This is a genomic window from Streptomyces sp. NPDC006691, assembly GCF_042869955.1.
Lineage (GTDB): Bacteria > Actinomycetota > Actinomycetes > Streptomycetales > Streptomycetaceae > Streptomyces.
On record NZ_JBIAGW010000001.1, the window covers coordinates 742,500 to 791,572 of the forward strand.

Here is a 49,073-nt window from a genome sequence, read left to right on the forward strand (position 1 = left end):
ACGTGCCGGCCGCGTGCAGCCGGGCCAGCGCGTCGAGCAGCTTCTCCTCGGCGTGCGGCATGACCCACCGCAGGTGGTTCTTCTCCGGCGTCTCGCACCAGTACGAGGAGTCGACCGACTTCAGCCGTACGGTCGGGATCGCCGCGGCGTTGGCGCGCTCCAGGGAGGCCGCCACCTCGGTCGCGGCACCCTCCGCGTCCGGCACCCAGAACTCGAAGCCGGTGTGCACCTCGGGCTCGAAGGCCGCGGCCGGGTCGAGCAGGTCCTGGAGGCGTACGCCGTCGGGCTCGGCACGCTGGGCGGCCACCGGCGAGCCGGGCTCGGCGACCAGGGCGCGCTTGAGGGTGTCGGCCAGGTCGCGGCTGAGGTCGCCGGAGGGGGTGTCGTTCTGGAGGCCGAGCAGCACCGAGCCGTCCTCGCGGCGCAGCGCGGGCCACGCCATCGGCAGCACGGTCGCGAGGGTCACCGCCGGCACGCCCTCGGGCAGGCCGTCCTTCAGGGTCAGCGGGACGGTCGCGGCCGGGACCAGCTCGCGCAGCGCGACCCAGTCGCACTCGCCGGCCAGACCCTCGAACGGGCGCTGGACCAGCTCGGTCACGGCGTGCGAGGCGGCCCGCCCGTGACAGGCCTTGTAACGGCGGCCGGAGCCGCAGGGGCAGGGCTCACGGGCCCCGACGACCGGGATCTCCCCGTCGCTGATCTGCGGCTTGCCGGCCTTCGCCTGGGGACGCTTCTTGGCCATGGTGGGGCTCTCTCCCGACTGCGGTGGTGCGGTGTCGCTGTGTCGGGCGCGAGCCTAGCCGCACGGACCGGCCCCGGGCGGACGAGCCGGCCACCCGGCCCGGCCCCGGAGGTCGCCGGCGTCCCTCCGGATCGCCCGCGCGTCCCGGACCGGCCGGGGCCGCGGTCGGTCGTACGGTCCCGGCCCGGGACCGGGCCGGTCGTACGGTCCGGTCACGGTCCGGTCAGTCCAGATCGTCGAAGGCGTCCGCGAACTCCAGAGCTGCTCCCGGGCCCGCGACGCGCGTAGCGAAATCGTCGCGGCGATGCCCCGCCAGGAGAATCACCCACACGGTCACCTCACCGGACGCGCTGTCCCGGACGCCCCACTCCTGGGCGAGAGCGCTGATGATGTTCAGCCCCCGGCCGCCGCGCGCGGTCACCGACGGTGTCGCGGGGACCGGTCTGGTCGGGCCGCCGCCGTCCGTCACCTCGACGGTCAGCCGTCCTGCCTTGTCGATTCGCCAGGCCGCCCTGACATCGCCGTCGCCTATGTCCGCCCGCCCCAGCGGCCTGCCGTGCCGGCAGGCGTTGCTGAGCAGTTCGGACAGGATCAGTACGGCATCGTCCACGACCGAATCGGACACCCCGCTGCCGAGCAGCTGCTCACGCATCGTGTGTCGTGCCTTGCCCACGCCCGCAGGGCCATGGGGTACGGCCATGCTCGACGACGTGGGCACCTCCTGTGCCACCACCAACGCCACCCCCGAGACCTCCTTCGCCCCACGCCACGGTGTGGATGCCCCAATGGACTGGACCGGAAACCGGCCAACGGGCGACGGGAGACGCATTCGTCACGGTCGAACACGGAGCGAACGCGCCGGTGCACTCCTTGTAAGGACCGTTATGCGCGCCCCAGTTGGGACAGGACCTGTTTCGGACGGTTGGTGATGATTGCCTCCACGCCGAGGCTTACGCACAGATCCACGTCCTCGGGTTCGTTGACCGTCCAGACGTGCACCCGGTGCCCCGCGCGGTGCAGTCGCTCGATGTAGGCGGGGTGGCTGCGCACGATCCGCATGCCGGGGCCCGCGATCCGCGCGCCCGCGGGCAGCCGTCCGTCGCGCAGCCGCGGCGACAGGAACTGCATCAGGTACACGGTCGGGATGTCGGGCGCGGCCGCCGCCACCCGGTGCAGGGAGCGGGCGGAGAAGCTCATGATGCGCACCGGCGATGTCTCACCGGCCGGCGGCGGCTCGGTGAGGCCGAACCTCTTGAGGAGGTGCAGGAGGCGCTCCTCGACCTGTCCGGCCCAACGCGTGGGGTGTTTGGTCTCGATGGCCAGCTCCACCCGGCGCCCGGCGTCCGCGACGAGTTCGAGCAGCCGCTCCAGGGTCAGTACGGAGGTGAACTCGCGGTCTCCCCAGTCCGGGCTCTCCTCGCTGTCCTTCCAGGAGCCGAAGTCGAGCGCGGCGAGCTCGGAGAGCTCCAGGGCGGACACGGCACCGCGGCCGTTGGAGGTGCGGTTGACGCGCCGGTCGTGGACGCAGACGAGCTGGCCGTCGGCGGTCAGGCGGACATCGCATTCCAGGGCGTCGGCCCCGTCCTCGATCGCCTTCACATACGCGGCCAGCGTGTGCTCGGGGGCGTCCTCGGAGGCTCCTCGGTGGGCCACCACCTGGACGGGGGCGTGGTCGGGGCGGTGCGGGCTGTGCTGTCGTGCTTGGGTCACCGCGTCATCGTGCCACCGCCGGGCCACAGGTTGGCGCACGAATACACAGGTCCTGCTTACAGTGGCCTGACGTGCGGTGGGAAAAGCTGAGCGGAGGCATCCGCACAGTGCGGGGCCGATGTCGGACCCGGGCGCCCCATGGCTGCGCGGGGTCGGATGTCGGACCCCGGGCGCACCATGGATGTCGCCGAGCCCCACGCCGGTGCCCGGCGGCGACGCCGAGCACCGCCCGCACCGAGCACGCCCAGACCGCCTACCGTCCCGTCCCCAAGACCCAGTGGATACCGAGGAGAGCAAGCTGTGAGCACCGAGAACGAGGGCACCGCGGTCCCGGCCGTTCCGCCTGCCCCGTCGTCTGCACCTGCTGCACCTCCCGCGCCCGCCGCGGCCCCCGCCGCTCCGGCTGCCGCGCCCGCCGAGGCGGACAAGACCCTGGTCCACGAGCCCGTCCCGCACGGGGAAGCCCACGAGCCCGTCCCGCACGGGGAAGCCCACGAGCCCGGATCGCGCGGGGAGGCCCACGAGCGGCCCGCGCCCCAGCCGGAAGGGGCCACCCCGTACGCCGGGCCCGCCCCCGACCCGGCCACCGAGCCGATGCCGGCGGCTCCGGGAGCCCCGGCCCAGCCGGCGTACGCGGCGCACGAGTCGGCGCCCCCGCACAGCGGTGGCGCGGGCTGGCCGCCGCCCCCGCCCGCGCTCCCCTCCTACGGAGGCGGCGGCGCGGGCCACGGCGGCGAGCCGTGGGGCGCCCCGCAGCAGCCGGCCCCGCGCAAGCGCGGCGGCGGTCTGATCGCGGCGGTGGTCGCGGCCGCCCTGGTGGCCGGTGGCATCGGCGGAGCGATCGGCTACTTCGCCGCCGACCGGGACGACCACGGCTCGGGCTCCACCACGGTCGCCTCCTCCGACACCCCCAAGGACTTCAAGCGCGACCCGGGCACGGTCGCGGGCGTCGCCGCCAACGCGCTGCCCAGCGTGGTGACCATCGACGCCCAGGGCAACGACGGCGAGGGCGGCACGGGCACCGGCTTCATCTACGACAAGGAAGGCCACATCCTCACGAACAACCACGTGGTGGCCTCCGCGGCGAGCGGCGGCGGCAAGCTGACCGCGACGTTCTCCAACGGCAAGAAGTACGACGCGGAGGTCGTGGGCCGCGCCCAGGGTTACGACGTGGCGGTCGTGAAGCTGAAGAACGCCCCGGCCAACCTGAAGCCGCTGTCCCTCGGCGACTCCGACAAGGTGGCCGTCGGCGACTCGACCATCGCGATCGGTGCGCCCTTCGGCCTGTCCAACACCGTCACCACGGGCATCATCAGCGCCAAGAACCGCCCGGTGGCCTCCAGTGACGGCCAGAACTCCAAGGCCTCGTACATGAGCGCCCTCCAGACCGACGCCTCCATCAACCCGGGCAACTCCGGTGGCCCGCTGATCAATTCGGCCGGCGCGGTGATCGGCATCAACTCGGCGATCCAGTCGGCGGGTACGGGCGGTGGCGGCGGCATGGGCCAGTCCCAGGCGGGCTCGATCGGCCTCGGCTTCGCCATCCCGATCAACCAGGCCAAGAACGTCGCGGAGCAGCTGATCAAGACCGGTCAGCCGGTCTACCCGGTGATCGGCGCCTCGGTCGGCATCCAGCAGGGCAGCGGCGCGGCCCCGGGCGGTGGCGCGGACGGCGCCCAGATCTCGCCGCAGGGCAACGGGAGCCAGCAGCCGATCACCGCGGGCGGCCCCGCGGACAAGGCCGGTCTGAAGCCGGGCGACGTGATCACCAAGTTCGGCGACATGCCGATCGACAGCGGCCCGACCCTGATCAGCGAGATCTGGACGCACAAGCCGGGCGACCAGGTCCCCCTCACCTACAAGCGCGACGGCAAGGAGACGACGGTCACGATCACCCTGGGCGAACGCAAGGGCGACAGCAACTGACCCGTAGCCGGTAGGCTGTAGCCGCTTCCGCCGCTGGTCGGCGGGGCGTGGGTGGGTTGCCCGAGCGGCCTAAGGGAACGGTCTTGAAAACCGTCGTGGCGCGAGTCACCGTGGGTTCAAATCCCACACCCACCGCAAGCAGGTCAGAGAACGTACTGATCAGAAGGGGTGCCCCGACCAGGGGCGCCCCTTCCTTGTAGAAGCTGTCTCACCCTGCACCGCCTGTGTGCCGCTTTGGATCACCGAGTGTGGACCAGGCGTGGACCACCACGTGCGCATCAGATGGAGGGGAAGGGAACCGGGCAAAACCCCATGCACCAGCTTTAGTTACCCGGGTAGCATCGCAAATCGCAAGGAGCGTTCTGCACAGGGAGCATCAGTGGACCCTCATCGTCACACGGCTACCAGTTCAGCCCCCGATGGCGGTCCCGCCCGATCCTCGGCCGGCTCTAGCGAGCTGAGCCTCCTGACGTATGCGGACCTTGCCGAGGAAAGCAAGATCGCACAGGCTCGTGCGAACAGCCCCCAGAAGAGGCAGGCTTGGGGGAACCTTCTCGCTCTGATCGAAGAGATCGGAGGAAGGGGGAGAAGCGATGCATGGGATCCTACGAGTGGTCTTTCATGGGACCTGGTTTCACTGAGGATCGAGGGGTTTCAGGGCGCGACTGTTCCTTTTTCCTTCCAGTTCGACCCGACGCCTGGCGTGACCATTCTTCATGGTCCTAATGGGTCTGGGAAGTCGAGCATCTCTGATGGGATTAGGACGGCGCTTTCGGGTCGATCGGACTGGTGGGCGGCTGTTGCTCCGGCGACTGCAAGAAGTGGGAAGAGTCCACTGTGGGAGAAAGTGAACTGTGCCCGTGATGCGGAAGAATCTACGGTTGAAGTCGTTCTAACGCGAGGCGAAGAGTCACTTCGACTTACAGCTCGAATCGACAAGGATGGGCAAGTTAATAACTTCTATTCCATCCGTGAGTTTTCCAGTGGGGGAGTTGCGAGTTTTGAAATCGCGGAGACCCCATGGAGTTACGCCGTGGAATCTCACCCACCGGTGTTTTCGTATGCCGATGTAGAGAGGCGTGTGCAGCAGCACGAAGACCTTCAGAGGTACATTGAGAATCTGCTCGCACTCGGTGGCTGCTTTGATCACCTGGAACGTCGCGTTGAGGAGATCAGTTCCTCCGCAACCGCTAGTCGTAAGCGTCTCGCAGCCGCACTCAAGAGTGCCAAGGAGAGAGTGGCAAGGGTAGATGCCCACTTCTTGGAACTTGAACCGCAGAACCATCTTCCAGACGTGTCCTGGAGTGGGGATGTGGGTGACATACGGGCCTGGCTGATCGAGAACGGCCTCACCGAAGTCGGCACAACTCTACCTGAGGTTACAGCGGCTGGAATCGAAAGACTGGATGCTTCGCTGCGCGATGTCGACCGTGCTCTGGAGTTGGCACTAGGGGACGTCCCCACAGTTCACCATCGTCTGGCGGTTCACCTGACTTCTCTCCATTCAGAGGTCGAGCAGGTTGCCAACTGCGGATACATCTGCCCGGTCTGCGACAGTGAGGTTTCCGATTGGGTGCAGCGCCTTACCGACAACCTGGCAAATGTTGCAGAGACGGCCCCAAGGAGAAATGCAGCAAACGCCTCACTGAAGGCACTTCGTGGAGCCGTTGGAATCATCCCGATGGTTCTCGACATAGTCTCAGGCGTAGCAGATTTCGATGAACCATTGCTCGACGGTTTCCGCTCTGAGTACGCGGCTCTTCTCGCGACATTCGAGGCGTACGGCGAACAGCCTGTCGCCCCTGTAGTAACAGGATTCCTCGGAATTCGAGCAAAACTTTCAGGGGAGTCCTGGAAGGGTCTTTATAGTAAGGCGATCGAGCTAAGTGATATTTCCGCTCAGTGGCGACGGGGGCGTAGGGCGACGCTAGAGCCGTACATCGCGGCCTGGGAGCAGGAGCATGAGGAAGCTGAGTCTGCTCCCCTCTGGGAGGGGACACGCAAGTGCATCGGTGAACTTGAGGACCGTCTCCGTGCCGGCCGCACTGTGCGTTTCGAAGGAAAGGCCGGCGTACAGGTAGAGCGTCTACTGAAAGATGCTGGAATCGTCCTGGAATCGGTAAGCCTGAAGCGGACGCGAGCTGAAATTTCCGTACAGGGAGCTGACGGGAACAAGCTGGAGCTTGCCATGCTGAGCGCGGGGCAGAGAAATGCCTTCTTGCTTGCTCCGCTGTTTGCGACGGCTGGTTCTGGACCCTTCAATTTTCTGATCCTCGACGATCCCGTCCATTCGTTCGATGAAATCAGGGTTGACAGGCTCGCCGCTGTGATCTCTGACCTGGCCAAGGGTAGGCGCGTCATCGTTCTAACTCACGATGAGCGTTTGAAGGAGCATCTTCTGGCGCGGAGTCATGTGTGCGAGGCGTGGGTCGTGAGTCGTGATGGGATCAGGGGAGAGATCTCTGTTGAGAAGACCGACGAGCTTTGGCGGGTCCTCATTAGGGACGCGGAGTCGGTATGGCAGTTCTCACCCAAGGTGTCGTCTACGGGATACCTCAATGAGGTTCAGATTATTCGAGGGTTGTTGCGGCAGGCGCTGGATGATGCTTTGAGGCAGTGCGTCGTTCGATACTCGCTTTTCTCTGGGGAGAACGTGGCTACGTCGCTGGGGCTCCTGGATGGAGCGATGACAACCATCAAGCGACTCGATGCAGCTAAGCAGATCATCTCTTTGGATCCGGATCTTTCTCACCCTGTCGACAAGGCTCGGCAAGCGTGTGGGCATCACGTTGCCAAGTGGAACAGCGCTGCACATGGCGGAGAAGGAGCGAAAGCCGATCTGAAGTTGGAGATCAAAGCAGGGCTTGATGCATGCTCGATGCTTGGGGAGTGGGATTTCTGAATGGATGTGACCGACCTCTCGTTGCGTAGAATCAAGGTTCTGGAGTTGAGGCTTCGGATCGAGAGGGTCTCGTCTGATGCCTACAGGCTTGTCTGCAAGCCGGATCGGCCTCCGACAATTTCAAACGGTGCGGATGCTCAACTAGCCTTTGTGCTCGGCCTTGTCGAGCAGAGTAGATACGGAGAGGTTCTTGGCGTAATCAGACTATCTCGCCATATCTACAAGAAGTCATCGGACATTTTGCATGGTCGCTCAGGTCTTCTGAATGCTTCCTCTATTGTTCTCGACGAGTGGGAATTCGTCGTATCCCGACTGGAGGGTTTTCTCGATCACTTCCTTGAGAGGCCCGAGGTGGGCGGGGAATCTGCCATCGCTATTCCTGCTCCTGCTGGAGAGGTGAGCGGGCAGGTCGCGTTGAAGTGACGCTAGAGCAAACGACTCTCAATCAGAGCGTTGTCTCTGTCTTCCGACCCATGTATTGCCTTGGCGTAGAAGCGGAAGAGGACCGCGATGCTGTGGCCGGCGCGGCGGGCGCCCTCGGCCGGGGAGACACCGGACTCCAGCCAGAGGGAGACGCAGGGAGCGCGCAGTCCGTACGGGACTTCGGCAAGGGGCGTCGTGGCTTCCTGTTCGGTGAGGACGGAGAGGTGAGCGGCCTTCCAGGCGGCGCCGTACTCGTTGCTGAGCATGCCGCCGTTCCGGACAGCTCGGAAGAGCCGTCCGTCCTCGGATCACGTATAGAGGTGCGAGAAACGTCCCGCGTGTGACCCCGTGCGAGATGACCTGGATCACGCCTCCCGTGCCCGCGCGAAACGGGCCTCTCCCCCGGTGCGGCCAGTGCGGTCGACAAAACGAATACGTCCGTCGAAGGGTCATGTGGCCCCTGTCTGTGGATAAACCGACCAGATGAGCCAACCGCGGTTCACCCGTGGATGGTTTTCGTCGATCCCATGAACAAACCCAGGCACAGCGGGCGAATAGGCGATTCAGCCAATTAAGCGTTCAATACATAACAAAGCAGCCCACTCCTACCGGCCGGCGCGGCCGGAGGGGTGAGCTGTCCAAATTTTCTTTACTGGATCAAGGCCGCCCGCTGGCTCCATGTCTCCGCCACCGCCTGCGACGGCCCCCGCCCACTCGCGCCGCAAAGGTCCGAGAAGCGGGTAGCCAGACCTGCGGAGAACCCCGCCAGCTGTCCCACGGCGAGCGCGGCCAGCAGGAGCGGGACGCCTGTCAAGTCCTCACCGGTCACCGCGGATCGATGTTCAACCAGCCGTGATCCGGTCGGCCGTCCCTCCTGTCCATCCGTCAGGCGAGGCCAGCGGCAGCGCTCAGGCTGCAACGTGGCCGAGACCGTGACGGATTGGGGAAGCGTGGCCGGGGCTGGTGGGTGGTTGCTGGAGACACACGTGGCGGGTGGTCGATCGGCGCATCCGCCGTCGTGGCTGACTTTCTGGGGCTGAGGTCGCCGATGGCTTGGGGCAGCTGAACAGGGAAGGCGGCGCGGTCAGGAGCTACGCGGACGTGGTGTGGGTGAAGCCGAGGGAGGTCAGCCCTTCGGCCTGGCACAGTCGGTCAGAGGGGCCGCCGACCTCGGTCTGGAGGAGTTGGTAGGCAGCGCCGTGGGTCTGGCCCCAGTGCATCGCGGCCCGCCACAGGACGCGGCCGAGGCCCTGGCCTCGGGCCTCGGGCAGAACAGCGAAGTACTGGGGCATGAGCTGGGGGCGCCCGATTGGGTCGGGGCGTACTTCCATGGGGCCGATCGCGCCCACGATGCGGTCCTCGATGGCGACGGCGAGGACCGGGCCGCACTGGTCGGCCAGCATCTGCGTGTGGAGGAAGGTCAGCCCATCACCTGCCATGACCTCGGCGAATGGGGCGAAGGTGTCCTGCACATCGATTGGCCAGGTGGTGGAGGGTCGGACCGGGCCATCAGGGGCGGGGCAGAGGGCGATGGTGAAGTCCTTCAACTGGATGCGGGTGCCGTGAGGGTGTGTGGTCTCGGGCCCGAGGGGGCGTACGACCCGGGCGTTGACCACGTTGTGCGAGGCGGCGAGCTTGGCGGCCAGCTCGGCGGCCTCCTCCATGACGCTGTCAGGGAGTCCGTAGGCGAAGACCTTCACAGTGCCGCGTCCGCGTCGGGTCAGGGTGGGGATGAGGGTGTGCTCGGGCTGGTGCACCACGTCCTCGGGGAGGACTTTCTCGTGCTTCTCGCCGCCCCAGCGCCGGTCCTTGTCGTAGGGCAGGAAGTCGCCCGTGCCGGCCGCTCGCAGGATGTCCTCGAAAGCGTCGACGGTCAGGGCGTTGGGGTGGACGGGACCGAGAGTCGGCACGATCGGCGCGGTCAGCACGGGCCGGAGCCAGTCCCAGCGGAAGAACATGAGCGGCACCCTAGCTAGCGGTGAGCCGGGCAGGGCTCAGGCCCCGACGCGAGTACGCCGGGGCCTGAACGGAGTTGATCGGATCGTGTCGGTCAGTGGGGGTTGTCGTCCCCGGCGTCGCAGGAGCACTCCGCGCTCTCCACGATCACGTCGAGGTCCTGGACGGCGGTGATCGACGCGGTTGCGACGGGCGGGGCGGCGCGGCGGGCCGAGGCCGGCGGGCCGGGGAGGATGGTCACCGGTACGGGTGGGGTCATGAGGCGTTCTCCTTGTCTCCGTGCTGGCAGTAGCTGTGCAGCGGCGCCTTGGCCTCCTGGTAGTGCTTGGCCAGGGGGCGGCAGACCCGGCAGGTGCCGGACAGGGCGCAGCCCTCGCACCCTCCGGTGCGAAGCATGAGGCGGTCGGCGATGGCGCCGAGCCGGGTGAGGCCGTCGATGCCTTCGGCCATGAGGTCGATCTGGTCGTCGCGGCCGACCTTGCAGATCGAGATTTTGGCGTGCGGGTCGGCGTGGAAGAAGGTGTGTCCCGCGTTGCAGCCGGCGAACGGCTTGCGCTGCCGCAGGTGGGCAGCGGACTGGGCGAGCAGCGGCTCTCCGCCGCCGTAGATCGTGGGCGTCATGTTCGTGTACGCGTGGTTCTCGACGTTCCACTCGTCGGCGAGGGCGGCCATCTCGTCGGCCTCGGAGGCGTTGTCCTCGGTCACCACGACGTTGATCCGCAGCGGCAGCCCCGCCTCACGGGCGGCGTCCATGCCGCGCCGGAACGCCTTCCACGCCCCGCGGCGCTGGGTGAGCGTGTCGAAGGACTCCTCACTCGCCCCGTACATGCTGACCACCAGCCGGTAGGGCGGGCAGTCGCGGAAGAGCTTGAGGAGGTCCGGCCGCCAGAGCAGCGAGCCGTTCGTGGAGATGGTGAGCATCATCCCGGCCAGCCAGGCGTACCGGTAGGCGCCCTGGAAGTGAGGATCCATGGTGGGCTCGCCGCCGGTGATCTGGAGCCAGAGGACACCGGCCTCACGCATGATGTCCAGCAGGTGCACCTTGTCCCCCCAGCCGAGGCCGGAGAACGGGCGCTCGCCGAGGTAGCAGTGCTTGCAGCCGAAGTTGCAGCCGAGGTTGATCTCCCAGGAGGCCCGGCAGTAGCCGTACGGGGACGGCTCGCGCACCAGCACGGTGCCCTGCGCGGGGCGGCCGCCCAGGTCCAGGCCCCACGTGTCGGCGGCGGTCTGCACCGCCCAGGTGGGAAGCGACTCACCCTCGGCGGCGAGCTGGCGCAGGCCCTCGAAGTGGTCGGCGGAGATTCGGGCGCCGGCCCTTGCTCCCGGCTTGAGGAGAAGGTGTCCGTCGAGGAACGGGGAAGCGATCAGAGCGTGGGCCATCGGTGGCCCTCCTTCCGGATCACGGAGCGGGACAGCACACGGGACTCCTGGCGGTCGGCGTGGCAGTGGATCTCGCCCAGGCCGTTGCAGGTGCCGCAGGTCTTGCCGGACGAGCTGGCGCCGCTGCCACCGCAGTCCCCGCACTGTTCGTTGCGAGGCGAGCGAGGGCGCCGGGTCTTGTGCGGGCTCGTGATCAGTTGGTGCACGAGACCTCCTCCAGGGTGTCTTCCCAGGTGTGCTGCTTGGCGTGGTTGGCGAACAGACAGCAGCCCTCACCGTCAGGACCCGGGGCGACCACCGGGCAGTCCGGCAGCACGACAAGTCCCGCCTCGTCCGCCCCGTGCCAGCGGAGCCACAGTGCGGTTCCGTATGCGCCGGCGTCGGTGAGGAGACCGAAGTGCTCACCTTCGTCATGCGCGGACTGCTGGCACTGCACGGCCCTGTCGATGTACGGGGCGGCCGACTTCTCCTGCGCTTCCCGTACCAGATCGACGGGCACCCCGCGCCAGTGCACGCACCGCATCACGACACCATCCGGAAGGATGCGACGGCGTTCCGGGCCTGCTGCGAGCACCGGGGGCAGACGCACGGCGGGTAGCGGCCCGGGTTCTCCGGGACCACCGGGTTCTCGCCCACGCGGACCTCTGCGCGAGGCCCCCACGTCTGGCCGGAGTCGCGGGAGACCCGCAACGTCATCCGTACGTTGTCCTGTCCGTTCACCATGGCCAGGAGCATCGCGATCCGCGGGCCCGACCAGAAAGGCCAAGCGGATTACCCAACTTGGGTAACATCACCCTCGGTTGACCAAGTGCAGCGATCCGTAGTCCTCATGCCGGAGCGTGCCGATGCCTGAGCCATCTCGCTCGAAGGAACTCCCGGTTGGCCTGCTCACGGATTCAGTGATGATCGAGGCATGCCAGGCCAGAGACTTCGGCCGCATCTTTCAGCTGGTCAAGGCACGAGCAGGCATCTATCCGTCGATGATCGCGCGCCGCTGTGACCTGACCCCGAGCCGCGTGGGCGAGGTGATCGCCGGACGGCGGCAGCTGCTGCACATGGACGTGATCGAACGGATCTCGGACGGGTTACGCATCCCCGGGCACATGCTCGGTCTTGCCCGACGCTCCTGGGAGACGCCGCCTAGCTTGACGGTCACGCCCCGCGAACCGGCCGAGGTGCCGACCTCAGCCGTCGAACCGCTGGTCGCCGGACTACCGGGGGCGGACGTCGACAGCATCCTCGCTCTGGCGGCCAAGCGGGATCTCAGCACGTCGACGCTGGACGCGCTGCACTCATCGATCGCGGACTACTGGCGCCGGGACGACGAGCACGGCGGCGAGACCTTACGGCCGGCGGTCGTCGGCCAGCTCCGCTACGTCGTCGACCTCCTCAAGGAGCAGCGTCCGGCTCCTTTACGGGACGGCCTGCACAGCGTCGCTGCCGAGCTGGCCCGGCTCACAGGGTGGACCTACTTCGACGCCCGCCAGTACAAGCAGGCACGCGCCTACTTCACCGAATCTCTTGGCCTGGCCAAGGCCATCGACGACCGCCAGTTCATAGCCAACGTCCTCGCCTGCATGAGCCTCCAGGCCACCTACCAGGACAAGCCCGGGGATGCCCTCGCACTCGTCACGGCCGCCCAGGACCAGGCCCGAACGGCCGCTGGGACGACACCGCGCGTGCTGGCCATGCTCGCGATGCGCGAAGCCTTCGCCCACGCCACCCTCGGCAACCGCGGTGCGACCCACACCGCGATCTCGGAAGCCCACACCCACTTCGGACGGATCAGCATGGGTGATCCGGACCCGGCCTGGGTCGCCTACTTCGACGAACCGAAGCTGATCGTGGACACCGGTATTGCGCACGGCCGCCTGGGCGAAGCCGCCCTCGCCGAACCTCTCATCGCGGACGCGCTACGCCGCGAGCACGCATCGAACCACCGAAGCCGTGCCTTCCACGCCTTCTGGCTCGCCCGCACCCAGCTCCTGCGCGGCAAGCTCGACGAGGCGTGCCACACGGCTATGGATGCGTTGGCCCCGGCAGCGGCCGTCAGCTCGCAACGAGTCGCCGGCCACCTCCGGGAGTTCTACGAGCAGCTGGAGCCCTTCCGTCGGGAGCCGGCTGCGGTGGCGTTCGAGTCCCGGCTCCGGGAGGTGCTGCCCCGTCAGGTCAGCGGATCGCCTCGTCCATGAGCACGTAGAGCAGCCCGACCAGGGAGCCGCTGCTGACGATCTCGCGCCGGTCGATCATGCCCCGCACGTCGGCCAGCGGGATCCACTCGATCCGGTCCGACTCGTTCTTCTCGGTCGGCGGACCCTCGTACGTCGCCCCGTCGGCCCGGAAGACGTGGTGCTGGGAGTCGGTGATGCCGTTGGCCGGCTCGGCGTAGATCAGTGCCTTGATGGGACCGGGCCGCCAGCCGGTCTCCTCCAGCACCTCACGGGCCGCAGCATCGGCTGGCGTCTCGCCCTCTTCCACCAGCCCCATGGGCAGTTCCCATGCCCACGCGTCCGTGATGAAGCGGTGTCGCCACATCATCAGCACCTCGCGCTGCTCGTTGATCACGGCAGCCACGGCCAGGTGGCGGAGCTTGACGACGTGGTGTTCCCAGCGGTTCCCGTCCGGCGTCTCGACGTCGGTGAGCCACAGGTTCACCCAGCTGTTCTCGTAGATCGGACGTTCACCGTGGATCTTCCACTGCATCGCTGCGGCCCCTCTCGATCGACTTCCAGCATCGCAGAGCAACGGCTAGCCAGGGCCAAGTACCTCGCGTTCTCATGAAGCAGGTTGTCCGACGGTGGACACCGGTCAAGACCACTCCTGCCAGCCGTGCCGTAAGCCTGCGTTCGTGCTCGCTTCGGTCACGAAGGGGGAGCTGCCTTGAAGCCTCCGGGCCAGGCCCAATCGGGGTGGCAGGCGACGACGTGTTCGTACACCGCCTCAAGTTTCTGCCGATCCGGCCTCCCGCTGAGGGCCGCGGCGAAGAAGGCATGCCGGGCGTCCGACGCCGCTTTGACTCTGTGGGCGCTCAGGACGGCGAAACCACTGATACTCATGCCTGCTTCGAAGGCGCCCTTCGTTGCCACCTTGATGCACTCAAAGAGGTACTCCTCGCCGCCGCAGACTTCCAGCTGGCCCCTGCGCGCAAGCTCGGCTGCCACGTAGTGCGGGCCGGTCGGTTTGCCGACTTGATGCAGGTCAACGATCGCGTTGTAGATGGCGCCGTTCCTGCTCAACCCTCCAAGCGCGACAGCATGCAGGTGCTCATCTGTGGGTGTCATCGCCGCCGAAGATGTTGCATCTGAAGCGGCGTCCCAGAGGGCTCTGAATCGGTCGACCTCAGTCTCCACGGGCAGCTTTGGTCGCGCGCTCGTTGCAAGCTGCTCAACGACCACTTCGACCACGCCCCAAGCGGGAAGCTGAGGCTTGATGCTCCTGTCCGATCGAGCTGTGGCACGGGCCCCACCCCGGACCCCCTCACCGCGCCGCGCTACCCGGCACCCCAGACCCCCTCACCGCGCCGTGCTCATCCGGGCCGCCGAGGCGATCGTCGCGAGGGCCTCGCGTTCGGTGAGGCCGGTGGTGATCGCGGCGGAGGTGAGCGCTGCGGTCAGGTCCTCGCCGATGCCGTTCTCGTATGCCCGGCACGCCGCCCAGAACAGCCGGGTGTTGCGCTGGCCCTCGTGGGCGGCCAGCACGAACTGGATCAGGCCCTGGCCCTGGAGGTCCCCCGGTCCCTGGCGGCCCCCGTGCCGGTGGGCGTGGTGGGGCCGGGCGGGCGGGGTGAGCAGGTCGAGCAGAGTGCGGGGGCAGGGGGCCGGGCCGAGGTGGGCGGTGCCCGGGGCGAGTCGGTAGACGCCCCGGCTGCTCAGCGAACCGGGGCCGACCAGATAGCCGCCCGCGCCCCGGATGTCGATGCCGGGGGCGAGCCGGCTCGCGGAGTTCGGCACCACCGTGCCCGGCGGCCCGGTCAGCCAGATGTGGCGGCCTCCGCTCGGCGTGATCACGACCACGGTCTCGGGGATGGTGAACAGGTGCCGCAGCGCCAGGTGTTGGAGCGCCGCCGTCGCATCCGCCTGCGGCGGCTTGGTGTCGAGGTCGATCCCTATGAGGTGGTGCGGCGGCCGGCCGCAGGCGATGCCGTACCCCGTGGCCCAGGGCGCGGCCCGGAACAGCGCACGCACCGCGGCCGGGTCGGTGGTGGCGTCGTGCACCCCGTGGCCCGCCAGCCCGCACTCGCCCCGGCACAGCGCCGGCTGGGGCTCGTCCCGGTGCGGCGAGGGCAGCGCGGGGAGCTTGGTGCGGGACAGCGGGATGACGGGCAGGCCGCGCTCGGCGGCGGACAGGGCGTGGGCGAGGGCCAGAGTGGCGGCCTGCCGGTCGATGGTGGCCATGACTCCATGTTCGTACGAATGTTCGAGAAAGGGAATCCCTTTCAGGGGTGACGGTCGCGCCCCGGCGCGGGCCGGGGCCGGTTTCCGCCGAGGCGCACGGCCCGGCCCGCGCCCTTGGGGCTCGTTCCCGCCCCCTCCTCGACCCCATCGGCGCCGGGCGACGGACCGGTTACGGCCGGGTGGCGCCCCGATGCCGTCTTGGTGTCCCCCAGGCGGGCAGCGGATGGCGGCCAAAGTTGGCCGAATCCGAGCCGAAACGGTTCTGCCCTTGGGGAGGCGCGGTTCCGTTGCCGAAATCGGACTCCTGCCGACGGTTTGGGGGCGCATTGAGGGTTTATCGACATGTCCTCACGCTTGCGGGCGAAAGGTTCCTCAATGACTGGTTCGCCGGGGATTCGGTGGGCAACTCTGATCTCGCGACGTCGTCACAGCGTCCGGGGCGGTCGGCCAACTGCCCTGGAACAGGCCGTACTTGCTTCCTGCGGATACGGACTGAACGAGCCGAACTACCCGCACTTCTGGTTCCTGGAGGAATTGACATGGCACACATCCGTACCGCCCGCGTCCTGGCCACCGTTGCCGCGCTGCCCCTGGCCGCCGCCCTCTTCTCGGGTGTCGCCACGGCCGACAACGGCTCCATCGCGGGCCACGGATCGAACGCCGCGGTGGCGACCGTCAGCGGCAGCGGGGTCGGCCACGACAACCGCGGGAACTCGTCCACCACCCAGCAGCAGGCCGTGGGATCCGGCGCCACCAACCAGAGCAACACCGCCCAGGTGAACGGGTCCGCCTTCACCTCGATCAACCAGGGCAACGGGAACGTCGCCGTGAACTTCTCCCGCCTGTGGTGATCCGCCTCCCCGGTGGAAGGGGTCCGTCCTTAGGGTGATCGGCGGCCCGGGTGACAGCGCTTCGGCGCGGTCGCCCGGGCCGTTGGCGTGAGCGAACGGGCTGTTGGCGTGAGCGGCCGAGTCGTTGGCGTGAGCGAACGGGCTGTTGGCGTGAGCGGCCGAGTCGTTGGCTTTGAGCGCCCGAGTCCTTGGCCTGAGCGGCCGGGCCGTTGACGTGAGCGCCCGGGCGTTGGCGGGGTCGCTCGCACGCCGAGGCCGGGCCCCCGCGGCCGGGGGCATTGACAGCGGGGCTATATCTGACGGACAGTCAGAAACCTGATCGGCGGGCCCGGGTCGTGGGACGCGCCCGGGTCCGCCGATGTCCGTACGCACGTGCCCGCCCGCGCACGTGCCCGTACGCACGGAAGGCCGCCGTCGTGCACCTCGCCCCGACCGAGCGTCAGCAGCGGCTGCGCGCCGAACTGCGCACGTACTTCGCCGACTTGATGCCCGGTGGACCGCCGCCCGGCGCGGATCCGGACGCGCAGCGGGCGCTGCTGCGCCGGATCGGCGCCGACGGGCTGCTCGGGCTCGGCTGGCCCGTCGAGTACGGCGGCCAGGGCCGCGGCCCCGACGAGCAGTTCGTCTTCTTCGACGAGGCCTACCGGGCCGGCGCGCCGGTCTCGATGGTCACCCTGAACACGGTCGGCCCGACCCTCATGAAGTACGGGAGCGCCGAGCAGAAGGCGTACTTCCTGCCCCGGATCCTGAGCGGCGACCTCGTCTTCGCGATCGGCTACAGCGAACCGGAGGCCGGCACCGACCTCGCCTCGCTGCGCACCAGGGCCGTACGGGAGGGGGGCTCCTGGGCCGTCGACGGGCAGAAGGTCTTCACCTCCAACGCCCAGAACGCCGACTGGATCTGGCTCGCCTGCCGCACCGACCCCGACGCGCCCAAGCACCAGGGCATTTCGATCATCCTGGTACCCACCGGAGCGCCCGGGTTCTCCTGGACTCCGATCGAGACGGTCGGTGGCCTGACCACCACGGCGACGTACTACGACGGCATCCGGGTGCCGCTGGGAAACCTCGTCGGCGAGGAGAACGCGGGCTGGGGCCTGATCACCAACCAGCTCAACCACGAGCGGGTCGCGCTCGCCGCGATCGGCATGCAGGCCGAGGACTTCTACGAGGCGGCGCTCTCGTACGCGTGTACACCCGATCCGGTGACTTTCGAGCGCCCTGTTGACCACGAATGGGTGAAGGCCAAGCTGGCCGCCACCCATGCCCGGCTGGCGGTGAACCGCCTGCTCAGCTGGCGTTTGGTGGGTGATGTGGGGGCCGGAAACCTGGCGCCGGGAGACGCCAGTGGCGTGAAGTTCGCGGGAACGGAGTCCGCGGTCGAAACGTATCGAATGTGTCAGGAGATCGTGGGGGACGCGGGCCTGATCCGGGGCGGTTCGCCCGGCGCCTTCGGGGACGGGGAGCTGGAGCGGATGAACCGGGCGGCGCAGATCAACACGTTCGGGGGCGGGGTGAGCGAGGTGCAGCGGGAGATCGTCGCGACGATGCGGCTCGGGATGAGGCGGGGGAAGAGGTGAGTGGGGTGGGCGGGTCCAACGAGATTGATTTCGCTGCCCGGTTGAAGAAGTTCGAGGGGCAGCCGGCCGCGACGGCGGGTGTCGGCAAGGACCTCGTCAACGAGCCGATGATCCGGCACTGGTGCGAGGCGATGGGCGACACCCATCCCGCGTACACGGGGCCGGACGCGATCGCGCCGCCGACGATGCTCCAGGCATGGACGATGGGCGGCCTGTCAGGACACGGCGACGGCACGGGTCGCGCCTCCGGTTACGACGAGCTCTTCGAGGTGCTCGACGGTGCCGGATTCACCTCGGTGGTGGCGACGGACTGCGAGCAGGAGTACGTCCGCGACCTGCGGCCGGGCGATCGCGTGACCTACGACGCCGTGATCGAGACGGTGTCGGAGCGCAAGACCACCAAACTGGGGACCGGGCACTTCGTCACCACGCGCATGGACGTCCACGCGAACGGCGAACTCGCCGGAACGCACCGCTTCCGCATCCTCAAGTACGCGCCCGCACACGGGAGTTCCGGCAGTTCAGGGTCGGCTGCGCGCGGGCAGCGGGCCGGCGCCGGCCCGGGCCAGGAGCCCGTCCGTGCGCTGCGTCCCCGGCCCGTCGTCAACCGGGACAACGCCGGATTCTGGGCCGGGGTCGCCGAGCACCGGCTCCTTCTCCAGCGCTGCGGCGACTGTGCGGAGCCGCGCTTCCCCTGGCTGCCGGGGTGCCACGCCTGCGGCTCGGCGCGCTGGGACACGTTCGAGGCGAGCGGCCGGGGCACCGTCTACTCCTACGTCGTGATGCATCACCCGCCCTTCCCCGCCTTCGACCCGCCCTACGCGGTGGGTCTGATCGAGCTCGTGGAGGGCGTCCGGATCGTCAGCAACGTGGTGGGGGTGGCGCCGGACGAGGTGCGCATAGGGATGGCCGTGCGTCTCGAATTCTTGCGTGTGGAAGCCGAGTTGGAGCTTCCTGTCTTCCGGGCGGAGGTGGCCTGATGGACTTCACGCCCACCGAGGAGCAGTCGGCCGTCCAGGAGCTCGCCGCGCGGATCTTCGCCGACCTCTCGACGCACGAGCGGCTCGCCGCGGCCGGTTCGGGGACGGACGCCGAGCTGTGGAAGGCGCTGTGCGGGGCGGGCCTCGTGGCGGCCGTCGAGGAGGTCGGGCTCCTCGGCCTGGTCCTCGCCCTGGAGGAGCAGGGCAGGACCACCGCCCAGGTCCCCTTCGCGGCGAGCTGTGTGTACGGAGTCCTCGCGCTCACCGCCCACGGCACGGCCGGACAGCGGGACCGGCTGCTTCCGGCCCTGCGCGACGGCGGCGCCGTGGTGACGGGGGCGTTCCCGGCCCGCGGAGGTGGCGTACGGGCCTCGACGGAAGGGGAGTTGAGCGGCGTCGTGCCGGTCGTGCCGTGGCTGCGGGACGCGACGCACGTCCTGGTCCCGGACACGGAACACGCCCTGTGGCTGGTGCGGGTCGCCGATGCGCAGGCCGAGCCGCTGGAGACGACCGCGCCCTGGTCGGCCGGGCGGCTCACCCTCCACCGTGCCCCGGCCGAGCGGGTGGGCGGCGCGGAGGCGTACGAGGACGTACTGGCCACGGCCAGAACGGCGTTCGCGGGACTACAGGCCGGGGTGTGCGCGGGCTCGCTGGCGCGAGCGGTGCAGCACACCACGACAAGGGAGCAGTTCGGACGTCCGCTCTCCACCAACCAGGGCGTGCTGCTGCGAGCCGCCGACGCGTACATGGACACCGAGGCGATACGGGTCACCGCCTATGAGTCGGCCTGGCGGCGGGACGAAGGGATGCGGTACGGGACGCACGCGCTGACGGCGGCCTGGTGGGCGTCCGAGGCGGGCACCCGGGTCGTGCACGCGGGCCAGCACCTGCACGGCGGCCTGGGCGCGGACGTGGAGCACCCCGTGCACCGGCATTTCCTCTGGGGTCGCCAGCTGGATGCGTACCTGGGCTGCGGGGCCGAACTCCTGTCGGAACTGGGTGAGTTGATCGTCGCGGAGCGTGGGCCGAGCCTCGGCTCCGACCGCGTGGAAGGTGTCGGGGCGTCGAGGGAGGCGCGGGCGTGAGCGCGATGAAGGCCGTGAACGCCGGGCGGGAAGAGGGGGGTGGGGGTGTGAGAGCCGGAGACGAGCTGGCGCCGTTGGAGATCCCGATCACGCGGACACTGATCGTGGCCGGTGCGGTGGCCTCCCGCGACTACCAGGACGTGCATCACGACGCGGTGCTCGCGCGGGAGAAGGGATCGCCGGACGTCTTCATGAACATTCTGACCACCAACGGTCTCGTCGGGCGGTACGTCACCGATCACTTCGGCCCGTCGGCCCGCCTGCGGTCGGTGAGGATACGCCTCGGCGCCCCCAACTACCCCGGTGACACGATGACGTTGACCGGCACCGTGACCGCGGTGGAGGGAGATGTCGCCGAGGTCCGGGTGACCGGGGCCAACGGACTCGGCCACCATGTGACGGGCACGGTACGGGTGGCCGTACCCGGCCCGCTGGACCGCCCGGGGGCGGAGTCATGAGCGTGCGCGGGGCGGACTCGCTCGGCGGGCGGGCGGCGGTCGTCGGGATCGGAGCGACCGAGTTCTCCAAGGACTCGGGGCGCAGCGAGCTCAAGCTGGCGGTCGAGGCGGTGCACGCGGCTCTCGACGACGCGGGGCTCGCGCCCGCGGACGTGGACGGACTGGTCACGTTCACCATGGACACCAACCCGGAGATCACGGTCGCGCAGGCGGCCGGAATGGGCGAGCTGTCCTTCTTCTCGCGCGTCCACTACGGGGGCGGCGCGGCCTGTGCCACCGTCCAGCAGGCCGCCCTCGCGGTCGCCACCGGAGTGGCCGAAGTGGTCGTCTGCTACCGGGCGTTCAACGAGCGCTCGGGCCGCCGCTTCGGCTCCGGGGTGCAGCACCGTGAGCCTTCGGCGGAGGGGGCGGCGCTCGGGTGGGCGCTCCCGTTCGGTCTGCTCACGCCCGCGTCCTGGGTCGCCATGGCCGCCCAGCGCTATCTGCACACCTACCGGCTGACACCCGAGGCCTTCGGCCATGTCGCCGTCACCGGGCGCCGTCATGCCGCGAACAATCCGGCGGCCTACTTCCACGGCAAGCCGATCACCCTGGCCGACCATGCGGCGTCGCGGTGGATCGTCGAGCCGCTGCGGCTCCTGGACTGCTGCCAGGAGACCGACGGCGGTCAGGCGATCGTGGTCACCACCGTCGAACGGGCCAGAGACCTGCGGCAGCGCCCCGCCGTGATCACCGCGGCCGCGCAGGGGGCGGGGCGCAGACAGGAGGCGATGACCAGCTTCTACCGGGACGAGCTGGCCTCCCTCCCCGAGATGGGGGTCGTCGCGCGCCAGCTGTGGCGGACGTCCGGCCTGACGCCCGCCGAGATCGACGTGGCGATCCTGTACGACCACTTCACGCCGTTCGTGCTGATGCAGCTGGAGGAGTTCGGTTTCTGCGCGCCGGGCGAGGCGGCCGACTTCGTGGCGGCGGACGGGGTGCCGCTGAACACGCACGGCGGTCAGCTGGGGGAGGCCTATCTGCACGGGATGAACGGCATAGCGGAGGCGGTGCGCCAGCTCAGGGGCTCATCGGTGAACCAGCGGACGGACGCCGCCCATGTCCTGGTGACGGCCGGCACGGGGGTGCCCACATCGGGTCTCATTCTGGGGAGGGACGGCTGAGGGCGATGGCGGAGGGCCATGTCGGATGGCGGGTGCGAGGGCGGGTGCGGAGGGCCATGTCGGATGGCGGGTGCGGAGGGCGGGTGCGGAGCGTGGGGAGCGGGCCGCGGGTGAGCGCCCGTCACCGCAGCCCGCGTAGCAGCATCCTGAGAGCCCCTCATCACGAGCCGTGCGAGCGCATCCTGAGGGCGCGTCAGTAGGGGCACGCCGCGAGACCGTCCGGCGGCACGGCACTGGGACGGACGGCTGATCTTCCACACGGACGGCCGAGGGGCCGGGGCGAGCGGTGGCCGGCCGGGCCGGGCGGCCGTTCACTCGGGCCATGCGCCGCCTCAAGATCGCCATCGCTTCCTCAGCCACCGCCCTGATCGCCCTCGCCACCCTGCTCGCCCCGGCCGCCGCCGCGGACGAGAGGTGGGACGAGCGGGAGGCGGTGTCCGAGGGGAACTTCCAGGGCACCGCCTTCGACACCTGCAACGCCCCCTCGACGGCCGCGATGCGGGCCTGGCGGAGTTCGTCGTCGTACCGCGGCGTGGGCATCTACTACGCGGGGCGCGGCCGGCACTGCCTGAACCAGAAGAACCTGAACAAGAGCTGGGTGAGCCAGGTGCACCGGATGGGCTGGCAGGTGCTTCCGGTGTTCGTGGGCTCGCAGTCGCCGTGCGTGTACGCCGCGAACAAGAAGGGCGTGCGGATCGGCGGCCAGCCCGCGAAGCAGGGCAGGTCCGAGGCGGGGGAGGCGGTGCAGCACGCCCGGGCCCTCGGCATCCTGGACGGCAGCGCCCTCTACCTCGACCTGGAGGCGTACAACGTGGGCAACGCCTCCTGCGCCAAGACCACGCTCGACTTCGTGCGGGCCTGGAACAAGGAAGTGCGGGCGCGCGGTTACGTGCCCGGGTTCTACAGCAGCGCCGAGTCAGGGGTGCGGCAGATCGAGCAGGCCCGGGTGGCGGGGAAGAGCGACCTCCCGGCGGCGATCTGGTTCGCCCGCTGGCACACCGGGCCCGCGCTGTACCAGGAGGCCGCGCTGCACAAGGATGCCTGGCAGCACCGGCGCATCCACCAGTACGCGGGGGACGTCACCGAGACGCACGGCGGCTACCGTCTGACGGTGGACCGCAACCAGGTCGACGCGCCGGTCGCGCGCATTGGCTGAGCCGGACCGGGACCGGCCGGGCGCGTCCGGCCGGCCGACCCCTTGGGGCACCCACGGCCCGGCCCCTTGGGGCACCCGTGGCCCGGCTCCTCGGGGCATGCGCGGCCCGGTTGCCCGGGGCTCGCGGGGGCCGGCCCCGCGGCGGCTGAACCCTGAGGGCCGGGGATGCGTCTCCACCTTCAGGAGGTGTGGCCACCCCCACCCCTACAACCTGAGGCGGACATCGCTTCGGGACCTGGGGCCGATCCCCGGGGCTCCGCGCGCTCATAGCGTGGAGGCATGACAACGCCCGTCTGCACCAGCGCCTCCCGAGTGGCGACGCCCTATCACGCGTACTCGTCGTTCTCGTCGTACGTCCGCGCCAGGGGCCCCGTGCTGCTGCGCACCGCGCGCTCGCTGACCGCGAACGCGAGCGATGCCGAGGACCTGTTGCAGACGGCCCTGACCAAGACGTACGTCGCCTGGGACCGGATCGAGGACCACCGGGCGCTCGACGGCTATGTGCGCCGCGCGCTGCTCAACACCCGCACCTCGCAGTGGCGCAAGCGCAAGGTCGACGAGTTCGCCTGCGACGAACTGCCCGAGCCGGAGGTGGTGCCGGGTCCCGACCCGGCGGATCAGCAGGTGCTGCACGACGCGATGTGGCGGGCGGTCATGAAGCTCCCCGACCGCCAGCGGGCCATGGTCGTCCTCAGGTATTACGAGGACCTGAGCGAAGCCCAGACCGCCGAGGTGCTCGGCGTCTCGGTCGGCACGGTCAAGAGCGCGGTCTCCCGCGCGCTCGGCAAGCTCCGCGAGGACCCGGAGCTGGAGCCCATACGGTGACGGGCGGTGGCCGGCGGGGTGACGGACGGCGTCCGGAGCTGGAGCCCCTACGGTGACGGGCGGTGGCCGGCGGGGTGACGGACGGCGTCCGGAGCTGGAGCCCCTACGGTGACGAGCGGTGACCGCCGGGGTGACGGACAGTGCCCCGGAGTGCGTATCCGCAGGTAACTTCGCGGATGCGCGGCTGAAACTACTCCCGGGTAGTGACATACCGCGCGGTACGTGAGCAGAATCGGCAGACCATTGTCGCCAGAGAGCGCACCGCAGCGCTCACCGGGAGGACGCCGTGCTGAGCACCATGCAGGACGTACCGCTGCTGATCTCGCGGATCCTGACCCACGGGTCGACGATCCACGGCAAGTCCCAGGTCACGACCTGGACCGGCGAGGCCGAGCCGCACCGCCGCAGCTTCGCCGAGATCGGCGCCCGGGCCGCCCAGCTGGCCCACGCCCTGCGTGAGCTCGGTGTCGAGGACGGCCAGGCGGCCGGCACCTTGATGTGGAACAACGCCGAACACGTCGAGGCGTACCTGGCGATCCCGTCCATGGGCGCCGTGCTGCACACGCTCAATCTGCGCCTGCCGGCCGAGCAGTTGATCTGGATCGTCAACCACGCCGCAGACCGCGTGGTGATCGTCAACGGTTCGCTACTGCCCCTGTTGGCGCCGCTGCTCCCCCATCTGCCGACACTGGAGCACCTCGTCGTGTCGGGCCCCGGCGACCGGTCCGTCCTAGAGGACATCGACGGCGCGGGCCCGCAGGTGCACGAGTACGAGGAGCTCCTCGCCGGGCGGCCCACCGCCTACGACTGGCCGCGGCTCGACGAACGCCAGGCCGCCGCGATGTGTTACACGTCCGGCACCACGGGGGACCCGAAGGGCGTCGTCTACTCCCACCGTTCGATCTACCTGCACTCCATGCAGGTCAACATGGCCGAGTCGATGGGGCTCACGGACCAGGACACGACACTGGTCGTGGTGCCGCAGTTCCATGTGAACGCCTGGGGTCTGCCGCACGCCACGTTCATGGCCGGCGTCAGCATGCTCATGCCCGACCGCTTCCTCCAGCCCGCACCGCTCGCCGACATGATCGAGCGCGAGAAGCCGACGCACGCGGCGGCCGTCCCCACCATCTGGCAGGGCCTGCTCGCCGAGGTCACCGCCCGCCCCCGCGACCTCACCTCGATGCGCCGGGTCACGATCGGCGGCGCGGCCTGTCCGCCCTCGCTGATGGAGGCCTACGACAAGATCGGTGTGCGGCTCTGTCACGCCTGGGGCATGACGGAGACCTCTCCGCTCGGCACCATGTCCAACCCGCCCGCAGGCCTCACCGCCGAGGAGGAGTGGCCGTACCGCATCACGCAGGGCCGTTTCCCCGCCGGGGTCGAGGCGCGGCTCGCGGGCCCGGGCGGCGCATTCCTGCCCTGGGACGGGGAGTCGGCCGGCGAGCTGGAGGTGAGGGGCCCGTGGATCGCGGGTGCCTACTTCGGCGGCGTGGGCGGCGAGGACTTCCGCCCGGCCGACAAGTTCAGCCCGGACGGCTGGCTGCGCACCGGTGACGTCGGCGTCATCAGCGCGGACGGCTATCTGACGCTGACCGACCGCGCCAAGGACGTCATCAAGTCCGGGGGCGAATGGATCTCCAGCCAGGAGCTGGAGAACGCGCTGATGGCGCACCCCGAGGTCGTCGAAGCGGCCGTCGTCGCCGTCCCGGACGACAAGTGGGGCGAACGTCCGCTCGCCACCGTGGTGTTGAAGCCGGGGGCCACCGCCGACTATGCCGCTCTGAAGGCCTTCCTCGCCGAGAAGATCGCCAAGTGGCAGCTTCCGGAACGCTGGGCGTTGATCGAGGCGGTGCCGAAGACCAGCGTCGGCAAGTTCGACAAGAAGGTCATCCGCAGGCAGTACGCGGACGGCGAGCTGGACGTGACGGAGCTGCGCTAGCCGCAGCACTCGGCCCGGCCCGGAGCCCCGGGACCGGGCCGCCCCCCGCTAACCGTGCAGCCAGCGGCGCAGCAGGCGGCTCATGTTCGGCATCGCCACGTACGTCATGAGCACGCTGAACAGCACGGTGAACACGGCCGTGCGCGGCACCAGCGGCAGGCCCGCCACATAAGGGCCGAGCACCGCGTTGCCCAGGAGGGAGATCGGGAAGATGGCGAGGCCGGAGCTGATCGCCATCTTCCAGCGGGGCGGCGCGGGCCGGGTCTCGCCGGGCTTGGCGAACCAGGTCTCCATGCCGGTCAGCTCGCGCCGCGCGATCTCGGTGTGGTGATGACCCGTGCAGTTCGCGAAGAAGACGGCGCGCTCGGTGGAGCCCTGCCAGCGCTCCAGGGCGGCCGAATCCCGGAAGCGATGGACCAGGAACCAGGGCGCCCCGGGCGCCGCCGGCCGGAAGAAGCCGTGCCCGAGGTGCCCGGGGAAGCCGGACGCGGCGGCCAGGATGTCGCGCGCCCACTCCTCGAACGACTCCTCGTACCCCTCCTCGACCTGCCGGGCGATCAACAGGGTGACCTCGCCGTTGTCGGCGGGGACGGTGGCGTGTTCCTGACGGGTGGCGGAGCTCGTGGGGGCCACGGGCCTCTCCTTGCGATTCGTACGGTGTCGCGCGCCGCGTCAGCCTACGCACGCCGTCGCACGTGCCGTCACCTGGCCGCGAGCCGCCGAGGAACCCCGGCTGCCCGCCAACCACCCTCAGGAATCGCCTAGTTGGTGCCGATTTTCGCCAGGAGGTCCACAATGCGTTCCTGCACCTCGCCGCTGGTGGACCGTTCCGCCAGGAACAGGACCGTCTCGCCGGACGTGAGCTTCGGCAGCTCCGCCTGGTTGATGCCGGCCGAGGTGTAGACGACCAGGGGGGTGTGGTTCAACTGGCCGTTCGCGCGCAGCCAGTCGACGATCCCGGCCCGTCGGCGGCGTACCTGCATGAGGTCCATCACGACCAGGTTCGGCCGCATCTGAGCGGCCAGGGTGACCGCCTCGGAGTCGGTGGCGGCGCGGGCGACCTGCATGCCGCGCCGCTCCAGGGTCGCGGTGAGCGCGAGCGCGATCTCCTCGTGCTCCTCGATCAGCAGCACGCGGGACGGGTGCTGCTCGCTGTCGCGCGGGGCGAGCGCCTTGAGCAGGACGGCCGGGTCGGCGCCGTACGCAGCCTCCCGCGTGGCCTGCCCGAGCCCGGCCGTGACCAGGACGGGAACCTCGGCCGCGACCGCCGCCTGGCGCAACGACTGGAGCGCGGTACGGGTGATCGGACCGGTCAGCGGGTCGACGAAGAGCGCGGCGGGGAACGCGGCGATCTGCGCGTCGACCTCCTCGCGGGAGTGCACGACCACGGGCCGGTAGCCGCGTTCGCTCAGCGCCTGCTGGGTGGAGACGTCGGGCGCGGGCCACACCAGGAGCCGGCGCGGGTTGTCTAGCGGCTCGGGGGGCAGCTCGTCGTCGACGGGCTGCGGCTGCGGCCGGTTGGCCACCTCCACGGCGCCGCCGGGGCCGTCCAGCGGCTCGGGGCCTTCGGCGCCCTCGTCCGGCGCGCCGATCGCATAGGCGCGGCCCTGGCCCTCCGAGGGGGGCGAGGGGAGCACGGGATGCGGCCGGGCGGCCGGTTCGGCGGGCCGCTCCACGCCTTCCGGGGGCGTACCGAGCTTGCGCCGCCGCCCGGACCCGAGCGAGCCGCCGGTGGCCTGGGCCTGAGCCATCTGGGCCTGCGTCTGGCTGAGCGGCACGCCCTGCCCGAGCGCCCGCACGCTGAACGCCCGGCCCTGGGTGTCACCGGCGGCCGGGATCCCACCGGGCGGCGTCTCGGCGGGCAACGGCTGCCGGGCGGGCTTGGGGGCGGCCTGCGGCGGGTTCTGGTTCTGGTTCTGCGGCAGCGACGGTACGGGGCCGGGGGCACCCGGCCCCGGAACCGCGCGGGCCGCCCACTCGGGCTGCTCGGCGGGGTGCGCCTTGGGCGGGGTGTGGTCGGCCAGGGGGTCGCTGGGTGCGGGGTTCCCCCGAGCCGGGCCGTCCGCCGGGTTCACCGGGGCCGCCTGGCCGTTGGGGGTCGGATGCACGGGGCCGGATCCGCCGGGCTGGGCGCCCGTCCGGCCGCCTGCCGCAGGGGAGTTGGGGTCGAGGGGACCGCTGCTCGGGGGGCCGGGAGGGGCGGGTTCAGTTCCTGCGGGGCCGACGCCTGTGGGGCCGTGGTTCGTGGGCCCGACGCCTGTGGGGCCGGGGTTCGTGGGGCCGGCACCTGGGGTGCCCGCAGCTGTGTTGCCCGCCGCCAGGGGGGTGCCCGCAGAGGTGTTGTCCGCACCCATGTGTCCAGCACCCGTGGTGCCGGGAGGGGGGTTGCCGACGGCCATGTGTCCAGCACCCGTGGTGCCGACGGCCACATGCCCAGCACCTGTGTAGCCGGCGGCCATGTGCCCAGCACCTACGTGGCCCGTACCCACGTGGCCCGTACCCACGTGGCCCGTACCCGCATGGCCAGCACCCACGTGGCCAGCACCCACGTGCCCCTCGCCCGTGGGGCGAGCGTCCGTCGGGTCAACCTCCGTGTGAACGGCGCCCGTTGGGCTGGCCTGAGCCGAAGGCCGCGTAGGCGCGGAGGCCGTCCCGCGGGCTTCGACCCCGCCCGGGGCCGGCGGTACCGGATGCGGCGCGCGGTCGGCCTCGGCGGGCGGCAGCGCGAACGCGGTCCGTACCGGGCCCTCCTGGCCGCTCGCGGCGCCGCCTCCGGCGTTGCCGCCCGGGGCGGAACCCAGGGCACGCCGGGCCCGGCGCCCGGTCGGCTCGGCGGCGTTCCCGGCCGGCGCGGAGGCGGCCGACGCGTCGGCGCCCGACGGCGCGGGCAGCGCCCGACGCGCCCGGCGTCCGGTCGTCTCGGTGGGTACGCCCTGCGGCGGAACGGTCTCGCCGAGCGCGGCCCGGCCCATGCCGGACGACTCGCGGGCGCTTTCCGCACCGGTGACGACGGATCCCACGGACCCGCCGGACCCCGCGAGCGCACCCGGCGCCCCGGATCCCCCGGCTCCGCCCGGTCCCTCCGCGGCCTGCTCGGCAGGGCTGGGACGGCCACGGCGCCGCCCGGATCCGGAAGGCCCGGACCCCGCGACCCCGCCCTCGGCGGCCTCGGGGCCACCGGCGTTCTGCTGCGCCGGAATCCGGGCTCGATCACCGTCCGGCCCGCCGTCGGCCTCTCCGTCACCCGAGCCGGAGCCGGAGCCAGAGCCCGAGCCCGAACGGGCATCGGCGCCGGAAGCGGCTCCCCCGGCCCCGGCAACGGCCCCGGTAATGGCCCCGGAAGCGGTCCCGGCAGCGGAACCCGACCCGGCCCCCGCCCCGGACGACACGTCAACGCGCGCCCGCCGCCGTCCCGTCGGGGACTTCTCCTCGCTGACCGGGGATTCCAGGAACGCGTCCATGGACGCCCGCCGCCCGCGCCTGCGGCCGCCGCCGTCCTGCTGGGCGGGCAGCAGTGCCTCGTCGGGCTGCGGGGCCACGGGCGCCTCGACCGTCCCGGCGCCCGCGCCGAGCGGCACTTCGAGTACGTACGCCGAGCCGCTCATGCCCGGCACGGCCACGGTTTGCAGCACACCGCCGTGCGCCTTCACGATGCCGCGCACGATGGGCCCGTGGACCGGGTCGCCGCCCGAGTACGGCCCGCGCACCTCGATGCGTACGACCTCGCCGCGCACCGCCGCCGCGACGACGACGGTGGAGTCCATGTAGCCGCCGGCGCCGACCGGCGCCTTGCCCGTGGCGTCCACCCCGGCGACGTCCGCGATGAGGTGGGCGAGGGCGGTCGCCAGGCGCGGGGCGTCGACCTCGGCCTCGATGGGCGGGGTGTGCACGGCGAACTGGGCGCGCCCGGGCCCGATCAGCTCGACGGCGCCGTCGACACCGGCGCCGACGACCGAATCGACCAGCACCTTGGCCTTCTTGAGCTCCTCGCTGCCCGCGTCGAGCCGCTGGTAGCCGAGGACGTTGTCGACGAGCGTGGTGATGCGCGAGTACCCGGCGGCGAGGTGGTGCAGGACCTGGTTGGCCTCGGGCCACAGCTGGCCCGCGTCGTCGGCGGCCAGCGCGGAGAGCTCCTGGCGCAGCTCGTCGATCGGCCCGCGCAGCGAACCGGCGAGCACCGAGAGCAGTTGCTGGTGCCGGGCGGCGAGCGCGTCGTAGCGCTTGGTCTCGCGCTCCAGGACCTCGGCGTGCTTGGCGGCCTGCTCCTCGTAGGGGCGGCGGTCGGTGAACGTCATCACGGCGCCGACGAGCAGATCGCCGTCGCGCACCGGCGCGGTGGTCAGGTCGACCGGCACCATGGCGCCGGACTTCGTCCAGATGACCTGCCCGCGCACCCGGTGCTTGCGCCCGGACTTGAGGGTGTCGGCGAGCGGGCTGCCCTCGTACGGGAACGGCTCGCCGTCCTCGCGCGAGTGCAGCACCAGCGGGTGCAGCTCGCGGCCGCCGAGGTCGCTGGCCCGGTAGCCGAGGATCTGCGCGGCCGCCGGGTTGACCAGGACGACCCGCCCGTCGGTGTCGGTGCCGACCACGCCCTCGGCGGCGGCGCGCAGGATCATCTCGGTCTGCCGCTGCGAACGGGCCAGCTCCGCCTCGGTGTCGACGGTGCCCGAAAGGTCCCGTACGACCAGCATGAGGAGTTCGTCGCCCGAGTACGAGCCGGGCCCGCCGCCGCTTCCGTAGGAGGCGTACGCGTCCCGACCGTCCTCCAGGTTGGCGCTGGTCACCTCGACCGGGAACTCGGTGCCGTCGGTGCGGCGCGCGATCATCCGGGTCGGCTTGGTGCGGCCCTGCGCGTCCTCGCTCTCGGGCCGGCGCATGGAGCCGGGGATGAGCTTGGAGTCGAAGGTGGGCAGCAGATCGAGAACTCCCCGCCCCACCAGGGCCGTACCCGGCGCCTCCAGCATCCCCAGCGCCACGGTGTTGGCGTTGACCACCGTGCCGTTGCAGTTGACGAGCAGGAGCCCGTCCGGAAGGGCGTCAAGTATGGCTGCGAGGCGAGCAGCGCCTCGGGATGGCCTGCTGCTCACGACGACGCTTCCTCCCTGAACCACTGCACCTTGCGGCCTGTCACTGTGAGGGAGTCTAAAGGCTGGCGGTGTGCGAGGGACGGCGGATGAGGGGGAGCTCTCACCAAGGTTGTGTGACTACGCCGTATGAGTGAAGGGCGGACGGAGGCCGGACAGGGTGCCCTACCTGCCGCTCGGCAGCACCGGGACCAGGTTGTCCCAGCGTGAGATTTCGCAGCCATTGGTACGGCTGTACGTCGCGTCGACGGGCCGCCCGGCCCAGCTGCCGGTGATGTGCGCGGTGGCGGCACCGCCGTAGACGAACGTGCACATCCGGTCCTTGGGCACCGGCGCGAAGGGGTCCTTGCCCCAGGTCGTCACCGAGTCCAGCTTGTCGCAGGCCTGCTGCGCGCGCGGGTGGCTGCCGCCCGCCGGGTGGCATTCCAGGGTGTACGTCCCCTCGACGCCGGGGACGTCCTCGACGGTGACGGTGAGCCGGTCCTCGGTCTGCCCGCCGCCGAGCAGCGGCAGCGGGACGGGCAGGGGGCCGGCCAGGGCGGTGGGCGCGGCGGCGAGCGCGGTGAGGGAGGCGGCGGCGGTGACGGCGAAGCGGCGCAGCATGAGTCTCGTGTCTCCAGGCGTTCGGACGGGCTGTTCGGGCGGGGCTCTGTTCGAGCGGGCTGTGTGGACGGGTCGCGTTCGGACGGGTTGCGTTCGGACGGGCGGTGGTCGGACGGGCGGTGATCGGCGGGCCTTTCGGTCCCCTCCCGGGATCCCTCCCAGGGCTCCCGAGTGGGTTCCGGAGTCTTCGGGGCCTTCCGAGGTCTAACGCGCGTCAACGCCCGGCGTTGCGCCGCACGAACGGCTTTGCTCTGGCGCCCACCCGCCTAGTACCGTGGGGGGCGATTGGTGACAGCCCGCAAGGCTGTGTCATCATCTGCACGCACCACTCGCACACGCGATGGTGTGCTGGAGGCGTCGCCTAGTCCGGTCTATGGCGCCGCACTGCTAATGCGGTTTGGGTCTTAAAGCCCATCGAGGGTTCAAATCCCTCCGCCTCCGCCAGCACCACCCGAAGCCCCGGCCCCACGGCCGGGGCTTCGGCCGTTCCCGGCCGCGTCCGCCGGCCGCCTCGCCCTCGCCCGGGTCGGGAGCGCCTCCCTCGCCTGCGTGGCCTTCGCCCGCGTCACGTGTCCCCATCGCCCGGGTCACCTGTCCCCGTTGCCCGGGTCGCCGCTCGCGCCCGCCGCGACCCCGCCCGGCCCTGTTCGAGTCCCGCTCGGGTTCCGCTCGGGTCCCGCTCGGGCCCCCATTCGGCCCACCCGCGCACCGGCCCCGCCGCCTCCGGTTCGCTCACGCAGAGACATTTCCGCAGGTCAGGCCCGGTATGGCTAATGGATTTCGCGTCACGGCGCAGGTCATGTAATGTTGTTCTCGCAACGCCGACGGGGCAGAAAAAACCCCGGAAGCACAAGCACTCGTAGCTTAACGGATAGAGCATCTGACTACGGATCAGAAGGTTGCAGGTTCGAATCCTGCCGAGTGCACATAAGGAAGAGGCCCCGGACATCGCGTCCGGGGCCTCTTGCGTTGGGCCGTACAGCAGCGAAGTACAGCAACCAGGTCAGCCGCTACCGTCCATCGCGCCGGACAGCTGATCCAGTGCCGAGCGCACCTCTTCCTCGCTCGCCTCCGCGTACACCTCCATCGTCATGGCGATCTGCGAGTGCCGCAGAATGCGTTGCGCGACCTTCGGATGCACCTTCAGGGCGACCAGGAGCGAGCTGCACGTGTGCCGGGTGTTCCGGAGCGGGATCATGCGAAGGCCGGCGCGCCGCGCTCGGAGGGCGAACATCCGGGTGAGGTTCCCCGGCTCGATCGGCGTCCCGTACTTCGTCGTGAAGATCAGGCCCCGATCGTCCTGCCACGCATCCCCGATGGCCCTGCGGTCGCCGGACTGCTGAGCGCGACGCATCTGGAGCGTCTTCACGCACAGCGCAGGCAGAGGCAGGAAGTCGTCGGAGTCCTCGGTCTTGGTCTCGCGGTGCAGGATCTGGCGGCCAGCGCGCTGAATCTGGTGGTCCACGTACAGCTCGCCGCGTTCGAAGTCGACGGACTTCCACGTCAGGCCCAGGACCTCACCGCGGCGGAGCCCGAGGCAGAGCACCAGCATCCATGCGGCGAACAGGTGGTCATCCCGAGCGGCGGCATCGGCAAGGAACTGCCCGGCCTCGGCGACGGACCACGGCTTGATCCGGCGGCGACGCGGCTTGGGCACCTTCACCAAGGAGGCGACGTTCTTGCTGATCTCCTCCTCGGTGACGGCATGCGGCAGGGCGGCGCGCAGAGCATCGCGGGAAGCCTGAATGACCCGACGAGACGGATACGCCTCACAGCAGTCCCCGACCGCGCAGCACTTCCGGCGAGCAGGGACACGCTTCGCATCCTTGCCCTGGGCGCAGCACTGGCAGACGGTCGCCAGCTTGGTCAGCCACTCCCGCACATCGCGGACGGTCAGCCGGTCCAGCCGCTTCGCGCCGAGGTCGGAGCGATGTAGAGGCGCACACAGCCCTCGTACGAGACGTACGACAGCGGGGCGAGGTTCGGCTTCACGATCGAGTCGAGCCAGTACGCGAGGAAGACGGACACCGTGCGGTGCCGAGTGGCCACGGGCCCCTTCTTCGCCTCCGCATGAAGGTTGAGCCACTTGTCGTGGACCTCATTCCGGGGCTTGCCGTAGGCGTACTTCCGGGCCCGCTTGCCGTCCGGCTTGGTCACCCAGACGTAGGCCGCGTAGCCGTTCTTGTACGGGTAGATGGAGCCCTCACCGTTGCCGCGTTTGCCGCTCATGCCGCGTTCCCCTCGGCCTGTTGGGCGAGACGCTCGATGTACTCGTCCACGTAGCGGGGGAGGATGCGCCGACTGCGACCGTCCTTGATGGAACGGATCTCGCCGGTGAGCACCAGCATCTTGGTCTTGGAGAGGCCGTAGCCGAGCATTTCGGCGACCTCCGCCGTGGTGTGCCACTTCCGTTGGATCATTGCCGTGGTCATGCGTCGACTCCTTCCAAGGGCCAGTCGTCTTGCAGGGCTTCGCGGGCGAGTTCGCGGTTTTGGGCGATGTCGCGGCGGATGTTGGCGGCGAGCCAGGACTCACCGGGGGTGTGGCCGTGGCCGGCGTAGGTCCAGTGGGCGAGGGTGAGCGTGGCCGCCTCGGGACTGTCGTAGGGGTCGGGTAGGCCGAGGGCCGCGCGGTGTTGGGCGGCGAGGTAGTCGGCTCTCACCTGCCGGAGGGCGCCGAGCGTGGTCGAGTAGGCGCGGGACTTGGTGGAGAAGTGGCCGCGGAAGCCGAGCATGTGGGCCCAGTCGCGGAGCTTGCGATCCGGGTAGTCGGCGTGCAGGTCAAGGCACGCCTCGATGAGGCGGCGTGGGTGGTCGGGGACGTCGAGGAGCACGAGTGCTTCGCGGTTGCCGACGCGGCGGTCGACGGTGCCGGTGGTCTCGGCGGCTTTGGTGGCGTACTTGGCGACGTAGGAGGCCACGGCCTGTTCGGTGATCTCGGCTCCGTCGCCGAACGCCTTGATGGGCCGGACGTCGAGCTGTGTCCCCCAGCCGAGGACCCGGGCGGGCTGGTCGCCGGCGGCGGGGACGTCGACCTGGACGCGGGCGGCGGCTGTGTGGATGGCGTCGGTGAGCAGGGCGACGCTGGCCCAGTGCGGGGGCGGGGTGTCGGGCCCTTCGGGTCCGTCGAAGCGGATCACGGCATGGAAGTGGACGGCGCCGCGCCTCTGGTACTCGGCGACCTTGCCGAACGACACCTTCGACTGCTCGCGGGCGGCTTTCTGGGTGAGGCCGGCGCGGGCGGCGATCTCGCGGCGTAGGTAGATCGTGAAGTAGCGCCACAGGTCGGCAGCGTGGTTGTTCCACAGCACCGCCCCCGCGTAGTCGTACGTCGTCGGATCGAGCGGGGTGCCCAATTCGGCTGCGTCTTCCGGGTGGTGGGTGCCGCAGCGGCAGGGCCGGGTGCCGGGCCTGTTGTGGACCGGGCCAAAGCTCGGGGCGGTGAGGGTGGCGAAGACGCGGGGGTGGTCGCGGATGGTGTGCGGGGTGCCCTGGGAGCGCCGTTCCCGGCCGCGGGCGCATCGTGGTGAGCGTGGGGTGCTCCCATCCCGTCCACCGTCGACCCAGGCAGAGCCGAGCAGACGCGGCCCATGGCGTCCAGGTCGTTCGTCCAGCGGGGCGCTCCACCTGGACGCCATGAACCACGCCCGCTCCACGGTGTGTGGGTCGACGGCGGACGGGATGGGAGCAGGGATGGGGGATTGGAAAGCAGCGGCGCTTACCTCACGTCCAACCTTGTGAGCGTCTCCTTTCTGTCGGCGGTTTAGGTGCGGAGGGAAGTATCTCAATCACCCTCGCCTTTACTCTCACTCCACTCACTACCACCCGCTTCCAGGAAAGCCGAAAATCTCGGCCTTCTTGCGGGTACTGCAGATCTGCCAATCTTTGCAACAAATCACGCACGGAAGAAGCTGGCAATAGTTGTTCGATTAGCCTGAGACAGGTGACTGGAGGGCCGTCCAGCGATTTACGTGCATCCAAATAGCGGGCAGTGCCAACCATCCAGGTCCACTCAATGTCGGAGAATGGCGGCCACCCTTGTGGAAGTTTAATAATCGCACCGTCTGAGATTTCTCTCTGAAGTCGTTCGACCTGCTCTTTACCCTTGTCTATTGCGGACTCTTGTTTCCAGGCATCCGCTAGGACCCGTGCATCAATCGGCCACTTCGCTTCGACTATCAGACCGCTCTTGCGATCGCTATCGAGGGCCACAATATCCAGGTCCCCGATTTTTCGCCGATTTGAGGCCAAAACCTTGACCTCTGTCGCAACTTTAACTCCCGGTATCTCGGCAAGACGCGAAGCCCACTTGTTGGACAAGCGCCCAAGAGATCCGCCAAGTTTTCCGGACGTGTTGGGATTAGATGCGGCTGCACGAAGAAGCATCCGCTCCTCAAGGCCGTCCGAAATCAAGGCGAAAGGTATCAGCAGCTGGCCATCCCACGGGATAATGGGGGCAGAGAAGGGAGTTTTTCCCTTAGGCCCCTGATAGGTGAGAAGTTCGATGAATTTCTCCACGGCGGTACTCTTCGGGTTGTACTTTTTCAGCCATCGAACCATCGTTTCTGGCCGCATTGCAATATATGCCGTATCCAGGTTCGGCTCGCCCCTGAACAGGGACAGCTGAAGGAGCGACATCCCCTTGAGCGTACCCATCAGCGGAATGGCCTCCCCGAGAGTCAACCCACCCAGGTCAGCGTCAAGTGCTATTTCCCACGGCTTATTTGCAAGATAGTTCTTCATGTGTTGGATATAGAGGCCGCCGACCCAGACAGGAACATTCTGGTGAACGTTTTTCCGCCCTTGCTGGGTACGGAAGAAGGCATGCGCAGGCTCCAGGCTTGGCCCGACTGTATTTTTGTCCACATTTTCGGTGTCGATCTCCTCAAGGAGGACATCCAGGACCTCTATGGATGGATTTGCGATTGGTTCAATAACTATTCCCTTGCTTTGCTTTTTAATCCGGACGCGACCTGCCCTGCCACCCTCCAGTCCAATTTGGATGACTCCCCAGTTCTGCGCCAACTCGAACGCCTCGTCAATTTCCTGCAAGTTGGGCTCGCCGGTGGCTGACGGGTCGCAGTACAAGAAGCTCCATTCGACGAGACGGGCGGTTATGTTAGCCCAGTCTCGCGTTGCGCCTCCAGGTCCTCTTGCTTCCCATTCTTGAGAACCGGGAGACCCCTTCCGGACTTCTCGAACGTACCGAGCGGAGACCGAAAGCAGCAACGCATGTAGCGCCATCTTGCCCGATTTCCAAATGGAGAGTTCGGCGGGCGCGCGCCTGGCTATCTCCTGCAGTCTTTCGTATCCATTCATAGATTCACTCCTTCTATTTTGAGAACCAGAAAAAACGGAACCGTCGGCGCGTTCTGCGCTACCGTTCAATGCCTCAACCTCGTCTCATGGCGTTTCTCATTTCCTCTATCAATGCTGATCGGGCTTGGCGGCATGCTCGCCAGGCATCGACGTACTCAGTTCGCGTCATGTCCGGCAACCACAACGTCATGGAAATCCAGCACTTTAAGGGTGGCGCGACCAGCCTTGTCGACGACTGCTCGTTGCGCCACTAGTTCCAGTCTCTGCTGTGCTGCGTAGACACCGTGGTCGCCAAGCGCGACATGCCCTTTGCCGACAAGTCCAGGGGAAGCCTCTGCCCGGGAAAATGCGTCCCTGGCTGTCGAGAGGGCCCTGAGGTACTCAGTGAAGGCGGTGAGCATCGTGTCCCGCTCACGCTCTGAACGGTCGCGTCGCCAGCGGACATGATCGGCAATGAGCGTGGAAAGCACACCAAGTACCGTGCCTACAGCTGTCGCCACGAGCGTCGACCACTGCATGCGTCCCCCTGCCGGTGCGATCAGTTCCCAGCAGAAGTACAGCATCGAAGTACCGCAACCACGGCAGTCGTTAGAAAATTTGCCTGTCTTCGAAGGGCTCTGGTGCGGCCAGTAAGACCGTCGATGACCGATCTACATAGAGCTGCGGATCAGAAGGTTGCAGGTTCGAATCCTGCCGAGTGCACACAGGTGAGAGGCCCCGGACATCGCGTCCGGGGCCTCTTGCGTTGGGTCGTACGGCAGTGCAGTGCGACAACCGGTTGACGTCGGGTTGCCGTGGGCGGCGTCCGACCGTCGCGCCCGGCCGGGGCCGTCAACTCGTGCGGTGCGTATGGACTTGAACCCGTGACGACCTGCGGCTGCGATGTCCAAGTCTGTTGCGGCGGTGGGACGTTACTGATTCGATCCTCGGATGACAGAGATCAAGGAGCCCTGGGGGCTCAGTGTGCTCGGTGCGGGGAACGTGTCGGCGGAGCCCCGGATCGCCCAGGCGAAGCTTGCGGTCGACCTCCTGGCACCGACGCCCAAGGAAGCCTTTGAACAGGCTGGAGCAGCGGTTGTCAGGCTGCGGGCTGTGCTGCGCGAGCATGGCATACCCGACTCCGACGTATCCGGATCGCGTCTGGTCCTGCAGTCGGAATTCAAGGGCTACGGCGCGGAGCGGACGTTCCTCGGTTATCGCTGCGAGGCGGCGTACGTCGTGCAGACCGAAGTCCTTGACCGGCTCGAAGCTCTGATAGAGGACGCCGTCCGAGCCGGCGCGAATCGAGTCGACGAGGTGCACTTCGACGCACTCGACAAGCCTGCGCTCCGGGACGAGGCCCGCCGCAGGGCGGTCGGGGCCGCCCGCCGCAAGGCCGAGGTCTACGCGGATGCCTGTGGTGTGCGGCTCGGCCCCGTAGTGCACATTCAGGACGTCGATCCGGAATCGGTCGGGCTGCGCAGCCATGGCAGTCGCATCGGAGGCGATCCCGAATCCAACGGTGTCTTCGCTCCCGGTGCGGTGCGCGTAGAGGCCGCTGTGTTGCTGGGCTTCAGTCTGTTGCCCGACTAGGGTCTTCCGAGCCGAGATGCCGGGGCGTCGGCTACTTTTCCCGTCTACTTTTCCTCGATGTACTGTCCGTCGATCACGGAGAAGTCGTCCAGACGGCCGGCCACCGCCCTCAGGTATCCAACGAAGTCACTCGCCATGGGCCCGCTCGGCCCCGTTTCGTGGTCCATGTCGATGACCTGGCCGACCTTGCCGGCTGGACCTGGCGACAGGTCCAGCACCGCGCCGTTTCCCGCGCCGTCCGCGTCGAGCGAGACCCAACCGGTCTGCCACCAGCCGGCCTTGAGGGCCTCGCCCGCGACGAATTCCTTGAGGTCGTCGAAGTCGCCGCCGGTCAGGAGCTCACGCCACACCCCTACTTCTTGCAGGATGCCGTCACAGGACAAGAGCGTGCCCGTGGGCCAGCCCCCGTCGGCCGATCCGTTGTGCCGCCGCAGCGAAGCCGTGAGGGCCTCGGGCAGCTCGACGCCGAGTGCGTCCTCAAGCGCGCCAATCTGCTCACGGGACGCCGGCGGCAGGATCAGATGAGCGGCACCCTGTGCCTCGTACCACCGCTCAATCTCCCCCCATGCGTCCACAACAGCCGTCGCGATCTCGCTCGCCACGGAGTTCCCCCTGGTGGTTCTCTGCTCAACGGTCAGTGGCGGTGACCTTAGCGCTGCGCACTGACAGTGCCCTTGGAGCCGTATCCCTCCGTGCCGGCCCTTCGAGGGGCGGACCAGCAGCGCACCACAGCCGCACGGTCGTTGCTGGCGCCCGTGCCCGTCAGCTTCCCTCCGGGGCCGCTTGTGCTTGGGCGTACGCGGGGGCGGCTAGTCCAGTTGCTCGGCCAGGCCGACGATGATGCCGGCCGGGCCGCGGAGGTAGCAGAGCAGATAGCTGTCCTCGAAGCGGGCGATCCCGCCGACGAGTTCGGCGCCGTGCGGGCGCAGGCGGGCGACGGTGTCCTCCAGGTCGTCCACGGCGAACATGACGCGGTGCGTGCCCAGCACGTTGTGCGGCCGTTCGCGCGGGCCGGTGCTGATCACCGCGGGGGTGCGGTACCGCGACAGTTCGAGCCGGCCGTGGCCGTCCGGGGTCCGGAGCATCGCGATGTCGCAGTGGACGCCGTCGAGCCCGGTGCACTCGTCGGCGACCTGGCCCTGGATCTCCGTCGTGCCCTCCAGTTCCATGCCGAGCTCCCCGAAGAACGCCATCGCGGCGTCCATGTCCTCGACGACGATGCCTACGTTGTCCATCCGCTGAATCGCCATGATGACTTCTCCTTCTTGTGCAGGTCTGTACGAGTCTGTAGGGGTCTGTAGGGGTCTGTGCGGCTTGTACGGGCTTTTACGGGCGGTCGTTGGTGGCCGCTGATGTGCCTGGGTGATGCACCTGGGACGGAGCCGGTGGTGCCTACTCGACACCCGGCGGCCGCCGAACTCCGACGATCGCCCTCGTCGACATCAATGTGCCCGCCGGTGGTACCCGGCCGGGCATGACGCAGAGATGGCGAACGGGTGGGGTGTCCATTCCCCGGCTGCGGTTCCGGCGGCGGAGAGAGCGGCAGGCGCTGATGTTGGCCTGCATGGTGGTGATCTATGGGCTGGCGGTCGTGGTGTCCCACCTGTGGCTGAAGCACTCGTGGGGCGACTCGACCGTGTTCGGTGTGTCGATGCTGGTGTTCAACATGGTTTCGGTGCGGCTGTCCGCGTTCATCGAGCGGAAGTGGGGATGGAGGGGAGGGCGCTATTGGGGGCGCCGCGGGAAGCGCTGAGCCGATGGCGCCGGCCGATGGCGCCGGCCGGTGGGGCTGAGCCGGTCTTCTTCGGGGCGATGGGCGTGGGTCCGGCGTTGTCAGTGGTGGGGAGTAGCTTCGAAGCGTGGCTGGGTTGTGGCGTTGTGTGGGGGTTCGCTGGGGCGAGGGCGGGGCGCGGCTTCGGTGGGAGGAGGGGCGCAGCAGTGGGCTGGAGTACGGGCGGGTCGTGGCGTTCCGGGCAGTGGGGGCGCGGAGCTGCGTGGGGGCCCGGGGTAATCCCTGTCCGGTGGGCGCCCCGGTGCCGGGGCGTAGTACGCAGGCGCGCTGTCCCGAGTGCGCTCGGCTCGATCGGGCGCATTCCGTCGCCGCCGATACGTATCTCGACGATCCGCGCACCTATCGGGTCTACCTCGCCTGGTTCGGGAGCGGGCTGCTCAAGGTCGGGATCACCGCGGAGGAGCGCGGGTCGGCCCGACTGCTCGAACAGGGGGCCGTGGCGTTCTGCTGGCTCGGGCGCGGGCCACTGATGGCCGCCCGGCGCTGCGAGGAGCTGCTCAGGGCGGCCCTCGGGGTGCCGGATCGGATTCCGTACGCCGAGAAGCGGGCGGTACGGGCCCGGCTTCCCGGGGTCGAGGAGCGCGCCGCCGAGGTGGCGGGGCTGTATGCGCGGGCCGTCGCGCTGCCCGGCTGGCCCGAGTCGTTGGAGCGGGTCGAGGGCCAAGTGGTCGACCACGAGGCCGAGTTCGGGCTCGGTGCGTTGCCGGACGCTCGTGGAGTGGTCGCCGAGCTCGTGGATCAGGGGGTCGTCAGCGGGCGGCTGCTCGCGGCCGCCGGTCCCGATCTGCATCTGGACGCGGGAGACGGGTGGGGCGTCCGCGTGCTGGATACGCGGCTCATGAGCGGGTGGGGGCTCGCCGCCCTCGGGCCGGGCGACCCCGGTGACTTCACCGTGCCCGTGCGGGAAGTCCCCCGGGAGGAGGGCGAGCAGGGTTCGCTGTTCTGACGGCTGACGGCTGACGGGTGAGGGGCTGACGGGTGAGGGGCTGACGGGTGAGGGGCTGTGGAATGACGGGCTGAGTGGTGAGGGGTGGGTGGTGGGGGCTGGACAGGGCGGGGTGCGCCGCCGAGGGTGAGGGGCATGAGCGATCACGCGGGGCGGCAGGGGCGAATGGGGGCGGCAGAGGCGGCGCGGGTGACCGGCAGCGGCAGCAGCAGTGGCAGCGATGGCGCCAACGGTGGCACGGGCGACGGCGACGGCGACGGCTACGACTCCGGCAGAGGCAGAGGCAGAGGCAGAGGCACAGCAAGCCATGGGGCCGACAGTGGTCACGGCCGCACCGATGCGGGCGGCAGCTACGGCAGCGGTGGCGGCAGTAAGAGCGACGGCCACGGCCACAGCCGGGATGACGGTGGCGGCAAGGGTGACGGCGGGGCCGGGGTTCGGGCGTTCTGGGGGCGGCTCGGGCTCCCCGGGCTCGTCGACGTACACACGCACTTCATGCCCGAGCGGGTCCTGGACAAGGTGTGGAAGTACTTCGACTCCGCCGGGGAGCTGGTGGGTGGGGTCGAGTGGCCCATCACCTACCGGGAGGACGAGGCCGAGCGGGTACGGCTGCTCCGGGAGGAGTTCGGGGTGCTCGCGTTCACCTCGATGATCTATCCGCACAAGGCAGGGATGGCGGAGTGGCTCAACGGGTGGAGCGTCGGGTTCGCCGGCCGGACGCCCGGCTGTCTGCACACCGCCACGTTCTTTCCCGAGCCGGGAGCGGCCGGATACGTACGGGACGCGCTCGATGCCGGCGCCCGGGTCTTCAAGTCCCATGTCCAGGTGGGCGGTTACGACCCGGCCGATCCGCTGCTCGATCCGGTCTGGGGGCTGCTCGCGGAGGCCGGTGTGCCCGTCGTCATCCACTGCGGATCCGGGCCCGCGCCCGGTAAGCACACCGGGCCAGGGCAGGTCGGGCGGGTGCTCGCCCGCCACCCCCGGCTGCGGCTGATCGTCGCGCACATGGGGATGCCGGAGTACGCCGACTTCCTCGGCCTCGCCGAGGCGTACGGGGAGGTCATGCTCGACACGACGATGGCGTTCACCGACTTCACCGAGCGTTCCGCGCCGTTCCCGGTGCGGGAGCTCGGCCGGCTGCGGGATCTGGGGGACCGGGTGCTCTTCGGCTCTGACTTCCCCAACATCCCCTACCCCTATCTCCATCAGCTCCAGGCGCTGGAGCGGCTCGGCCTCGGGGACGCGTGGCTGCGGGCCGTCTGCCACGGCAACGCCGCCCGCCTCTTCGGCCTGCCGCCGGGCTGAGGGAGCCCGCTCCCGGCTGGGGCACGGCTCCCGGCCGAGGCCCGCTCCCGGCCGAGGCCCGCTCCCCGCTGAGGCCCGCCGCTCGCCGGGGCTCGCTCCCCGGTTCGGGCTCGCTCCCCGGTCGGGCGGGCTCGGCCGGCCGGACAAGTCCGGCCGGTCGGCCGGGCACTTTCTCAGGGAAATCACAGGAACGGGCAAGGAGGTTCTCACGGCCCCCTCACAGGGTGGGGCCATGACCGTTACCTCCTCGCCCCAGGGGCGGACCGAAATGCTGCGGCCGGACGGCAGCCCCGTGCGCGTGCTCGTCGTGGACGACGAGGCGCCGCTCAGCGAGCTGCTCTCCATGGCGCTGCGCTACGAAGGCTGGGAAGTGCGCAGCGCCGGTGACGGGGCCGGGGCGGTGCGCGACGCCCGGGACTTCCGGCCGGACGCCGTGGTCCTCGACATCATGCTGCCCGACATGGACGGACTCGCCGTCCTCGGGCGGCTGCGCCGCGAACTGCCCGACGTACCGGTGCTGTTCCTCACCGCCAAGGACTCGGTGGAGGACCGGATCGCCGGGCTCACGGCGGGCGGCGACGACTACGTCACCAAGCCGTTCAGCCTGGAGGAGGTCGTCGCCCGGCTGCGCGGACTCATCCGCCGCTCGGGCACGGCCGCCCTGCGCAGCGAGTCCGTCCTTGCCGTCGGCGACCTCACGCTCGACGAGGACAGCCACGACGTGACCCGGGGCGGGGTCAACATCCACCTCACCGCGACCGAGTTCGAGCTGCTCCGCTTCCTGATGCGCAACCCGCGCCGGGTGCTCAGCAAGGCGCAGATCCTCGACCGGGTCTGGTCGTACGACTTCGGCGGCCAGGCCAACGTCGTGGAGCTCTACATCTCCTATCTGCGGCGGAAGATCGACGCCGGACGCTCCCCGATGATCCACACCCGGCGCGGCGCGGGATATCTGATCAAGCCCGGGGAGTAGGACCGCGTGAGCAGGTTCCGGCGACCCTTGTCGTTGCGCACCCGGCTCGTGGTGTCGGCGGTCGTGCTGCTCGCGGTGGTGGGTGCCGTCATCGGTACGGTGACCGTCCTCGCGATGGGCGCCAATCTCCAGGGCCAGCTGGACAACCAGCTGCGCGCCGGGCTGCCCCTGCGTTCGATGGAACACGCGACCCAAGGGCAGGGGCAGCGGCAGGCCCAGGCCCAGGGGCAGGCACAGGAGCAGGCACAGGGGCAGCGGCCGCCGGACGGTGACCGGCTCGACTTCATCGTGTCCCGGCCCGGACAGCCCCTGTCCACGGTCGGCGCGGGCGTCGCGGCCGACGGCTCGCTCACCGGGCTGCGCAGCACCCAGCCGGAACGCGAGGGCGAGAGCCGTACCGTGACGCTGTCCGGGGCACAGGCCGAGGCGCTGGCCACCGTCCCCAAGGACGGCAAGGTGCACTCCGTCACGCTCCCCGGGCTCGGGGACTACCGGGCCCTGTGGGACCCGGACCGGGCCATCGTGCTCGGGTACCCCACCGACAAGCTGGACGCCACCGTCAACACCCTTGTGGTCGTGGTCATTTGCGTCACCGCCGCCGGGCTCGTCGCCGCCGGGATCGCGGGCGCGGCCATCGTCGGTGTGGCCCTGCGGCCGCTGCGTCGGGTGGCTGCCACCGCCACCCGGGTCTCCGAACTTCCCCTGCACAGCGGCGAGGTGGCACTGCACGAGCGGGTGCCGGGGGCCGAGGCGGATGCCAGGACCGAGGTCGGGCAGGTGGGCGCCGCGCTCAACCGGATGCTGGACCACGTCCACGAGGCGCTCAGCGCGCGGCAGGAGAGCGAGACACGGGTGCGGCAGTTCGTGGCCGACGCCAGCCACGAGCTGAGGACGCCACTCGCCTCCATCCGGGGCTACGCGGAGCTCACCCGGCGCGGACGCGAGGACATCGGGCCCGACACCCGGCACTCGCTCGGCCGCATCGAGTCGGAGGCGGCCCGCATGACCGGCCTGGTCGAGGATCTGCTGCTGCTCGCGCGCCTCGATGCCGGACGCCCGCTCTCGTACGAGAGCACTGATCTCTCCGCCCTGGTGGTGGACGTCGTCGGCGACGCGCACGCCGCCGGGCAGGGCCACACCTGGCGGCTCGAACTCCCCCCGGAGCCGGTCGCCGTGCGCGCGGACCGGGAGCGGCTCCAGCAGGTCCTGGTGAATCTGCTCGCCAACTCCCGTACGCACACCCCGCCGGGGACCACCGTCACGGCACGGGTCGAGCCGCGCGGGCCAGAGGTCGCCGTCGAGATCGAGGACAGCGGCCCCGGCATTCCGCCCGATCTGCTGCCGCACGTCTTCGAGCGGTTCGCGCGCGGGGACGCGTCGCGCTCCCGCAACGCGGGCTCCACCGGGCTCGGTCTGGCCATCGTGCAGGCCGTCGTCACCGCGCACGGGGGGCGGGTGGGCGTGCGGAGCGGGCCCGGGCGCACGGTGTTCGAGGTCCTCCTGCCGGCGCAGGACCGTGGCGCGGACGACCACCCCGGGCGGACTCCGGACGATCGCCCGGGACGGACGCCGGACACCGGCCTGGGACGGACGCCGGACACCGGCCTGGGACGGACGCCGGACACCGGCCTGGGACGGACCGTGGACACCGGCCTGGGACGGGCCTCGGGCGCCGGTCCGGACACCGGCCCGGGACGGAATCCGGACGGACGCCCGGCAAGGACCCCGGACACCCGCTCCGCGCGCGCCGCCCTGCCGCCCCGCACCTCACAGGCTGAGCACAGGCCGACCACACAGGTGTGACAGCGCCGCTCGCGAGGGTCGGCGTATGCCAACCGAACCCCCTGCCGCGACCGCGCCACACACCGCGCCGCACGCCGCGCCCCGCGCGACGGTCCCGGCACGCCCGGCACATGCGGCACACGCGGCACCTCCGGCACACCCCGTGGCCCTCCCGGCCCGTCGGCACCTGCCGGTCCAGCCGGCCGGCACCCCCGTCCTCGATGTGACGATCCCCGTCCACAACGAGGAGCGGGACCTGGAGAGGTGTGTGCGCCGGCTGCACGAGTACCTCGCGCGGACCTTCCCGTACGGCTTCCGGATCACGGTCGCGGACAATGCGAGCACCGATGCAACTCCCGCTATCGCCAGCAGACTTGAGCGGGAAATACCCGAGGTGCGGGCCTTCCGCCTGGAGCAGAAGGGGCGCGGGCGGGCGCTGCGTACGGTGTGGTCGGCCTCGGACGCGCCGGTGCTCGCGTACATGGACGTGGACCTGTCCACCGACCTCAACGCGCTGCTCCCGCTGGTCGCGCCGCTCATCTCCGGCCACTCCGACCTCGCCATCGGCTCGCGCCTGGCGCGTTCCTCGCGGGTGGTGCGCGGCGCCAAGCGGGAGTTCATCTCGCGCACGTACAACCTGATCCTGCGCGGTTCGCTCGCGGCGCGGTTCTCGGACGCCCAGTGCGGGTTCAAGGCGATCCGGCGCGATGTGGCGCAGCGGCTGCTGCCGATGGTCGAGGACACCGGGTGGTTCTTCGACACCGAGATGCTGGTGCTCGCCGAGCGGGCCGGGCTTCGCATCCACGAGGTGCCCGTGGACTGGGTCGACGACCCGGCCAGCACCGTGCACATCGTCAGCACGGCGATGGACGACCTGAAGGGCGTGTGGCGGATCGGGCGGGCGCTCGCCGTCGGGGCGCTGCCGCTCGACCGGCTCGCGCGGCCGTTCGGCGACGATCCCCGGGACCGGCAGCTGAGCGGGGTGCCCGGCGGGCTCGCCCGGCAGCTCGTCGGGTTCTGCGTGATCGGCGCGCTCTCCACCCTCTTCTACCTCGCCCTGTACTCGCTCTCACGTACCGTGATGGGCCCCCAACTCGCCAACGGGGTGGCCTTGTTGGTGTCGGCCGTCGCCAACACCTCGGCCAACCGGCGGCTGACGTTCGGCGTGCGCGGCCGGGACCGGGCGGTGCGCCACCAGGCGCAGGGCCTGGTGGTGTTCGCCATCGGGCTCGCCCTGACCAGCGGCTCGCTCGCGGCGCTCGGCGCCGCCAACGCCGATGCGGCGCACTCCACCGAGGTCGCCGTCCTGCTCGCGGCGAACCTCGCGGCCACGGTGCTGCGCTTCCTGCTGTTCCGCGCCTGGGTGTTCCCCGACCGCGCGGGATCCGTACCCGCAACCGATGCCACCCCGCGCCGCGAGAGCGCCCCGCGTCGCGAGAGCGCTCCGAACCACGCGAGCACTCCGAACCATGCGAGCGCCCCGCACCACGCGAGCACTCCGCACCATGCCGACCCGAAGGGCGACGCACGATGACCACGACCTCACCCCTGGCCGATCCGCGCGAGGGGGTCGCGGTGTCCGGGCCCCGGGCTGCCCGGAACCGGCTGTGGCGCGGCCGCCCCGAGGACCCGGCCTGGGCGCGGCCTGCCCTCCTCGCCCTTCTCGCCGTCACCTGCGCCGCCTACCTGTGGAACCTCAGCGCCTCCGGGTACGCGAACTCGTTCTACTCGGCGGCCGTCCAGGCGGGCAGCCAGAGCTGGAAGGCGTTCTTCTTCGGCTCGCTCGACGCGGCCAACGCGATCACCGTCGACAAGCCCCCGGCCGCGCTCTGGCCGATGGCCCTCTCGGTACGCCTCTTCGGTCTCGGTTCCTGGCAGATCCTGCTGCCCCAGGTCCTGATGGGCGTGGGCACGGTCGCGGTCCTGTACGCGGCGGTACGGCGCCGGTTCAGTCCGGCTGCGGGGCTGATCTCCGGGGCGGTGCTGGCCCTGACGCCGGTCGCGGCGCTGATGTTCCGCTTCAACAACCCGGATGCGCTGCTCGCGCTCCTGATGACGGTCACCGTGTACTGCGTGCTGCGCGCCCTGGAGGACGCCCGCACCAAGTGGCTGGTGTGGGCCGGGGTCGCGATCGGCTTCGCGTTCCTGACCAAGACCCTGCAAGCGTTCCTGATCCTGCCGCCCCTCGCGCTCCTGTACGCGGTGTGCGCGCCCACTTCGGTACGGCGTCGGCTCGGTCAACTCGCCCTGTCCACAGGGGTTTTGGTGGTATCGGGCGGCTGGTGGGTGGCGGCCGTGGAGCTGTGGCCCAAGGCGTCGCGCCCATACATCGGCGGCTCGCAGCACAACTCCTTCCTTGAGCTCACCTTCGGCTACAACGGGCTCGGCCGCCTCAGCGGCGACGAGACCGGAAGCGTCGGCGGCGGGGGCGCGCGGCCCGGCGGCATGGAGTTCCCGGCGGGCCTGCGTCCGGGCGGCGGCGCCGGCGGAGGAGGCGGCGGCGGTGGCGGCTGGGGGGCGACCGGCATCGGGCGCATGTTCAACTCCGAGGTGGGCAGCCAGATCTCGTGGCTGCTTCCGGCGGCTCTGCTCCTGCTGATCGCGGGCCTCGTCGTCACCTGGAAGGCCAAGCGCACCGACACCGCGCGCGGCGCGTTCCTCGCCTGGGGCGGGGCGCTCCTCATGACCGCCGTGATCTTCAGCTTCATGGCGGGGATCTTCCACCAGTACTACACGGTGGCCCTGGCGCCCTACATCGCGGCGCTCGTCGGCATGGGCGTCACGGTCCTGTGGGAGGAGCGCTCGCGCATCGGCGCGGCACTCGCGCTCGGGGCGGCGGTGGCGGCCACCGCGATCTGGTCGTACGTCCTGCTCGGGCGCACCCCCGACTACCTGCCCTGGCTGCGCTGGGCCGTACTGATCGGTGGCCTCGCGGCGGGCATCGGCCTCGCCCTCGCGGGCCGGCTGAACCGCAGGGCCGCGCTGGGTGTCGCCGGTCTCGGCCTCGCGGCCTCGCTTGCCGGGCCCGCCGCGTACGCGGTGAGCACCCTCGACACCGGGCACACCGGCTCGATCGTCACGGCGGGCCCCGCCGGGGCGAGCAGGGGCGGGCCCGGGGGCGGTGGCGGCGGCGGCCGGATGCGGTTCGGGGGTGGGGTCGGTGCGGGTGCGGGTGCGGGTGCGCGTGCCGGTGCCGGTCCCGGTGCCGGTGCTGGGCAGGCCGGGGCCCAGAACGGGGGGTGGCCGGGCCGTGGGGCGGGCCAGGGGCCGGGGCAGGGCCAGGGTGCGGGTCAGGGGCAGGGATTCCCCGGCGGAGGTACCAGTGTGGGCGGCGGTGCGGGTTCGGGCTCGGGTTCGGGCTCGGGTTCGGGCTCGGGCTCGGGCTCGGGTGAGCGCGGTGGTAGGGGTGGGGGCATGGGGGGCCTCCTGGACGGTGCGAAGGTGAGCGCCGAGGCGCAGGCGCTCCTCAAGAACAACGCGGACCGGTACACCTGGGCGGCGGCGGCCATCGGCTCTCAGAACGCCGCGAGCTATCAACTCGCCACCCAGAAGCCGGTGATGGCGATCGGTGGCTTCAACGGCAGCGACCCGTCGCCGACCCTGGCCCAGTTCAAGAAGTACGTGGCCGAGGGGAAGATCCACTACTTCGTTTCCGGTGGTGGGGGAATGATGGGGGGTGGGACGTCTGGGGCCAGTGCGATCAGTAGTTGGGTGGCGTCCTCCTTCAAGAAGGTGACGGTTGGGGCCGCCACCTTCTATGACCTCACCTCGCCCGTGAGCTAGCTCGCCCGGGGCCGGCCTCGCGGGCCCGGGGCGCAGCCCCGCTGCCCCGGCCGGGCTCCGCCCCGGCCCGCTGAGGGGCTACGCCCCTCGGACCCTGCGGGGCTTCGCCCGGGGCCCGGGGGTTTGCCCACCCGCCCGCCCGTGACTCGGGGTTGGTGGGTTCCGGGCCCCCTGGGGCTTCGCCCCAGACCCCGGGGGGTTTGCCCGCCCTCCCGCCCGTGCGGCCGGGTTGGTGGGTTCGGGCCCTGGGGCTGCGCCCCAGACCCCCTGAGGGGCTGTGCCCCTCGGACCCCCGCAGGGGGCTGCGCCCCAGACCCCCTGAGGGGCTGTGCCCCTCGGACCCCCGCAGGGGCTGCGCCCCCTGCACCCCCGGTTCGGGGCTCCGCCCCGGACCCCGTATCGCGCCTGAACGGCGCTCGTCCTCAAACGCCGGACGGGCTGA

Annotated in this window: 41 protein-coding genes, 3 tRNA genes and 3 pseudogenes (1 of these 47 only partly in view); 24 read left to right on the plus strand and 23 right to left on the minus strand. The window is 70.0% G+C overall.

What is annotated here, in order from left to right; translation table 11 throughout:
* The 3 genes from ACFYNP_RS03330 to ACFYNP_RS03340 all read right to left on the minus strand — a co-directional run.
* A protein-coding gene (locus ACFYNP_RS03330; RefSeq protein WP_388782103.1) for a DUF5926 family protein crosses the window boundary here: on the minus strand, positions 1–742 show its 5' portion. The gene continues 224 nt to the left of window position 1, outside the view; 742 of the gene's 966 nt are visible here — the first part of the coding sequence; the start codon lies at positions 740–742; its stop codon lies beyond the left edge, outside the window.
* A 223-nt stretch (positions 743–965) separates the two neighbouring features.
* The gene (locus ACFYNP_RS03335; RefSeq protein ID WP_388414205.1) at positions 966–1,571 is read right to left on the minus strand and encodes an ATP-binding protein; all 606 of its coding nucleotides are present in this window, start codon (positions 1,569–1,571) and stop codon (positions 966–968) included.
* A gap of 53 nt (positions 1,572–1,624) precedes the next feature.
* Positions 1,625–2,452 carry a glycerophosphodiester phosphodiesterase gene (locus tag ACFYNP_RS03340; protein WP_100575807.1) on the minus strand — a complete coding sequence of 276 codons (828 nt, stop codon included), beginning with the start codon at positions 2,450–2,452 and terminating at the stop codon, positions 1,625–1,627.
* Between the two features lie 300 nt (positions 2,453–2,752).
* Between ACFYNP_RS03340 and ACFYNP_RS03345 the strand changes: the two genes are divergently transcribed.
* The 4 genes from ACFYNP_RS03345 (at position 2,753) to ACFYNP_RS03360 (ending at position 7,703) form a co-directional block, all read left to right on the plus strand.
* Positions 2,753–4,378 carry a S1C family serine protease gene (locus ACFYNP_RS03345; RefSeq protein ID WP_388782106.1) on the plus strand — a complete coding sequence of 542 codons (1,626 nt, stop codon included), beginning with the start codon at positions 2,753–2,755 and terminating at the stop codon, positions 4,376–4,378.
* Positions 4,379–4,428: 50 nt separating this feature from the next.
* Positions 4,429–4,513: transfer RNA gene (locus ACFYNP_RS03350), tRNA-Ser, on the plus strand.
* 244 nt (positions 4,514–4,757) lie between these two features.
* Positions 4,758–7,280, plus strand: a complete 2,523-nt coding sequence (locus tag ACFYNP_RS03355; protein ID WP_388782109.1) for an AAA family ATPase — start codon at positions 4,758–4,760, stop codon at positions 7,278–7,280.
* Complete coding sequence (locus ACFYNP_RS03360) at positions 7,281–7,703, plus strand: hypothetical protein (RefSeq protein ID WP_388457668.1); 423 nt, start codon at positions 7,281–7,283, stop codon at positions 7,701–7,703.
* Between the two features lie 2 nt (positions 7,704–7,705).
* Here ACFYNP_RS03360 and ACFYNP_RS03365 read toward each other — a convergent pair whose 3' ends face one another.
* The 7 genes from ACFYNP_RS03365 to ACFYNP_RS03395 form a co-directional block, all read right to left on the minus strand.
* On the minus strand, positions 7,706–7,969 hold the full coding sequence (locus ACFYNP_RS03365; protein WP_388457670.1) for a hypothetical protein: 264 nt from the start codon (positions 7,967–7,969) through the stop codon (positions 7,706–7,708).
* Between the two features lie 825 nt (positions 7,970–8,794).
* Positions 8,795–9,661: a GNAT family N-acetyltransferase gene (locus ACFYNP_RS03370; protein ID WP_388782112.1), complete on the minus strand. Its 867-nt coding sequence runs from the start codon at positions 9,659–9,661 to the stop codon at positions 8,795–8,797.
* Positions 9,662–9,753: 92 nt separating this feature from the next.
* Positions 9,754–9,918, minus strand: coding sequence for a hypothetical protein (locus ACFYNP_RS03375; RefSeq protein ID WP_162952559.1), 165 nt, complete (start codon positions 9,916–9,918; stop codon positions 9,754–9,756).
* A complete protein-coding gene (locus tag ACFYNP_RS03380) occupies positions 9,915–11,039 on the minus strand; it encodes a radical SAM protein (RefSeq protein ID WP_388782116.1) in 1,125 nt (374 codons plus the stop codon). The genes ACFYNP_RS03375 and ACFYNP_RS03380 overlap by 4 nt, the downstream gene beginning before the upstream one ends.
* Entirely contained in the window at positions 11,024–11,245 is a 222-nt protein-coding gene (locus ACFYNP_RS03385; RefSeq protein WP_388782119.1) for a hypothetical protein, read from the minus strand. Before ACFYNP_RS03385 ends, ACFYNP_RS03380 begins: the two co-directional genes overlap by 16 nt.
* Positions 11,233–11,562 (minus strand): hypothetical protein, encoded by a 330-nt coding sequence (locus ACFYNP_RS03390; RefSeq protein ID WP_388782122.1) that lies wholly within the window; start codon positions 11,560–11,562, stop codon positions 11,233–11,235. The genes ACFYNP_RS03385 and ACFYNP_RS03390 overlap by 13 nt, the downstream gene beginning before the upstream one ends.
* Positions 11,562–11,762, minus strand: coding sequence for a hypothetical protein (locus tag ACFYNP_RS03395; protein WP_388782125.1), 201 nt, complete (start codon positions 11,760–11,762; stop codon positions 11,562–11,564). Before ACFYNP_RS03395 ends, ACFYNP_RS03390 begins: the two co-directional genes overlap by 1 nt.
* Before the next feature lie 122 nt (positions 11,763–11,884).
* Here ACFYNP_RS03395 and ACFYNP_RS03400 point away from each other — a divergent pair, with 122 nt between their 5' ends.
* Positions 11,885–13,231, plus strand: coding sequence for a hypothetical protein (locus tag ACFYNP_RS03400; RefSeq protein ID WP_388782128.1), 1,347 nt, complete (start codon positions 11,885–11,887; stop codon positions 13,229–13,231).
* Here ACFYNP_RS03400 and ACFYNP_RS03405 read toward each other — a convergent pair.
* The 3 genes from ACFYNP_RS03405 to ACFYNP_RS03415 all read right to left on the minus strand — a co-directional run bounded on the left by ACFYNP_RS03405 (position 13,209) and on the right by ACFYNP_RS03415 (position 15,433).
* Positions 13,209–13,742 (minus strand): NUDIX hydrolase, encoded by a 534-nt coding sequence (locus tag ACFYNP_RS03405; protein WP_388782131.1) that lies wholly within the window; start codon positions 13,740–13,742, stop codon positions 13,209–13,211. The two genes, ACFYNP_RS03400 and ACFYNP_RS03405, sit on opposite strands and share 23 nt — an antisense overlap.
* 158 nt (positions 13,743–13,900) lie before the next feature.
* Complete coding sequence (locus ACFYNP_RS03410; RefSeq protein WP_388782134.1) at positions 13,901–14,443, minus strand: DnaB-like helicase N-terminal domain-containing protein; 543 nt, start codon at positions 14,441–14,443, stop codon at positions 13,901–13,903.
* Positions 14,444–14,551: 108 nt separating this feature from the next.
* A complete protein-coding gene (locus ACFYNP_RS03415; protein WP_388782137.1) occupies positions 14,552–15,433 on the minus strand; it encodes a bifunctional DNA primase/polymerase in 882 nt (293 codons plus the stop codon).
* 539 nt (positions 15,434–15,972) lie between these two features.
* On the opposite strand from ACFYNP_RS03415, the gene ACFYNP_RS03420 reads away from it, so the two are divergent.
* The 9 genes from ACFYNP_RS03420 (at position 15,973) to ACFYNP_RS03460 (ending at position 25,473) form a co-directional block, all read left to right on the plus strand.
* The gene (locus ACFYNP_RS03420) at positions 15,973–16,284 is read left to right on the plus strand and encodes a hypothetical protein (RefSeq protein WP_388414215.1); all 312 of its coding nucleotides are present in this window, start codon (positions 15,973–15,975) and stop codon (positions 16,282–16,284) included.
* Positions 16,285–16,700: 416 nt separating this feature from the next.
* Entirely contained in the window at positions 16,701–17,864 is a 1,164-nt protein-coding gene (locus ACFYNP_RS03425) for an acyl-CoA dehydrogenase family protein (RefSeq protein WP_388414217.1), read from the plus strand.
* 5 nt (positions 17,865–17,869) lie between these two features.
* On the plus strand, positions 17,870–18,844 hold the full coding sequence (locus ACFYNP_RS03430) for a bifunctional MaoC family dehydratase N-terminal/OB-fold nucleic acid binding domain-containing protein (RefSeq protein ID WP_388782140.1): 975 nt from the start codon (positions 17,870–17,872) through the stop codon (positions 18,842–18,844).
* A complete protein-coding gene (locus tag ACFYNP_RS03435) occupies positions 18,844–19,929 on the plus strand; it encodes an acyl-CoA dehydrogenase family protein (RefSeq protein WP_388782143.1) in 1,086 nt (361 codons plus the stop codon). The genes ACFYNP_RS03430 and ACFYNP_RS03435 overlap by 1 nt, the downstream gene beginning before the upstream one ends.
* Positions 19,930–19,976: 47 nt before the next feature.
* Positions 19,977–20,387, plus strand: coding sequence for a MaoC family dehydratase (locus tag ACFYNP_RS03440; protein ID WP_388782240.1), 411 nt, complete (start codon positions 19,977–19,979; stop codon positions 20,385–20,387).
* Positions 20,384–21,550: a lipid-transfer protein gene (locus ACFYNP_RS03445; protein WP_388414227.1), complete on the plus strand. Its 1,167-nt coding sequence runs from the start codon at positions 20,384–20,386 to the stop codon at positions 21,548–21,550. Before ACFYNP_RS03440 ends, ACFYNP_RS03445 begins: the two co-directional genes overlap by 4 nt.
* 322 nt (positions 21,551–21,872) lie before the next feature.
* Positions 21,873–22,706, plus strand: a complete 834-nt coding sequence (locus ACFYNP_RS03450; RefSeq protein WP_388782146.1) for a DUF1906 domain-containing protein — start codon at positions 21,873–21,875, stop codon at positions 22,704–22,706.
* A gap of 279 nt (positions 22,707–22,985) precedes the next feature.
* The gene (locus ACFYNP_RS03455; protein ID WP_388414232.1) at positions 22,986–23,531 is read left to right on the plus strand and encodes a SigE family RNA polymerase sigma factor; all 546 of its coding nucleotides are present in this window, start codon (positions 22,986–22,988) and stop codon (positions 23,529–23,531) included.
* A gap of 286 nt (positions 23,532–23,817) precedes the next feature.
* The gene (locus ACFYNP_RS03460) at positions 23,818–25,473 is read left to right on the plus strand and encodes a long-chain fatty acid--CoA ligase (protein WP_388782149.1); all 1,656 of its coding nucleotides are present in this window, start codon (positions 23,818–23,820) and stop codon (positions 25,471–25,473) included.
* Between the two features lie 48 nt (positions 25,474–25,521).
* Here ACFYNP_RS03460 and ACFYNP_RS03465 read toward each other — a convergent pair whose 3' ends face one another.
* The 3 genes from ACFYNP_RS03465 to ACFYNP_RS03475 all read right to left on the minus strand — a co-directional run bounded on the left by ACFYNP_RS03465 (position 25,522) and on the right by ACFYNP_RS03475 (position 31,160).
* Positions 25,522–26,106 (minus strand): antibiotic biosynthesis monooxygenase, encoded by a 585-nt coding sequence (locus tag ACFYNP_RS03465; RefSeq protein ID WP_388414236.1) that lies wholly within the window; start codon positions 26,104–26,106, stop codon positions 25,522–25,524.
* 128 nt (positions 26,107–26,234) lie between these two features.
* Positions 26,235–30,560, minus strand: a complete 4,326-nt coding sequence (locus tag ACFYNP_RS03470) for a PAS domain-containing protein (RefSeq protein WP_388782152.1) — start codon at positions 30,558–30,560, stop codon at positions 26,235–26,237.
* Between the two features lie 162 nt (positions 30,561–30,722).
* Positions 30,723–31,160, minus strand: a complete 438-nt coding sequence (locus ACFYNP_RS03475; protein WP_388414241.1) for an SSI family serine proteinase inhibitor — start codon at positions 31,158–31,160, stop codon at positions 30,723–30,725.
* 350 nt (positions 31,161–31,510) lie between these two features.
* Here ACFYNP_RS03475 and ACFYNP_RS03480 point away from each other — a divergent pair.
* Positions 31,511–31,604: transfer RNA gene (locus ACFYNP_RS03480), tRNA-Ser, on the plus strand.
* 409 nt (positions 31,605–32,013) lie between these two features.
* A tRNA-Arg gene (locus tag ACFYNP_RS03485) sits at positions 32,014–32,086 on the plus strand.
* A 77-nt stretch (positions 32,087–32,163) separates the two neighbouring features.
* Here the strand turns inward: ACFYNP_RS03485 and xerC are convergent.
* From xerC to ACFYNP_RS03510, 5 genes and pseudogenes are all read right to left on the minus strand, one after another.
* Positions 32,164–33,389: pseudogene (gene xerC / locus ACFYNP_RS03490) on the minus strand (tyrosine recombinase XerC).
* Complete coding sequence (locus ACFYNP_RS03495) at positions 33,386–33,592, minus strand: helix-turn-helix domain-containing protein (RefSeq protein WP_388782156.1); 207 nt, start codon at positions 33,590–33,592, stop codon at positions 33,386–33,388. Before ACFYNP_RS03495 ends, xerC begins: the two are co-directional and overlap by 4 nt.
* Positions 33,589–34,755: pseudogene (locus ACFYNP_RS03500) on the minus strand (replication initiator); the annotation flags it as partial. The pseudogene ACFYNP_RS03500 and the gene ACFYNP_RS03495, both read right to left, overlap by 4 nt.
* Before the next feature lie 127 nt (positions 34,756–34,882).
* Positions 34,883–36,478, minus strand: a complete 1,596-nt coding sequence (locus ACFYNP_RS03505) for a hypothetical protein (RefSeq protein ID WP_388782159.1) — start codon at positions 36,476–36,478, stop codon at positions 34,883–34,885.
* A 155-nt stretch (positions 36,479–36,633) separates the two neighbouring features.
* A complete protein-coding gene (locus ACFYNP_RS03510; RefSeq protein WP_388782162.1) occupies positions 36,634–37,041 on the minus strand; it encodes a hypothetical protein in 408 nt (135 codons plus the stop codon).
* A gap of 367 nt (positions 37,042–37,408) precedes the next feature.
* On the opposite strand from ACFYNP_RS03510, the gene ACFYNP_RS03515 reads away from it, so the two are divergent.
* Complete coding sequence (locus tag ACFYNP_RS03515; protein WP_388782165.1) at positions 37,409–38,050, plus strand: SIMPL domain-containing protein; 642 nt, start codon at positions 37,409–37,411, stop codon at positions 38,048–38,050.
* 44 nt (positions 38,051–38,094) lie between these two features.
* Here the strand turns inward: ACFYNP_RS03515 and ACFYNP_RS03520 are convergent, their stop codons facing one another.
* On the minus strand, positions 38,095–38,652 hold the full coding sequence (locus ACFYNP_RS03520; RefSeq protein WP_388782168.1) for an SMI1/KNR4 family protein: 558 nt from the start codon (positions 38,650–38,652) through the stop codon (positions 38,095–38,097).
* A gap of 207 nt (positions 38,653–38,859) precedes the next feature.
* Positions 38,860–39,300 (minus strand): VOC family protein, encoded by a 441-nt coding sequence (locus ACFYNP_RS03525; RefSeq protein ID WP_388782171.1) that lies wholly within the window; start codon positions 39,298–39,300, stop codon positions 38,860–38,862.
* Positions 39,301–39,614: 314 nt separating this feature from the next.
* Here ACFYNP_RS03525 and ACFYNP_RS03530 point away from each other — a divergent pair, with 314 nt between their 5' ends.
* The 7 genes and pseudogenes from ACFYNP_RS03530 (at position 39,615) to ACFYNP_RS03560 (ending at position 48,631) form a co-directional block, all read left to right on the plus strand.
* The gene (locus ACFYNP_RS03530; protein ID WP_388782174.1) at positions 39,615–39,803 is read left to right on the plus strand and encodes a hypothetical protein; all 189 of its coding nucleotides are present in this window, start codon (positions 39,615–39,617) and stop codon (positions 39,801–39,803) included.
* Between the two features lie 106 nt (positions 39,804–39,909).
* Positions 39,910–40,788, plus strand: a complete 879-nt coding sequence (locus tag ACFYNP_RS03535) for a DUF2797 domain-containing protein (RefSeq protein WP_388782177.1) — start codon at positions 39,910–39,912, stop codon at positions 40,786–40,788.
* A gap of 435 nt (positions 40,789–41,223) precedes the next feature.
* Positions 41,224–42,093 (plus strand): annotated as a pseudogene (locus ACFYNP_RS03540) (amidohydrolase family protein); the annotation flags it as partial.
* Positions 42,094–42,325: 232 nt separating this feature from the next.
* Positions 42,326–43,066: a response regulator transcription factor gene (locus ACFYNP_RS03545; protein ID WP_053725868.1), complete on the plus strand. Its 741-nt coding sequence runs from the start codon at positions 42,326–42,328 to the stop codon at positions 43,064–43,066.
* 6 nt (positions 43,067–43,072) lie between these two features.
* Positions 43,073–44,869 carry a sensor histidine kinase gene (locus ACFYNP_RS03550; protein WP_388782180.1) on the plus strand — a complete coding sequence of 599 codons (1,797 nt, stop codon included), beginning with the start codon at positions 43,073–43,075 and terminating at the stop codon, positions 44,867–44,869.
* 142 nt (positions 44,870–45,011) lie between these two features.
* Positions 45,012–46,382, plus strand: coding sequence for a glycosyltransferase (locus tag ACFYNP_RS03555; RefSeq protein WP_388782183.1), 1,371 nt, complete (start codon positions 45,012–45,014; stop codon positions 46,380–46,382).
* A complete protein-coding gene (locus ACFYNP_RS03560) occupies positions 46,379–48,631 on the plus strand; it encodes an ArnT family glycosyltransferase (protein ID WP_388782186.1) in 2,253 nt (750 codons plus the stop codon). Before ACFYNP_RS03555 ends, ACFYNP_RS03560 begins: the two co-directional genes overlap by 4 nt.
* Positions 48,632–49,073: the final 442 nt, after the last annotated feature.

Bases quoted from the DNA above. Each gene is read 5' to 3' on its own strand.
- ACFYNP_RS03390 (WP_388782122.1), bottom strand. From the start codon at position 11,562: ATGCGGTGCGTGCACTGGCGCGGGGTGCCCGTCGATCTGGTACGGGAA.
- ACFYNP_RS03435 (WP_388782143.1), top strand. From the start codon at position 18,844: ATGGACTTCACGCCCACCGAGGAGCAGTCGGCCGTCCAGGAGCTCGCC.
- ACFYNP_RS03455 (WP_388414232.1), top strand. From the start codon at position 22,986: ATGACAACGCCCGTCTGCACCAGCGCCTCCCGAGTGGCGACGCCCTAT.
- ACFYNP_RS03475 (WP_388414241.1), bottom strand. From the start codon at position 31,160: ATGCTGCGCCGCTTCGCCGTCACCGCCGCCGCCTCCCTCACCGCGCTC.
- ACFYNP_RS03405 (WP_388782131.1), bottom strand. From the start codon at position 13,742: ATGCAGTGGAAGATCCACGGTGAACGTCCGATCTACGAGAACAGCTGG.
- ACFYNP_RS03335 (WP_388414205.1), bottom strand. From the start codon at position 1,571: ATGCGTCTCCCGTCGCCCGTTGGCCGGTTTCCGGTCCAGTCCATTGGG.
- ACFYNP_RS03450 (WP_388782146.1), top strand. From the start codon at position 21,873: ATGCGCCGCCTCAAGATCGCCATCGCTTCCTCAGCCACCGCCCTGATC.
- ACFYNP_RS03445 (WP_388414227.1), top strand. From the start codon at position 20,384: ATGAGCGTGCGCGGGGCGGACTCGCTCGGCGGGCGGGCGGCGGTCGTC.
- ACFYNP_RS03360 (WP_388457668.1), top strand. From the start codon at position 7,281: ATGGATGTGACCGACCTCTCGTTGCGTAGAATCAAGGTTCTGGAGTTG.
- ACFYNP_RS03415 (WP_388782137.1), bottom strand. From the start codon at position 15,433: ATGGCCACCATCGACCGGCAGGCCGCCACTCTGGCCCTCGCCCACGCC.
- ACFYNP_RS03510 (WP_388782162.1), bottom strand. From the start codon at position 37,041: ATGCTGTACTTCTGCTGGGAACTGATCGCACCGGCAGGGGGACGCATG.
- ACFYNP_RS03365 (WP_388457670.1), bottom strand. From the start codon at position 7,969: ATGCTCAGCAACGAGTACGGCGCCGCCTGGAAGGCCGCTCACCTCTCC.
- ACFYNP_RS03505 (WP_388782159.1), bottom strand. From the start codon at position 36,478: ATGAATGGATACGAAAGACTGCAGGAGATAGCCAGGCGCGCGCCCGCC.
- ACFYNP_RS03395 (WP_388782125.1), bottom strand. From the start codon at position 11,762: ATGGTGAACGGACAGGACAACGTACGGATGACGTTGCGGGTCTCCCGC.
- ACFYNP_RS03380 (WP_388782116.1), bottom strand. From the start codon at position 11,039: ATGGCCCACGCTCTGATCGCTTCCCCGTTCCTCGACGGACACCTTCTC.
- ACFYNP_RS03375 (WP_162952559.1), bottom strand. From the start codon at position 9,918: ATGACCCCACCCGTACCGGTGACCATCCTCCCCGGCCCGCCGGCCTCG.
- ACFYNP_RS03420 (WP_388414215.1), top strand. From the start codon at position 15,973: ATGGCACACATCCGTACCGCCCGCGTCCTGGCCACCGTTGCCGCGCTG.
- ACFYNP_RS03560 (WP_388782186.1), top strand. From the start codon at position 46,379: ATGACCACGACCTCACCCCTGGCCGATCCGCGCGAGGGGGTCGCGGTG.
- ACFYNP_RS03530 (WP_388782174.1), top strand. From the start codon at position 39,615: ATGGTGGTGATCTATGGGCTGGCGGTCGTGGTGTCCCACCTGTGGCTG.
- ACFYNP_RS03525 (WP_388782171.1), bottom strand. From the start codon at position 39,300: ATGGCGATTCAGCGGATGGACAACGTAGGCATCGTCGTCGAGGACATG.
- ACFYNP_RS03370 (WP_388782112.1), bottom strand. From the start codon at position 9,661: ATGTTCTTCCGCTGGGACTGGCTCCGGCCCGTGCTGACCGCGCCGATC.
- ACFYNP_RS03400 (WP_388782128.1), top strand. From the start codon at position 11,885: ATGCCTGAGCCATCTCGCTCGAAGGAACTCCCGGTTGGCCTGCTCACG.
- ACFYNP_RS03495 (WP_388782156.1), bottom strand. From the start codon at position 33,592: ATGACCACGGCAATGATCCAACGGAAGTGGCACACCACGGCGGAGGTC.
- ACFYNP_RS03515 (WP_388782165.1), top strand. From the start codon at position 37,409: ATGACAGAGATCAAGGAGCCCTGGGGGCTCAGTGTGCTCGGTGCGGGG.
- ACFYNP_RS03545 (WP_053725868.1), top strand. From the start codon at position 42,326: ATGACCGTTACCTCCTCGCCCCAGGGGCGGACCGAAATGCTGCGGCCG.